Origin of the sequence: Pseudomonas sp. BCA17 (assembly GCF_004519405.1) — a bacterium.
GTDB lineage: Bacteria > Pseudomonadota > Gammaproteobacteria > Pseudomonadales > Pseudomonadaceae > Aquipseudomonas.
The window spans coordinates 226,460-284,130 of the sequence record NZ_SGWI01000004.1; the positions used below are offsets into that span (position 1 = coordinate 226,460).

Sequence of the window (57,671 nt, forward strand, 5' to 3'; positions counted from 1 at the left end):
TCATCAATGACTAGAATCGTCGCGGTCTGGCTCATGGTGTCCAATCAAAATCCGTGGAGAAAAGAGGGTAGCTCAAGCCTCGCGCTCCAAGCCAGGCTGCGTCGGTAACGGCAGAAACAAGGTGATGCAGGTGCCCCGCCCGTCAATGCCATCGGCCACGCTGATATGCCCGCCGTGGGCACCAACCATGCCCTGGCAAATCGCCAGGCCCAAGCCCGTGCCCTGCCCGCCCCGGTCACCGCGAGCGGCGGTGTAGAACATATCGAAAATCTTTGCACGCTCATCCTCGGGAATCCCCGGGCCCTCATCGGCCACCGCGAAGAACAACTGCTCACCCGTCACGCCGGCGGTCAACTGCAAGCGGCCGTGAGGCGGAGAAAAACGCGCGGCATTTTCCAGCACATTGACCAAGGCTTGTTCGATCAACGCCGCGTGTACATACAAGAGCGGCAGTTCAGCCGGTACATCGGCACTCACCTGCAACGGCGCGAGCACGGCGCGCAAACGACCGAGGGCGCTGCCGACGATGTCGCCGGGTGACACCCAGTCCCGCGCCAGTTTCAACGCACCATGGCCCAGGCGCGTCATGTCCAGCAGGTTCTGGATATAGCGGTCGAGGCGCTCGGCTTCATCGCGGGTGCCTTCGAGCAACTCGCGGCGATCCTCCAGAGGAATCGCTTCGCCAAGGGCCAACAAACTGTCGATGCTACCGCGCATGGACGTCAGCGGCGTGCGCAAATCGTGGGACACCGAAGCCAGCAAGGCGCTGCGCAACTGCTCGGTTTCGCCATGCAGCCGAGCGGATTCGAGTTCCTGCCCCAACTGAGCCCGTGCCAATGCCTGTGCCAGCGGCTGGCTCAACGCAGTGAGCAGGCGACGGCGCTGGCCACTCAATTCCAGACCCGGTTTTGGGCTGACACCGAGCAATCCCAAGGGCCCCTCCTCGCTCGATAACGGCCACCACCACCAGCGCCCGAACGGCAAGGTGCCAGTGCCCATGCCGGCCGGTTGATCGTGCTGCCAGGCCCAATCGGCGGCGGCGCGCTCGGCTTCGGTAAGGGTCAGCGGGTCACCGGTCTCGACCTTCCAACCGCCCTGGCCGTCACGGTTGACCAGGCACAGGTCCAGGTCACTCCAGCCTTCCAAATGATGGGCCGCCGCGCTGATCACCGCCTGGCGATCGGTGGCAGCCGTCAGTTTGCGCGACAGGTCAAGCAGTTCGCTGGTTTCTTCCTGGGTATCACGCAGGGCCTGCAGTTGCCGGCGTTGGCGCGCAGCAAGGTTGCCGGTCAAAGCCGCCATCAACAGGAAGAACAACAGGGTCAGCACGTCCTCTTCACGCTGGATGGCAAACGAGAAATTCGGTGGGATAAACAGGAAGTCGTAGGTCAGGAACGACAGCACCGCACACACCAGGGACGGTCCCAGGCTGCTGCGCACCGCCACCAGCAATACCGCCGCGAGAAACACCAGGGAAATATTCGGCAGCGGCAACACACTGGCCACCGCCCAGGCCAGCGCCGCCGCGACGATGGTCGCCAACACCGCCAGGCCGTAGTCGAACCAGACCAGCCCGCGCACGTCCGGCAGGCGTGGCGGAGCGGGCATGTCGTCGCTGTCGAGCACATTGATTTCCAGGCCCCGTGCGTTGCGCAGCAAGCGCGCCGCGAGGCCGCCCCCAAACAACCGGCGCCGCCACCGCATCCGCGACTGCCCCACCAGCAACAGGCTGGCGCGGCGTTCCGCGGCATGCTGGATCAGCGTTTTCGCCACTTCCCCCGCCCGCAACAACACAACCTCACCGCCGAGCCGCTCAGCCAGTTGTTGCGCGTTCTGCAGGCGCAGGCGCGATTGCTCATCCCGCGCGCGACCGTTGTCGACATGCACCAGGCTCCAGGGTAAATGCCGACGCTGGGCCACGCGGCTGGCATGCCGCACCAAACGTTCGGCCTGGGCATCACCATCTACCCCCACCAACAAGCGTCCGCGTACCGTCGGTGCCGCCTGGCCGAGCTGACGATAGCCTTGAGCCAAATCGTCATCGACGTGAGCGGCAGCGGTTTGCATCGCCAGCTCGCGCAGGGCCATCAGGTTGGTCTGGGTGAAAAACGCATCGATCGCCGCGCGAGCCTGTTCAGGCACGTAGACCTTGCCGTCGCGCAAACGCTCCAGCAGCTCGCGGGATGGCAGGTCGATCAACAGCAATTCGTCCGCCTCTTGCAGCACCCAGTCCGGCAGCGTCTCGCGCACTTGCACGCCGGTGATGCCACGTACCTGGTCGTTGAGGCTTTCCAGGTGCTGGACGTTGACGGTGGTGAACACGTTGATGCCGGCGGCGAGCAGTTCCTGGATGTCCTGCCAGCGCTTTTCGTGACGGCTGCCGGGGGCGTTGCTGTGGGCCAACTCGTCCACCAGCACCAGCTTGGGCTTGGCGGCAAGCAGGCCGTCGAGGTCCATTTCTTCGAGCACCACACCGCGGTATTCGCTGCGCACCAAGGGTTGCTGCGGCAGGCCACTGAGCAGGGCTTCGGTCTCGGCGCGGCCATGGGTTTCGACCACCCCGGCGATCAGCCGCACGCCCTGGCGCAGCTGGGTGTGGGCGGCCTGGAGCATGGCGTAGGTCTTGCCCACGCCCGGCGCGGCACCGAGGAAAACTTTGAGCCGGCCACGGCCGTCCCGGGGCAGTTCGGCTAACAGGGCATCGGCGCGGCCGGAGTCGCTCATGCGGGCAGTGTCCTTCAGGTATTTATGTAATCAGGCTCAATGAAAACAACTCGGGGTGGGGCCTTGCTCCCGATAGCGGCGGGCCAGGCGCTGATACACCGCTGATCGGCCGCAAGCCCCCTTCCACAAGGGTTCAGAGCTTTTCCAGGGCCATGTTCAGCGCCAGCACATTCACCACCGGCGGGCCCACCAACGGGCTTTCGATGTGCTCATCCAGCAACCGTTGCAAGGTCGACACCGGCACATTCCGCGCGGCTGCCACCCGCGCCAGTTGATAGGCAATCGCCTGCGGTGGCAAGTGTGGATCAAGACCACTGCCGGAGGTAGTCAGCGATGCCAAAGGTACCGGTCCCTGGCTCGGCACCCACTGCTTGTGCGCATCATCAACGATGCGCGTCGCCAACGCCGGGTTGCTTGGGCCGAGGTTGCTGGCGCTGCTGGAAACCGTCGCAAAGGCACCGGCCGATGGGCGCGGATGGAACCAGCCGTCACCGGTAAAATCCTGGGCGATCAGGCTGGAGCCGCGGACCTTGCCGCTGTCATCGCGCACCAGGCTGCCGTTGGCCTGCGCAGGAAACGCAACTTGGGCGACACCGGTGACGACCAACGGGTAAGCCACGCCGGTGATCAGGGTCATGAGGACCAGCAGGCTCAGGGCCGGGCGGATCATGTTAGTCATCTTCACATCCTCAATAAATCGAGAAATTAATGGGGCGAGTTACACCAGGTGCAGTGCGGTCAACAGCATGTCGATCGCCTTGATACCCACGAACGGCACCAGAATCCCGCCCAGCCCGTAGATCAGCAGGTTGCGCCGCAGCAACGCCGCCGCACTGGCCGCCTGCACGCGCACACCGCGCAGCGCCAGGGGAATCAGCACCACGATGATCAGCGCGTTGAACACGATTGCCGAGAGAATCGCGCTTTGCGGGCTCTGCAAGTGCATGACGTTGAGCACGCCCAATTGCGGGTAGATCGAAGCGAACAGCGCCGGCAGGATCGCAAAGTACTTGGCCACGTCGTTGGCGATGGAAAAGGTGGTCAGCGCGCCACGGGTGACCAGCAACTCCTTGCCGATTTGCACCACGTCCAGCAGCTTGGTCGGGTCGCTGTCGAGATCGACCATATTGGCGGCTTCGCGGGCGGCCTGGGTGCCGTCGTTCATCGCCATGCCGACGTCTGCCTGGGCCAGCGCCGGGGCGTCGTTGGCGCCGTCGCCGCACATCGCCACCAATCGGCCGTCGTTCTGCTCGTGGCGTATACGGGCGAGTTTCTTCTCCGGCGTGGCTTCGGCCAGCACGTCATCCACACCCGCTTCGGCGGCAATCGCTGCGGCAGTCAGCGGGTTGTCGCCGGTGACCATCACCGTGCGGATGCCCAGTTTGCGCAGCTCGGCGAAACGCTCGCGAATGCCAGGCTTGACCACGTCTTTGAGGTGGATCGCACCGAGCAATTTGCCGTCGGCGCACACCAACAACGGGGTGCCGCCGCTCTGGGCGATCTTGTCGATTTCCCGCGACATGGCCGGTTGCAGATCGCTCCGTTGCTGGCCGATAAACGCCAGCAGCGAATCCACCGCGCCTTTGCGGAACACGCGGCCTTGGTAGTCGACACCGGACAAGCGGGTTTCGGCACTGAACGGCACGCCGGTCAGTTCATCCGGGTGCGGTTCCGCCTGTGGGTGCAAGGCGCGCAGGTATTCGACGATGGATTTGCCTTCCGCGGTGTCATCCGCCAGGGAGGCCAGCAACGCACCTTCGGCCAGTTCCCGACCGCTCACGCCAGGCGCCGCCAGCACCGCCGCGCAACGGCGGTTACCAAAGGTGATGGTGCCGGTCTTGTCCAACAGCAATACATGCACGTCCCCCGCGGCTTCCACGGCACGGCCGGACTTGGCAATCACATTCAGACGCACCAGACGGTCCATGCCCGCGATACCGATGGCCGACAACAAACCACCAATGGTCGTAGGAATCAGTGTCACCAGCAATGCGACCAGGAACACCAGCGGCAAGCTGCCATTGGCGAAGTGGGCGAACGGCTGCAGGGTGACCACCACCAACAGGAAAATCAGGGTCAGGCCGATCAGCAGGATGTCCAGCGCGACTTCGTTGGGGGTTTTCTGGCGCTTGGCGCCTTCCACCAGCGCGATCATGCGGTCCAGCGTGGACTCGCCGGGGTTGGCAGTGATACGGATCAGCAGCCAGTCGGACACCAGGCGCGTGTTGCCGGTGACGGCCGAACGGTCGCCGCCGGACTCGCGGATTACCGGTGCGGATTCGCCAGTGATCGCCGCCTCGTTGACCGCCGCGATCCCTTCGATGACCTCGCCGTCACCGGGGATCATTTCGCCGGCGGCAACGCGTACCACATCTCCTTTGCGCAGACTGGTGGCCGGCACCACCTTGAAGCTGCCATCGGCCTCTTTACGGCGTGCGCTCAGCCCTTCGCTGCCGGCCTTGAGGCTGTCGGCGCGGGCCTTGCCGCGACCTTCGGCCAAGGCTTCGGCGAAGTTGGCGAACAACACGGTGAACCACAGCCACACCGCGATTTGCACGGCGACAAAAGTCGGCACGGCGGTGTCGGGCACGAAGCACAGTACGGTCGTAAGGATGGCGGTCAGTTCAACCACCAGCATGACCGGCGAGCGTTGCAGTTGCCGAGGGTCCAGCTTGACGAAAGCCTGGCCCAGCGCCGGGCGCCAGAGGGCGGAGATGGCGGTCTTGGCGGGTTCCTGGATGGCCACGGGGGCCGCATTTTTTGCAGGCATATTCATTGTCATAACCCCTTATCAGAAGCCCATGCTCAAGTGTTCGGCGATGGGGCCCAACGCCAGCGTCGGCAGGAAAGTCAGGCCGCCCACCAGCAAGATGGTCACGGTCAGCAACGTCACGAACAGGGGGCCGTGGGTGGGGAAGCTGTTCTGGCCAATCGGCGCGGTTTTCTTCATCGCCAGGCTACCGGCCAGGGCCAGTACCGGGAGGATGTAGCCGAAACGACCGATCAACATACCCAGGCCCAGCATCAGGTTATGGAACGGGGTATTGCCACTGAAGCCGCCGAATGCCGAGCCGTTGTTGGCGCTCGCCGAGGTATAGGCGTAGAGCAACTGGCTGAACCCGTGAGGTCCCGGGTTGCTGATGGCGCCGGCCGGCCCAGGCAGGCTGGCAGCCACAGCGCCGAGGACCAATACACCCACCGGCATGACCAGTAAGGTCACCACGAGTAATTGCACCTCCTTGGCCTGCAGCTTCTTGCCCAGGTATTCCGGGGTGCGGCCGATCATCAGGCCGGCGAGGAACACCGCGATCAAGACGTTGAGCAACATGCCGTACAGGCCCGCACCAACGCCGCCGAAGATCACTTCGCCGACCATCATGTTGACCAACGCCACCATCCCGCTCAGGGGGTTGAGGCTGTCTTGCATGCCGTTGACCGAACCGTTGGACGCTGCCGTGGTGGTCACCGACCACAACACGGTGCCAGTGGTGCCGAAGCGCGCTTCTTTGCCTTCAAGCGGTGCGGTTTGCTCAACGGCGGGGTTGTTCAGGGCCGGGTTGGGCTGGTATTCGGCCCACAGCGAAGTGGCGCCGCCAATCAGGAACAGGGCCAGCATGCAACCTAGGATCGCGCGGCTCTGACGCAGGTCTTTGACGTAGTGACCGAAGGTGAACACCAGCGCCACCGGGATCAGGATGATCGCGGCCAATTCAAACAGGTTGGCCCAGGCTGTCGGATCTTCGAAAGGGTGCGCCGAGTTGACGCCGAAGAAGCCACCGCCGTTGGTGCCCAATTGTTTAATTGCAATCTGGCTGGCGGCCGGGCCGAGCGGAATCACTTGATCCACGCCTTGCATCGTCACCGCGTCAACGTAATGGGCGAAGGTTTGCGGAACGCCCTGCCAGACCAGGAACAACGCCAACACCAGGCACAACGGCAACAGGCCATAAAGGGTGGCACGGGTCATGTCGACCCAGAAGTTGCCCAGGGTCTTGGTGGACTTGCGACCGATCCCACGGCAGAGCGCGACCAGGACGGCCAGACCGGTGGCGGCGCTGACGAAGTTCTGCACGGTCAGGCCGGCCATCTGGCTGAGGTAGCTCAGCGAGGCTTCACCGCTGTAGTTCTGCCAGTTGGTATTGGTCATGAAACTGACCGCGGTATTGAAGGCCAGCGTCCATTCCTGGCCCGGCAATTTCTGCGGGTTCAGTGGGAGGTAGTCCTGGAACATCAGGATCGCGAACAGCAACACAAAGCCGGCGAGGTTGAACGCGATCAGCGCCAGCGTGTACTTCTGCCAGCTCTGTTCCTGGTGCTCATCTACCCCCGACAGGCGATAGCAGGCTTTTTCCACAGGCGCTAAAACCGGGCTCAACCAAGTGCGCTGGCCTTCCATCACTTTGTAGTAGAACCGCCCGAGGAACGGTGCCGGCACCAGCACCACGGCAAAAAAGGCGATGATCAGCCAATAGTCATAACTGTGCATAGCCCGCTCCTAGTTCCGATCCGCGCGTAGCAGCGCAACCAGCAGATAAATGAACAGTGCCACGGCCAATAGCAGTGACACCCCGTCCAGAACGCTCATGGAAGTCTCTCCGTTTTGCGGCGATTGCCGCGTGTAGGGCAATTGTCCGCAGGAGGGGCGTAAAGGAACGAGAGCGAGGACATGGGTGGGGCGTAAAGACGGCGTAAAGAGTGGCTTTATGCGGGGTTTACGCAGGGATTTGTAGCGGCTGGGCGGGCCTCATCGCGCGTTCAAGCCCACGCCCACATGTTGATCAGCGCTTGCCATGACAGCTCGGTCAAATGTGCGGGTTTGCTCTCGATGGCGCCAGCCAATGCACCCGCGCACTTCTCTGGTGCGCCTCGCGCCGACATTCAAACGCCAAACCGTCCCCCGAACGACAACAGCGCGGCTTTACGACAATCATTCTCAGGCTGGCATGGCCGCTGCAACACCTTGAATCATTCCAACCGGTTCAGGGAGCGGCACACAATGAACACACAACTCAAACCCACGCTGGGCACCTTGCACCTGTGGGGCATCGCGGTCGGGTTAGTGATTTCCGGCGAATACTTCGGCTGGAGCTACGGCTGGGGCGTGGCAGGCACGCTCGGCTTTCTGGTGACCTCGCTGATGGTCGCGGCGATGTACACCTGCTTTATCTTCAGTTTCACCGAGCTGACAACTGCGATTCCTCATGCCGGTGGGCCGTTTGCCTACAGCCGTCGTGCCTTTGGTGAAAAAGGCGGTTTGATCGCCGGGCTCGCGACCTTGATTGAGTTTGTGTTTGCGCCTCCCGCCATCGCTTTGGCCATTGGTGCTTACCTGAATGTGCAGTTCCCCGCACTGGACCCGAAACACGCGGCCGTCGGTGCCTACATCGTGTTCATGGGCCTGAACATTCTCGGTGTGAAACTTGCCGCCACGTTTGAACTGGTGGTGTGTGTGCTGGCTGTCGCCGAATTGCTGGTGTTCATGGGCGTGGTCGCGCCGGCGTTCAGCTTCAGCAACTTTGCCCTCAATGGCTGGGCCGGTGCGGATACTTTCGGCGCTCCGGCGATTGCCGGGATGTTTGCGGCGATCCCCTTCGCCATCTGGTTCTTCCTGGCCATCGAAGGTGCCGCCATGGCGGCTGAAGAAGCGAAAGATCCTAAGCGCACCATCCCAAAAGCCTACATCAGCGGCATCCTGACGTTGGTGATCCTCGCCATGGGCGTGATGTTCTTTGCCGGTGGCGTGGGTGACTGGCGTGCACTTTCGAACATCAACGACCCGCTGCCCCAAGCCATGAAAGCGGTGGTGGGTAACGGCTCCGGCTGGCTGCACATGCTGGTGTGGATCGGTCTGTTCGGCCTGGTGGCAAGTTTCCACGGCATCATCCTCGGCTACTCGCGTCAGTTCTTTGCCCTGGCGCGTGCCGGCTACCTGCCGTCCTTCCTGGCCAAACTGTCGCGTTTCCAGACACCGCACCGGGCAATCATCGCCGGTGGCGTGGTCGGTATCGCCGCGATCTACAGCGATGGCCTGATCAATCTGGGCGGCATGACACTGACAGCGGCGATGATCACTATGGCGGTGTTCGGAGCAATCGTGATGTACATCATGAGCATGCTCAGCCTGTTCAAACTGCGTAAGACCGAGCCGCTGCTGGAACGCACCTTCCGCGCGCCGGGCTACCCCATCGTGCCGGGCATCGCGCTGGTGCTGGCGGTGGTGTGCCTGGTGGCCATGGCTTGGTTCAATGCGCTGATCGGCCTGATCTTCCTGGGGTTCATGCTGGTGGGGTTCGTGTACTTCCAGATGACCGCACAGGACCGCGCCGATGCACCGGCAGATGCAATGCTGACGGGGCTCTGATCTACTGAGGCAGAACGGGCCTACACTGAACTAGTAAGAAAGCCCGTCACTCAAAGCAGTTATTCCCGTGGGAAAATTCTCCCACGGCAATCTGCCTCAAGGAGAGCCTTATGCCGTGGTATGCGTGGTTGATTTTAGTGGTGGCGATCGGGTCGATCATCGGTGGGCTGATGATGCTGCGTGACAGCGCCAACAAAGTGGAACTCACCGACGAACAACGCAAGCGCGTGGCCGAGCGCAACGCCCAGGCGGATGCCAAGGACGCGCAGGATCGCTAAGCCGGCTTACTCCCAGGCCGCCTTGGCCATATGCAAACCGTGCTGCCCTCTGTAGGCAGCACGTTCAGGCTGACTCCAGCCGTTCAGTAACTCATCCTCCAACCGGTAGATTTCGACACCCAGCGGACGACAGACCTTCAACGGGTCCTGCGCTTGCGGCCCCCACATCGGCAGTGAGAGGTCCCCACCAGGACAGGTCGACAGTGCGCACAGCAGATCAATCTCGGCGAAAAACTCCAGATAGTCCCCCTTCTGCGCCGGACAAGCCTTCATGAAGTACATATCGTCATGATTGAGGCCGGTGCACTGGAAGATATTCAGCACGTCATGCACGTCGAACTCCGTCAGGCCGTGGGGCAATACCGCACGCGTGAGGTTCGAGTGGCAATGATGATGGAAGTCTTCACCGGTCAGCATGCGGTTCACATACGGGTCGCAGCGCGTGCCAAGCAAATCATGCAAGCGACCGCCGTGTTCATCGATGCCATAGCTGGCCAGGCTGTCATCGGTGATCGTCACCAGTGGTCTTAAAAATGGCAGGTTGGACCACAAACGGTCGTGGGTGCTGACATGCGCGCCCTGTAATTGTCTCGTACGTGCGGCCCACAGACGTTCGCGCGGGTCATTGGCATTCCACACGTTGAAGTCACCCACCTGCGGCCCCACCGGGGTCGTGACACGGAACACATGCCCGGCCGGCACTTTCCACGCCCTCCCCGTACGAATCGGTACCTCGAACTGCTCGATCAACGTGCGCTGATCCTTGCGATCACGAATACGCTCATAGAACGCCGTATCAACCTGCAACGCTGAGCCTTTACTGACCTGATAAGCCGCGGGATAGTCTTTGTACATGAGGCAATCCTCCTTCAAGGATGATCAAACAAGGCAAGGGAAAGGCGTTCGGAATCGTCCAGGTACAGGCTCATTGCCTCCCCCGCCGCCGCTTTATCTTCATGGATCAGTAACTGGTAAATCTCACGGTCGCGCTCCAACCAGGGCGATTGGAAACGCTGCTCATCGGGGGCGGCACAAAACACCAGCCGCAGTTGGGCAATCACCTGGGCGAAGAACTCATCGAATAATGGGCTGCGCATCAACCTGACAATCTGCTGATGGAACAGCAGGCTGTGAGTAGCCACTGCTCGCCAGTCCTCACGCTCACAGGCAAGGCTGGTTGCCTCAATGGCGCTTTGCATGTGTCCGGCCTGATCAGTTGTCAGCGCGCCGCTCTGGGCAATAGCCTGTAACTCCAGAGTGCGGCGTACGACGAACAGATCGCGCACCTCCTCCCTTTCCAAGCACCGGACCATCACACCTTTGTTACGTATATAGCGCGTAAGCCCTTCCTGCCCTAAACGATGCAGCGCTTCGCGGATGGTATTGCGCGAAGCGTTGTACCCCTTGACCAGGTCGCCTTCCACCAACGCCATACCCGGCAGCAAACGCCCGCCGGTGATGTCGGCACGTAACTCAAGGGCGATCTGGTCAGCCAGGGACAAACTGAGTGTCATCGTTACCTCACGATTGTTGAACAATGTCAGGACCAGATGTAATCACTTTTCATGCCAAGGCTGATGGGTAGTTGTATGGGGTGGGTAAACGTTTATTTTTTGAAATGCATGTTTGTTCCCGAGCGTCCTGTGCGTTACTCCTCCGATCATCACCGTTATCAAGGAAGCCTCCATGCACTTGCGTTGCAACGGACTCCGGCCTGCCGCCTGGATAAATGCCGATGAGGTTTCTGATACAGAAAAGGCCGGTCAATGACCGGCCTCCTGCGTGCTTTTTTACATCCTCAATTGATGATCAGCCTGTCGCGATTTTTCTCCAGCAACGCTTTGCCGATGCCCTTCACTTCCAACAACTCATCCACCGCCGTGAAGGGACCGTTGCTTTCACGGTAGGCGATGATCGCCTTGGCTTTGGCGGCACCGATACCAAACAGGTCGCGACGTAGGGTCTCGGCGTCAGCGCCGTTAAGGTTGACCTTGGCGGATTGCTCGGCCTGGACGCTCTGCGCCGCAACGGCGGCTGGAGCTTCTGGCTTGGCGGACGGAGCTGCGGAGGTAGCGACAGAGAGGCTGGTGAGGAAGGCGAAGAGAAGGGACGAGATGTACGCGTTTTGCATTGGTGACGCTCCATGACATCGGTAAGAGAAAAGCAGCTTTCCGAAGCTGCTTTTCTAACTTAGATGATGCTGGAAGGGAGTCAAAAATGACTGAGTTACAGGGTGTGTTTGATTTTTTTTGACCCGTTTGAAGACTGCTGCCGGCTGAATGTGAGCATGCTGGCTGAGAGAAAAATTGAGCCAAAAGCCTGAGGAATCAACCCGTCCAGACGACGCACGTCACACGCGGTTTGAGAGTCACCGTCCGTTAAATAAAAAACTACTCGAAAAAAATGGAAAATCGTTTTCGTTTCCAAGAGACTATTACATTTTGGTTCAAGAGAAGACGGAGAAGAAATGAGTGATTCCAAGGACTACTTCGTGCACTCCCATGCATTGTGTGAGTCGTCAGACATTGGTAAAGGCTCCAGAATTTGGGCGTTCACGCATATTTTGCCTAATGCAAAAATTGGAGCAGACTGCAATGTCTGCGACCACGTATTCATTGAAAACGATGTGACTATTGGAGATCGCGTCACAATCAAATGCGGTGTGCAACTTTGGGACGGCATCACTATTGCCGACGATGTATTTATTGGCCCGAATGTCACTTTCACCAACGACATTTATCCCAGAAGCAAAGTCTATCCTGAGAGTTTTGATCGTACCGTTGTAGGCAGAGGCGCATCCCTTGGCGCTAACTGCACCATCTTGCCCGGGCTGGTAATCGGCGAAAATGCGATGGTAGGCGCAGGAGCAGTTGTCACACGGTCGGTGCCAGCTAACGCAACCGTAGTAGGAAACCCTGCGAAAATTATCAGTTCTCAAACAAAGAAGAATATCTAAGCAGCTTATTTTCAGGCCTAAAAAAAGGTAAGCGCTCCATGAACCCCACCTTCAAAGCGCTTAGCTGATCTCGGATGCTGTGTTCCCGATTCTCTCAGAAGCCAGCCCGCCATGATGCGACCCGATGCCAAAGTCGAAAAAGTCTATCTCTACCCCAAACCCGTGGACTTTCGAAAATCCATTGATGGCCTTACTGCGCTGGTCGAGCTGGATATCAAAGTTGCGGTATTCGACCCTGTGCTTTTCGTCTTCCTCAACAAGCCACGCAACCGCGTGAAGATTTTGTATTGGGAGTGCAACGGCTTCTGCCTTTGGCTCAAGCGCCTCGAATCCGAGCGATTCAAAACATCGCCCGATGCCACGGACGAGGCGATTATCCTGACCGTCCAGGAACTCAACTGGTTACTGGACGGTTTCGACCTCTGGCGCAATCGTCCTCATCAGGTTTTGACGCCTCGATACGTGGCCTGATTCGGTATAATCCGGGCATGATTTCCGTGCCCGAAAACCTCCCCGACGATCCTGAATTGCTCAAGCAGCTGCTTGCGAAGATGCAGTCCAGAGTCGGTTTCCTCGAAGAAGAAAATGCGCTGTTGCGTCAGCGCCTGTTCGGACGCAAGTCCGAGCAAACGGCAGATCCGGCAACGCCGCCGCTACCGGCCGATCTCCCTCGCATCGAAGTCATCCACGAGCTTTCCGAGCATGAACTGACCTGTGCCTGCGGCTGTCGCAAACACACCATCGGCGAGGAGGTCAGCGAGCAGCTTGAAATCGTGCCGATGCAAATCCGCGTGATCAAACACGTTCGTAAGGTCTACGGTTGCCGTGCCTGTGAAACGGCACCGGTTACTGCGGACAAGCCCGCTCAGTTGATTGAAAAAAGTATGGCCAGCCCAAGCGTGCTGGCGATGCTGCTGACCACCAAATACGTGGACGGTTTACCGCTTCACCGTTTCGAAAAAGTGCTGGGCCGCCATGGCATCGATGTCCCGCGCCAGACCTTGGCCCGCTGGGTTATCCAGTGCGGCGAACACTTGCAACCACTGCTGAATTTAATGCGCGACCGGTTGCTGGAAAGCCGCATCATCCACTGCGATGAAACCCGGGTACAGGTGTTGAAAGAGCCTGATCGGGAGCCAAGCAGTCAGTCTTGGATGTGGGTGCAAACCGGCGGCCTACCCGACAAACCAGTGATCCTTTTCGACTACTCCACCAGCCGGGCTCAGGAGGTGCCGACGCGTCTGCTTGATAGTTATCGCGGCTACGTGATGACCGATGATTATGCCGGTTACAACGCGCTGGGCGCTCAGGTCGAAGTGGAGCGTTTAGGCTGCTGGGCACATGCGCGGCGCAAATTCATTGATGCTCAAAAAGTACAGCCCAAAGGCAAGACGGGGCGCGCTGATATCGCGCTGAACCTGATCAACAAGTTTTACGGTATCGAACGCGACTTCAAGACCAGCGGCGATGCGGAACGCAAAGTTGGCCGGCACGAACACAGCCTGCCGGTGCTGGCTCAGTTGAAAAGCTGGATCGAAAAGACGCAGCCCCAGGTCACCGCTCAGAACGCGCTGGGAAAAGCCATCACCTACCTGGCCAATAACTGGAGCAAACTTGAGCGGTATGTCGAGGAGGGCTACTTGCCGATCGACAACAACTCAGCCGAACGAGCCATCAGGCCCTTCGTGATCGGAAGGAAGAACTGGTTGTTCAGCGACACGCCCAAAGGCGCGACCGCCAGCGCTCAACTTTACAGCCTGGTTGAGACCGCCAAAGCCAACGGCCAAGAGCCCTATGCGTGGCTGCCACTGGCATCTTCGATTGAGGATTACGAAGCTTTATTACCCTGGAACTGCTCGCCGGTATCGCATAGTTAAACGCGCTATCCACCATGGCTGGAGGGGTTTATGGTGAGCTTAAAGATACGAGCGGAGCAACGATCATGGAATACAACGATAAATTGATTGAAGAAGCCATGCTTGCCCTGTTGGCAACCTTCAGTTTTGGTGACGGCAATGCTTGGAAAGGGTTTGACTTCGAGACCATGAATCGATTGCATGAACAGGGTTTAATCAGTAATCCGGTGAACAAGAACAAATCAATTTGGTTGACGGATGAAGGGCTGGAGCGAGGTCGGCAGATAGCCGACCGGTTGTTTGGGGTAAGAACTCAAGCAGAGCATGTATCCGACTCGGATATCTGACTTCATACCCCGGCCATACGGTAGGTGGGGTTTATGGAGCGCTTACCTTCATCTCACCCGACTATTTAAATACTATGTTTTTCCGTCAGACGTCAGCTTAGCCGCACTCGGTACTTCTGCGATAAAGACGCTCTTGCCACCTTATCTGCCAGCGGAAAACTTTATGATACATGCAACCGCAATTATTGATCCCGATGCAAAAATTGGCAGCAATGTAAAAATCGGCCCCTACAGTATCGTGCATAAAAACGTCACCATTGGCGACGACACTGAAATTGGTGCCTACTGCGAAATTGGTTTGCCAACGAAACTGGCAAATGGACGCCCATTGATAATTGGAAAAGCGTCCATCATTCGTTCTCACTGTGTATTTTACGAAGGATCTTCGTTTGGTGACAACCTCACGACAGGCCACAGAGTTACAATCAGAGAACTAACCACCGCCGGGGCGGGTTTCCAGATAGGGACACTTGGCGATATACAAGGTCATTGTGAAATTGGCGACTACGTAAAATGCCATAGCAATGTTCACATCGGACAGCATTCAACGATCGAAAACTATGTCTGGATTTTCCCCTATGTCGTATTAACCAACGACCCTCACCCGCCGAGCGAAATAATGTCTGGCGTTAAGATCGAAGAGTTTTCGGTCATTGCAACAATGTCCGTCATCCTGCCAGGCGTCACGGTTAAAAGAGGGGCATTAGTCGGTGCGCACAGCTCGGTGAGCCGAGATGTGGCGCAAGATACGGTAGTTGCCGGGTCTCCTGCGAAGCTGATTTGCAGCACCAGCAAAATTAAGCTGAAGGATGGCTCAGGGGACAGCGCATACCCTTGGCGCAGGCACTTCCATCGCGGCTATCCAGAAGACGTCGTGACCAAGTGGATTAAAGAGTTTTCTGAGCAATAAACCTACTGATAGGGCGTGCGCACTTCGACTTAATCTCTGACATCCCGAGCGCACGCTCTCCTAACAATCCCCCCTGGAAAACACGCCAGGGCGTATCTAGCCATCATTAAGCCACCATCCAAAAAGTGGCACCACGGGCGGTCGATAAACCAGCCCGAGCGCCCTCAACCAAACTGTAAAACTCTGACCCTGACACTGGCAGTATTCACCTGTAGAATCGCATGAGCCAACGTCAACCCTGATTAAGCTCAAGGACCAGCTGAAGATGAAAATTTATGCAATCGTAGGGGCCGGCGGGTTTGGTAGAGAGGTCGCCCCCCTAGTCACTCAAATGACTGAGATCACCGCCTATGATGATTTCAAAATTTTATTCGTGGATGACCATTCTCAAGACAAGGTTATTAACGGTTACACCGTGGTCGATACCGAAACCTTTCTGAAAATGGACGGCGACAAATTTTTCAACATTACAATCGCCAACAGCAAAACCAGACAATCTATCGCCGAGCGGCTCATAGAACTGGGTGTAAAGCCGTTTTCGATTTCAGCGCCGAACGCAATTAATCTGAGTCATAACAGTATTGGTGAGGGTGCTGTTTTTTGCCCTTTTACTACTGTCACTTCCAATGCGACCATTGGTAAATTCTTTCACGCTAACCTCTACTCGTACATTGCGCATGACTGTGTGATCGGCGACTACGTGACGTTTGCCCCCAATGTGCAGTGCAATGGAAGCGTTGTGATAGAAAATCATGCTTATATCGGCACTGGCGCGATGATTAGACAGGGCACACCGGATAGGCCGATCGTGATCGGTGAAGGTGCTATTGTCGGCATGGGTTCGGTAGTGACAAAAAGTGTCGCCCCGTACACCACCGTATTTGGAAATCCTGCAAAACCACTACGGTCCGCCTAAGCGTTAAGGAATATATTTGATATGAAAGAAGTCAAGGTTGCCGTTATCGGCTCAGGAACGATGGGAAAGGGCATCGTCCAAGTACTCGCGCAATCCGATGCGACTGCTTCTATCGTCTGGATTGGCCGTTCCCAAGCAGGCAGTGAAGAAGCTTTTGAAAACCTGAACGCTCTTTGGGAGCGCATGGTTAATAAAAAAAGATTAGCGGCAGAAGATGTTTTGAAGTTTTCTCAGAAAATTCGGACAGCTCACCACTATGAAGCACTCAAAAATTGCGACTTGATTATTGAAGCCGTCTCCGAGGACATGTCGGTCAAACACGGTATATTCCGTGACATCGCACTGTATGCGGACACGACATCGCTAATAGCTTCAAATACCTCATCGCTATCGATTACTGAGTTAGCCAGCCTTACTAAAAACCCAGAAAATGTCATAGGCCTGCATTTCTTCAACCCCGCTCCAGTCATGAAGCTTGTTGAAGTCATCGTCGGACTCTCTACCTCTAAAGAAACCGAAACCTGGGCGTTCAATTTCGCTAAAAGCTTAGGGAAAGAGCCGGTACTGGTTAACGAAGCTCCAGGATTCATCGTCAACAGAATGTTGATCCCGATGATCAATGAAGCTATCGGAATTCTCGCAGAGGGCGTCGCCAGCGCCGAAGAGATAGACAAGGCCATGAAGCTGGGAGCGAATCACCCTATTGGACCTCTTGCCTTGGCGGACTTGATCGGAAATGACGTTAACCTTTCGATTATGGAGACCTTGCATAACGAGACAGGCGATCCAAAGTATAGAGCGCATCCTTTACTGAGAAAGATGGTCAGAGCAAACAAACTGGGTAGAAAGACCCACTCTGGGTTTTACGAATACTAAAAAAAAACCGGACTATCGTAATAGTCCGGTTTTTTTATTCTTGGGTTACGCAGTGATGCTCTATAACATCAAGGCTCCAGGCGGCGCTGCTGATAAATCCAATCAACAATTTCACCATCTGGCGTGTAACCACTGACTGTGTCTCGCAGCAACTGGCGAACACGAGCGTAGTCATCCTGATCTACCGCCGAAATCAGCTCTGTCAGTTTGACCTTAAGAACATCCCACGCAATATGATCTTCATTGGCGCTCATGATCATGGGGTGCTGTGTGGCCACGACGTTATTGCCTATCAGCAACTCCTCGTACAGTTTTTCTCCTGGCCGCAGACCGGTGTACTCAATCGCGATATCGCCGTGGGGATTCTTTTCAGTGCGCAAACTCAAACCGGATAAATGAATCATCTTCTCGGCCAGCTCGACGATTCTAACCGGCTCCCCCATGTCCAACACAAACACATCCCCGCCCTGCCCCATCGACCCGGCCTGAATGACCAACTGGGCGGCTTCAGGAATAGTCATGAAGTAACGGGTGATTTTCGGATGAGTAACGGTGAGGGGGCCGCCCGATTTAATTTGCTTGTGAAAGAGTGGAATCACGGAGCCGGAAGATCCAAGGACATTGCCAAAACGAACCATGGTAAAGCGCGTTTTATTAACCCGCAGGATGTTTGCCTTATCACCAAACAAGACCGGCGCCAGTTCACGACTAAGGGCTTGTAATGTCAACTCGGCCAGTCGCTTGGTGCTGCCCATCACATTGGTCGGGCGAACAGCCTTGTCAGTGGAGATCAATACGAAGTTTGAGACACCCGCCTGCAGCGCTGCCTGGGCGGTATTTAACGTACCGATCACATTATTCATCACCCCTTCGGCAATGTTGTGTTCAACCATCGGCACATGTTTATAAGCTGCAGCATGATAAACCGTGTCGACATGCCAGGTTTTCATGATATCCAGCAACTTATCCTGATTACGAACAGAACCCAATATTGGCAACACGCGCACAGAAAGTGATTCACGGGTAATACGCTGCTCAAGCTCGGACAAGATACTGTAGAGGTTGAACTCACTGTGCTCGAACAGTAACAACGTGGTGGGGCGAAGCGCTAAAATCTGCCGGCATAGTTCCGAACCGATGGACCCACCCGCACCAGTCACCAGTACACACTGATCTTTGATGCAGTACTCCAACAACTCATCCTGCGCAGGCACAGCATCGCGCCCGAGCAAGTCGGCGATGTCTACCTCCTGGATATCGTCAACTTTAACTCGCCCACTGGCCAAGTCCATAAACCCTGGCACACTTCGCACGTGCAGCGGAAAACCCTCGAGAAACCCTAAAATTTCCCGGCGCCGCGCTCGATTTGACGAAGGGATCGCCAAGAGAATTTCCTGCGCGCCGGTGGCATCAATCATCCGCTGAATATGTTTAGGCTTATAGACCTGCAGGCCGGAGATTACCCGATCAGAAATACTGCTGTCGTCGTCAATAAATGCGACAGGCCGCATGACACGCCCCATGCGCAACGCCGCTACCAACTGATTACCCGCAGCACCTGCGCCGTATACGGCCACGCGTGGCAGGCCATCTTCACGGTTGGTAAACGGCACGTGCTGGGCAGCAGCAAACCAATCGCCCAAGAAATACTGACGCATTGCCAGGCGCAGGCCGCCAACCATGATCAGGCTGAGCCACCAATAGTTGAAGATAATTGAACGCGGCACCACGCTCTGATGGTTGCTGTACCAATAAACAACAAAACCCAGAATCAATGATGAAAGGCTGACGGCCTTGACGATGGCGATAAGGGCATCATTGCCGAAGTAGCGCATTACCGCCCGGTACATTCCAAAGCGAATGAACAACGGAACAGCAACGATGGGAGCACATATGAACAACCACAGATGAAGCTTGACCGGATTGGTCATCTCATCCATTCCCAGCCGAACGACAAACGCCAACCACAGCGCGGCCCAGACCAGAACAACATCTGTAGCCACCTGCAGAATGCGCTTCTGCCGACGTGGAAGACTCAACAAATACGTTCGTATGCTATCCATATATACCTTGAACACCTCTCCGGTACCAATCAAACCCTTCATTCATAAACATACGCAGTGCAACACCCATAAAAGCTATCCGACCGAAGCCTCCGTGACGACATCGATTATTACCTGGCACGTGAGGTCCATTTCGGCACGGGTCAACGTAGGGTGCACCAGGAACATCATACTCGTCTCACCCAATTCCTTTGCATTTGCCAATCGCTGGGCAGGTCGCCACCCAGTATTATCGAATGCCTTTTCCAGGTACACCTCGGAACAGGAGCCTGAAAAAGCAGGCACTCCGCGGGCAGCAATTTCGCTCAATATGCGGTCCCGAGACCAACCATCTTTCAACTGCTCCGGGCGCACAAACACGTAGCATTTATAAGCAGCGTGAACACTTTCCTCAGGAAACAGCGGAACCCTCAACGCTGGGAGCTCACGCGCAGCGTCCCATATACGCGTGGCGTTCTGCTCGCGCTGGGCTTGCCATGCTTTCATTCTACCCAACTGAATTCTGCCGATGACAGCCTGGACCTCCAACATCCGCCAGTTGGTACCGAAACTTTCGTGTAGCCAGCGAAAACCGGGGGCGTGTTGACGCTCATAGACAGCCTCCCAACTCTTGCCATGATCCTTATAGGCCCACATGTCAGCCCAGAGCGCACGGTCATTAGTGGTCACCATCCCGCCCTCGCCACCCGTGGTCATGATTTTATCCTGACAGAATGACCAGGCACCGATGTGCCCGATAGAACCGACCGGACGGCCTTTGTAGTAAGCACCATGCGCCTGTGCGCAATCTTCGATAACCATCAAATCATGCTGGGCAGCAAGCTCCATGATGGGATCCATATCGCACGGCCAGCCGGCGAGATGCACACAAATAACGGCACGGGTACGAGGCGTTAACACCGCTTCAATGGATTGCGCTGTAAAATTTTGCGAGTCACGATCTACGTCAGCAAAAATCGGCGTGGCACCTGCATTAACGATGCTGGAAACCGAGGCCAGAAACGTTCGCGACGTTACGATAACCTCATCGCCTTTACCAATGCCTAACGCGATGAGGGCCAGGTCCAGCGCAACGGTGCCGTTGGCAAGTGCAATCGCGTAATCGGTGCCGGACCAGGTGGCGAACTCACGCTCAAACTGGCGTGTTTCCTGCCCAGTCCAATAGTTGACCTTGTTCGACAAAATAACATCACGAACGGCATTGGCCTCTTCTTCGGTGAACGAGGGCCAGGGGGAAAATGATGTTCCCAACATGAATAACACCTTAAATTTTTATCAAGACTAAGTTAAGAAACTCAAACACTTGGTCAGAACAGCCCTTCCAACCAAGCTCCCCCGCTTATTTATTTGGACCCGGTAAACTTACTCATGGTCGCTTCGCCATCAGCACTGATCCCTTCCCTGACGATAACTTTTCTGATCGTCAGTATAATAATTTTCAGATCAAGCCATAACGACTTATTGTCGACATACCAGACGTCCAGCTTGAATTTCTCCTCCCAGCTTACCGAGTTTCTACCGTTGACTTGAGCCCAGCCAGTTACCCCGGGCCTCACGCAATGACGGCGGTACTGTTCGACGCTGTAGAGCGGCAAATACTCCATCAGTAGAGGTCGGGGTCCGACCAGGCTCATGTCGCCTTTCAAAACATTAATCAAGCCTGGCAGCTCATCCAAGCTGCTGGAGCGTAAGAAGCTACCGAAGGGCGTCATCCGTTGCGCGTCAGGCAAGGGATTGCCTTGCTGGTCGACAGCGTCAAGCATGGTACGGAACTTCATCATTTTGAAAGGTTTGGCATTCAAGCCTGGCCTAATTTGGCTGAATAACACGGGTGAACCGAGTTTTCGCTTGACCAACCATGCGACCACGATCATGAGGGGGCCTAATAGGATTAGCCCACACAAGGAAGCAAAAATATCAAATGAACGTTTAAGCATTTTTAACTCAACACAAATTATTATCAGGCTTCAAAGCGATTGCATTAAAACACCGTTATATACCCATACCCTGCAACATGGCCGCATTGACTTTATCAACGTTATACTTAAGCTCGGCCAATGCCCGGGATTTTTTGCCCATACTCGAGATAAGCTCCGGCGAGTGGACGAACTTCAACATCGCAGCGGTTAGTCCTTCTACATCCTTGACCGATATCAAAAAACCATTCTCCCCATCAACCACCGTCTCGCGACAACCTGGAGCATCCGTGGTGATAACAGGTCTGCCCATTGCCATGGCTTCAAGAACCGTGCGAGGCGTTCCCTCTCGATAAGATGGCAAGACATAAACAGATGAGTCCGCTATCGCCGGTCTGACGTCTTTCAAGCGACCCAAGAACGCCAATGTACCATTAGCGATCCAAGCATCCAGTTCTTCTTGCAGAATCGCATCAGGATTTTCGTCGATCCACCCTACGACCTTGAACACGACATGCTCATACTCGGCCCTTACGGCCCTGGCCGCACCGACAAACTCACGCACGCCCTTGTCGCCAAGAAGTCGGGCAATCAAGAGGAAGCTAATTTTCTCAGGCAGCGGGACAACATTAAAGTCGCCCAAATCAACCCCCGAACCGTTCACTACGGTAGAGGGAGTGCCAGACCCGATCAATTTGAGTTGCTGAAACAACGCCTGGTCATCCGGGTTCTGAAAGAAAACCCGGGTCGCAGATCGCAAGGACAACGCGTACAAGCGCTGCACCAGAGCGCGAAGCAAACCACGGCGCTCGCCCTTCCCATCATTCGATCCCTGAAATGCATAACCCAGCCCGGTGATCAGAGCAAAACGCCGGCGAATCCTCATCAATCGAGCAGCGAGCAAACCATAGATAACCGGCTTCACCGTATAGGCCAAGACCGCGTCTGGTTTCACGTGCGCCATGAGCTTGCAAAGCGACATGAGGGTGAAAAAGTCGGCGAACGGGTTCATACCGACTCTGCGCAGCGGAATTTCGTGCACGATCACACCTTTATCTTCCAGACGGCCCCTCACAGGACTATCCGAAGGGAGATCCGGCGCGGCGACATGCACCGTCAAGCCTTTAGCAAGCAACGCGTCCAGTAAAGGCCCGCGAAAATTGATCAGCGAATCTGGATAGCTGGCGATTAATAGAAAATTCATTTTTTATTGCTCTGCCAACCAAGCTTGAAACATAAGAATATCCCACAGGTGATGCTGCCAATTTCTGCGTCCGCTCAAGTGTTCCGCCCACTTTTTCCGGATGGGTTCAGGATGAAAGTACCCCTCTAGGCGCAGGCGCCCTTCATCGAGAAGGTTCTCTGCCCATTCTCTCAAAGGTCCTCTGAGCCAACTGTCCAGCGGAATACCGAAGCCCTGCTTGGGACGCTCAATAAGCTCTTTAGGAACATACCGATATAGCACTTCGCGCAGTAACCACTTGCCCTGATTATTCCGAATTTTCAGGTCCAGGGGCATGCGCCACGCTAGCTCAATAACGCGATGATCAAGCATTGGCACACGCGACTCCAGACTGACAGCCATTGAAGCGCGATCTACTTTGACCAAAATATCGTCGGTCATATAAGTCTGCGTATCCATTGCCATCATCCAGTGCTCAAAGCTATCAGCCACAGGCCAAGCCGCCTTGTCGGTGAATAGCGTTGCCGGCTCGTGCGCGCCTATTACAACACTGGCGGGATCCTCCCAATGGCTGTTCAGCTGATGATAGAAGTCCTCACCACTAGCAATACCGAGCACCGAGGCCAGCTTATGAGCTTTATCCCCGGGCGTCGCAAGGTGCAAGCGTTTGGGCAGTAAAGGCTTGCTCAACTGAAACAACTGGTCCCACGCACTCGGTGATAAAGCACGCAGCATTTTAGCAGTCGCGCTACGCGCAAAACCTGGCAAGCGGTGCATTTTCTGCCAGACCTGTCGGGCAGTGAGATACCGGTTATAGCCGCCGAACAGCTCGTCTCCGCCATCCCCACTAAGCGCGACAGTAACCTCTTGCCTGGCCATGTGACTGACCAGAAATGTTGGAATCTGAGAACTATCGCTAAATGGCTCGCAGTACATGGATGCAAGCTTTGGAATAACCGCCAGGGCATCCTCGGGGCGCACATAGAGTTCCGTATGCTGCGTTCCCAAATGCTTCGCCACGGCCTTGGCATGCACCGCCTCGTCATAGCCACTTTCGTCAAAGCCTATAGTGAAGGTGCGAACTGGCTGATTGCTTTGGGCCTGCATCAACGCAACGACTGTGCTGCTGTCGACACCGCCACTTAAAAACGCACCGAGTGGGACGTCGGCCAGCATCTGTTGCCCGATACTCAGTCGCAGCTGGTTCTCCAGTGCATCGGTCGCGTCTTTAGGCGATCCCGTAAAAGGATTTGCCAGCCCAGCACTAACGGCATCATTGACCGACCAATAGGCCTGAGATTCGGAACATTTTGCGGCGGCAATATCACCCAGCGTTAAAGAAACATAGTGCCCAGGCCGGAGCTTGGAAATGCCCTTATAAATGCTGTAAGGCGCAGGAATACAATTGTGACGCAGCATCAGCGCCAGCGAATTACGGTCGACGACGGCGCTAAATCCGGGATACGCCTTCACCGCACTCAATTCAGATCCAAATAGCAAGACATCATCCTGCCATCCCCAGTAAAGAGGTTTCTCCCCCACCCGATCACGCGCGAGCGTCAATACCTGCTCTTGCCTATCCCAAAGCGCAAACGCGAACATGCCGACCAGCGACTTCAGCGCCTTCTCGATGCCCCAATGAGCAAGGCATGCCAATAAAACTTCAGTATCGGAATGGCCCACCCACGGAAGCGTACCGCTTTCTTCCTCAAGTTTATTACGCAGTTCCAGATGATTATAAATCTCACCATTGAACGCCAGGACATAGCGCTGGTCGTGAGAATGCATTGGCTGGTGGCCCGCGCTGGTAAGGTCAACAATCGCCAGTCGCCTGTGCCCCAATGCAAGTCCAAGGTCATCAATCCAGATGCCCGAATCGTCGGGCCCACGATACGCTATGGCATCGTTCATTTTGGAGATGACTTGGTATAGCTCAGGGCGCTTGGACGGATCGAAAAGACCGCTTAATCCACACATTTTATTAAATCCTGAATTTAAGGCCGCGAAGGTAACGTGGTTGAAGCCTTGAAAATTAAAACTGAGATGACAAGACAGCCGGCAACTTTACCTGAAAGATAATTACACTAACCTGCCCGACCGCCCGCGACGAAGAGTATATCCCTGATTCGCGGCGCTTGAACTTGCACCGAAAATAGGTTCTCTACCGCATACAACCCTTTGCTGCCATAAAATAGGCGTAAACCCTGGTCGCCCAATAGCGTATCAAGGCAGCGATGCCAATCCGATATATCTGTGGCTAACATTCCACACTCGTTGTCTTCGACAATATCAACATTCACGCCTACAGGTGATGCAATAACCGGTACCCCGCACGCCATGTACTGAATGAGCTTATACCCACACTTGCCCTTTTCCCAACGCCCATCAATCAATGGCATAATGCCAATATCAAGCGCTTGAACAAATCCGGTTTCAGCATCTTCGCTCCATGTGTGCACCTCGACATCGATACCTTGAAGTTCGTCGATAACGCCCTTACTAGCCCCCATCAACACTACGCGAGCGCCATAAGTCTCACAGGCGGCTCTGAGAGCATCTCGAATTTGGACAACATACTTTTCAGTTGAGGGTGAGCCAATCCAGCCGATAACCAATTTTTTATTCGGCGCTGGTAAAGTTCTTCCGTAGCGAGAATGTTCGACCACCGTCGGTATCACCTCAACATGAGGCGCACCCGCTTTTAAGGCGCGCTCAGCGAGGTAGGCGTTGCCTGCGATGACACATTCGGCGTGACGCATTACTGTGTCAATCTTGGAACCCAAAAGAGTTCGAACCAAGGCACTTGAAGAAAGATCATACGTGTGAAAAACCGCGTCATCGTAATCAACGATATACGGAATACCAAACAACTTTAGAAGCCTTTCAGCGACGGCCGGGCAAAACGGAAATATTTCCTTTTCGATCCATACCACATCATAACGCCCAGCTTTAAACAGCACCAAAAGACGCAAAATATATTGCTTCAATGTTAAAAACAACGATCTGCCGCCGCCTCGATAAAGGTCCTCAAGGTATTTATCATCAAACAGTGTCTCACTGTCCACTTGCAACCCTTCAGCTTCCAAAAAAGGCAGGAACTGAAGCGTTCGAAGACGCGTGCTGGCTCCCATACGAGAATATTTTGGAAGTAATAAAATTTTCATTTCGTTCTCAACAACTCAACTAATTTGATAGCATATTCGTTGTGCAGCCAACAGACCTGACAAGACACTGATAGCATTCATCAATCACGGGGATATGTGCCGCCTGTTCGGATGAAGGAAACGCCCGGCAAATAGAGGGAGCAGTATGAACATTAAATATAGATAAGTGGTCAATGAGAACTGCCACGCGTAAAACATCATGATAAGCGCATACATGAAGCAACTGAGTATGGCCAGGTAATAGCCTTTTCTTTTCGCTGCAAACACCCGGAGTAACGCGAAAAATGCACCGAGAATTGCCGTACAGATTATGACCCCTGGTAACCCACCAAACAAATAAGGAGAGGCGGCGTAGGTCAGAACGTTGAAGTCTTTATCAGTGAGACCCAGGTCGAGAGGAGGACAAGAGTATAAGCCCAGCGACAGCAGATCGATGAACTTACCAAATACCAGGTCAGCGCAGCCTAAATAATCTTTGCCCTCGGTCCATTGTGAAAAAGCCGTCACAGCATATCCCAAGTACAGCAGAATAAAGTCATAGCCTTTATCACCGCCGGTTTTTCCGGTGCCGACAGCCACGATGATAAACAAGGCAATCAGTACAGCGAGCGAAAGCAGCAGCCCCTTCAGCCTAACCCAGCCCTCGTTGATAGCGGTGTAACCCACAGCGACAAATATAAACATCATACTTGTCCTCTCCGCCATGCTGAACGCCGACGTCAAATAGATAAGCGCCGCCACCAGGCAAGGAAACGCTCGTTTTTTTTGTGCATAGTAAAGTGCCAAACCGAGCGCGAACAAAGCAAAATGCTGAGCGCCATACGAAGGCTGGTGCTCCCACGTGTTTGCGATCCTCAACGCCAACAAAATACTTCCGTAGTTTCCTTGAATACCGAACACATAAATTTTATACAGGGACAGTAATAAGCCTAAAAATGCAAAAAACCAATAAAGCTGAATGACAATACGATAGGGCGAGATCACGTCAGATTTTGGATAAGGTATGCCTACCAAATCCAGCGCTACATAGACGACCATGTAAACGATTACAAAAGACAGCACACCCAACAAGTAGACACTGTGCCCCCACTCCCAAGGCTGCTCCAAGGCCAGCAAGTTAGTGCAAAACATCAACAGGGTAATGAACAGCAATACGAAGACCGGGGATACTAGAGCCTTCTTAAAAAACATTCTCAATTAAACCACCGTTCAACCACGACTAGAGAAAACAAGGTATAAGCGAGCTCATTACCGTGCTTTAAGATCAATTGGACTTACCCACCACTTTCCGTCCCACCAACCCTATTACCGCTGGCACAGCTACCACTATGTCCCTGAACTTCGAAGCCCTAAGCATGCTGATTGTCGTGGCTAAGTCACCGTTCTTCAGGGCGGACATCACATAAGAAGCCAAGGCACGCGCTATCGCTTTGCGTTGAATAGGAGCCGGCGCAAGTGCCTCCATCAACTCCCGTACCATGAGGTATTGTCTCTTGATATTCCTATAACTGTTTGTTTCGTGCTGCCGATAACCAACAACACTCACCTCAGGCGCGTAGAGAAAATCCACATCACGAACAGGAAAGCGCGTGAACAACTTTATAAATGTAGGATAATCGTCCAGCATCAATTTTGGATCCCAGCCACTGATCGCCCGCAATGCATCAGTCCTAAAAACTGTAGATTGCAATAATAGTGGGGACGGATAATTCAAAAAAATACTGCGCCCCATGGCATCTGGGCTTAGGCTAAAAAATTCATCCTGAGAAGCCCCGTATACCGGCGTTCTTTTTTCTGGAGCCTGATCAAAAAAAGCGTAACCACCACCGATACAAAATTTTGCATCAGGGCTTGCTAGCAGCCTCTCGACACATTGTTTAATTCCTGTTGCCTCTGGGATGTCGTCAGAGGCTACCAAGTAAAGAAACTCACTGTTTGCCTTGCTTAAACCCAGGTTCAGTGACGACACAAGACCGCTATTTGGCTTGGAAATAAACTCGACGGAGCCGTCAGACAAGTTCGAAATAAAATCCCCGATCGCATCAGCAGACCCGTCTGTAGAACCATCGTCAATCACCAAGATTTTTCGTCCAGGTAAATCAACTGCCCGCGCGGCCTCAATACAACCAAACACATAATTAATATGATTATACGATGGTATCAAAAGCGTAATCATGCTCTGCTCATTTTCAAATGATTATTTAACTTTTTCAATTCGCGCGACATGCAAACACCCATTACAACCCAATACGCCGCATAATTTATTGCATAGGCAATGGTCACTCCCTGCAACCCAAATCCTTTAGTAAACAGGCAGGACAAGATTACAAAAGAAGCAGAAAAAACAATTTCCGTGACCATGAAAAGCTTGAACATCGCTTTCCCGAGCATCAGATAAGCCATTATCCAGCTGCCGATCTTTAAGGTGTCGCCTAGCATTTGCCAGGCAAACAGATCAGTCATCGGTAAGAACTCAGGTGTAAAAAGCAGCTTCACGATCATATCGCGAAAAAGATAAATTATTAGCGCGCCCGCCGCGGTCAGGGGCAAGATGACTTTATAACCACTTGAGATTTCCGCCCTGATATCTTCCGCTTTTTTCAATTCGGAAAATCTGGGCAAATAATAGACACTCAACGTTGTGGTGATAAGCATCAGGTAAGCGCCGCTCAACCTCGTCAATGCCTCCCAATAACCAGCTGCCTCCCACCCAAAACTTTGACCCAAATGATTTCGCACCAGAATCTGACTAACAGGCACACACGCCACAGATGTGAGCGACATTGCCGTATATTTAGCCAAATTCCGGGCGACGCCCGGATCAATCCGTCCGATAAAATACCGAATCTTGAACCACGTCGCTGAGTAGCAAAGAAACAATGTTACAAAAAAACTTAACGATTGATAAACGGCCAATGCTACCAATGCACCGTAGAGCCCCCACATAATCGCCATATATGTGGTAACAGCTAGTGCAAAGAGACTTCCTGCGATATTTGATATGACGTAGCGGGGAATTTCTTTTTTACCGTTTAGCACTGCCAGCAGTAAAGTATTCAGAATAAACAACACCAATGTTGCTGAAAACCAAACAAATACACCGCCAAACGCTCGATCATTTAAAAAAATCAGAGACAGTCTTTCATTAAAAACGGAGACAAGCACGCCCGTCACCAGCGCACCAATCAGCGATATGCTGCCTGCCGTGCGCCACACCGTTCGCTGCCGCTCTTCATCTTCATGATACTCGGCGGTGTATTTAGTGACGCCAGCATTGATGGCGCCACTGGCAAACGTTGTAATCATCTGCACTGCGTTTTGAAACTGGCCAAGCGCGGCATACCCCGCAGGTCCGACGTAGACCGCAAGGATTTTGTTTATACATAACAGCGTCACCATGCGTACAACGACTGCTATACCATTCAACAAACTGGTTTTAAAAAACGTCATTCTACCGCGGCGCCGTTAAAACTATTACAGGCTTCGATAACAATGGAAACGTCTTCCATATTCATCGTCGGCCCAATCGGAAGGCTAATGACCTCGGCGTGCATGCGCTCGGTAATATCAAAACTCAATTCAGCCCACTCGGCATAAGCCTCCTGTTTGTGCGGCGGGATAGGATAATGAATCAGCGTCTCCACACCTTTGGCACGCAAATGGTCTTGAAAGGCCGTTCGATGCTGACACCGAACAACAAACAGGTGCCAAACATGTTCCGAGAAGGCACTAGCATCAACAGACTTATCAAGTGGCAGCTTCAACGCTTGGTTTTTTATACCCGCCATGTAGGCAGCCGCAATACTCCGACGCGCGCTCATATCCTTTTCCAAGTGACTCAGCTTCACTCGCAACATTGCCGCCTGCAGCTCATCCAGGCGACTGTTCACGCCTTTATAGATGTTGTTATATTTCGACTTCGACCCATAATTGCCTAAGGCTCGAATAGTTTCAGCAAGTTCATCATCATCCGTGGTTACGGCACCGGCATCTCCCAGCGCCCCCAAATTTTTACCCGGATAGAAGCTGAATGCTGAAGCGCTGCCCCAACTACCTGTCTTTTTGCCCTTTACGCTTGCACCGTGTGCTTGAGCCGAGTCTTCGAGCACTAACAGGCTATATTTTTGCGCAAATTCATTAATAGCAGGCATATCGCAGATTTGCCCATAAAGATGGACGGGCAATATTAGCTTGGTGCGATCGGTCAGAGCGGCTTCTAAACTCGCTGGAGACAAGTTGTAGGTATCGTTATCAGGTTCAACCAACACTGGAACCAAACCGTTCTCGGTAATCGACAGAATGCTCGCAATGTATGTATTGGCCGGCACGATGACTTCGTCACCCTCCTTCAATCGCCCCAGTACTTTCCACGCGCGTATGGTTAATGTCAGGGCGTCCAAGCCATTAGCTACACCTATACAGTGTTTCACACCACAGTACGCTGCAAACTCAGCTTCGAACGCCGCTACTTCTCGGCCTGATATATACCAACCAGAATCAATAACTCGAGTACATGCTTCAATCAACTCAGAACGCAGCGAGGCGTTGATGCTTTTCAAATCGAGAAAATTTACCATCTTTATATAACCTGATTAGTTTCTAAGGCGGTGAATAAGGCAGGCGCACTATCGCTGACGTTATACAACACACTGCTTGACTTTAAATAACGCAGCCCATCACCCGAACAATGCCGCGTAACAACGCACGCACTCGCACGACGGTAGAGTGCCGCAAGACTATGAAGAGGTTGATATTCTAGCCTGGTGTGCGATGGCTAAAAACTCTTCGTAATTTCGAATATAATCTGCTTCATCATAAGGTGCGCTTGCCAGCACCAGCAGTACACACTGCTCACTGAAGTCATGCATTTCACGCCACATGCCACCTTCAATCAAAATCCCTTTGGTTGCGCAATCCAGCCAAACATCTTCTCGTTTAACGCCATCATCCAATACCATACGGCACTTGCCGACCAGGCATATAGCGACCTGCTTCAAGCTCCGATGGGCATGGTATCCGCGGCTAACGCCTTCAGCCGTTCGATAAATATAGTAAACACGCTTTATCTCAAACGGAACGACCTCACCCTGTTCGATTGAAACCAGACTGCCTCGCTCATCACCCAGCGTCTGGAAATCTATCCATTTAATAAGACTCATCATACCCTCTCGAAACTATTAGCCGGCTGTACATACCCTTTGACGTCACTTTAAAAAAGTGACATACCATGGCATCGCCTTTGCCACACCATCCTCTATCAGATAGGCCGGTGAATAACCAAGACTGGTTTTGATTTTCCCAATGTCCGCTTGAGAATGCCTCACGTCGCCCGCACGAAAATCTCGATATACCGGATCTTTGCGATAATCAACACCGTTAGCCGCCAGCTCTTTTTTCAAAGCATAAAACAGCGTATTGAGTGTTGTACGACCACTGACGGCAACATTATAAACCTGATTGCGAACCGCCGGGTCTACAGCAGTAGCTGCCAACAAATTAGCTTGGACCGTATTTTCTATAAAACAAAAATCGCGACTCGTTTCACCATCGCCATTTATAAATATAGTTTCGTCCTTAATCATGGACGCGGCCCATTTTGGGATAACGGCTGCGTACGCCCCATCAGGATCTTGCCGTTTGCCAAACACATTAAAGTAGCGAAGGCCAATAGTATTGAAGTTATAGCAGCGCGCAAACACATCAGCATATAGTTCGTTGACGTACTTCGTCACTGCATAAGGAGACAAGGGACTACCGATCACGTCTTCTACTTTCGGCAACCCTGGGTGATCACCATAAGTGGAACTGCTGGCGGCATAGGTAAAACTTTTTACCTTGGCATCCCGCGCAGCCACCAGCATATTCAGAAAGCCGTCTATATTAGTTTGGCTTGTCGTGATCGGATCATTCAGGGAGCGAGGCACGGAACCAAGAGCAGCCTGGTGGAGCACGTAATCTACGCCAGCACAAACTTCATGACAGACATTCAGGTTTCGGATATCACCGTTAACAAATTTGAACCTGAGCCACTGCTCAGCATCGACGCTCTGCTGTACTTCATCGAGATTGCGCTGGTGGCCTGTAACAAAACTATCAAGACCAACCACGTGCTGATCCAACTTCAAGAGTGTCTCGAGCAAATTCGAACCGATAAAGCCTGCCACCCCAGTGATAAGCCAAACTTTTGGTTCAGCGGGAAGACTTTTTATAAGCATTTCGTAACGCGTCATAGTATCCACTTCGTAGAGAAAGAAAGCCTAAAATTGCCCACTGCTACGTGGGCATCGCCAATACAATCACAAACGAATATCAGATTGACCGCGCTCCAAAAGATATTTCAGGTCATACAGGACGTGTTTGCTCTTACCAAGGGCGCGAATTTTCGCAGCCCCCATCGATCGAAATTCATTATGAGCCACCGCAAGTACCACGGCGTCATAGGTGTTTTCAATCGGGGCGTCAATAGGCTTGATGCCGTATTCGTGCTCCGCCTCGACGCCACTGACCCATGGGTCGTACACGTCAACAGCGATATTGTATTCTGCCAGTTCCCGCACGATATCGACGATTCTGGTATTACGCAGATCGGGGCAGTTTTCCTTGAATGCCAACCCCATAATCAGCACCCGGGCACCGTCGACATGAATACGCTGCTTGAGCATCGCTTTTACCAACTGCGAAACGACATAAGCCCCCATGCTGTCATTCAGACGACGCCCCGCGAGTATAATTTCGGGGTGATAACCAATGGACTGAGCTTTATGGGTCAGATAATAAGGGTCGACGCCAATACAATGCCCCCCTACCAATCCAGGACGGAAAGGCAAGAAGTTCCACTTGGTACCGGCAGCTTCAAGCACAGCCTCGGTATCAATCCCCATTTTATTGAAAATAATGGCCAGTTCGTTAATCAGCGCAATATTTAGATCACGCTGTGTATTTTCAATAACCTTAGCGGCCTCTGCGACACGAATGCTACTGGCTTTGTGTGTGCCAGCAACAATAATTTCGCCGTACAGCGAGTCCACAAGATCAGCGACTTCAGGGGTAGAACCTGCAGTCACCTTTTTAATCGTAGTAACACGGTGTTCCTTGTCACCCGGATTGATTCGTTCTGGGCTATAACCCGCAAAAAAATCAACATTAAACTTGAGCCCCGAGAATTTCTCCAATACGGGCACACAGTCTTCTTCAGTGGCGCCTGGGTAGACGGTCGACTCGTAAATGACGATATTGCCCTTCTTCAATACCTTGCCGATACTTTCCGATGCCTTGATCAACGGAGTCAGGTCCGGCTGATTGTATTCGTCGATTGGCGTGGGAACAGTCACTACGAAAACGTTACACGTTTCCAGCTCATTTAAATCCGAGCTAAAACCGAGAAACTTTGCAGAAAGCAGTTCGTCGTCGCTCACTTCCAGCGTCGAATCATGCCCTTCCTTAAGCGCTTCGATGCGAGACTTGTTGATGTCAAACCCAACAACAGAGCGGTGCTTTCCGAACTCTACAGCCAACGGCAGGCCAACATACCCTAGACCAACAATAGCAAGTTTAATGTCTTCTAATAACAACATGTGTTTGTTCCATAAGAAAAGCGCGATTCCGTTTCAGCTTCGCACTGGTAAATTTAAATCGAAACGTCGATTACGCTCGTGTTGGCTAGGGAACGCGCCTCGCGAAAAAATTGTCACTGGCCAGAGCCGCCGAAATTTCAACCTTCCCTGAATTCTGCCGCTGATTCTCAATGCACTTGAGAGCGCGGAAAATAAAATAATCCCACGCTACCGCCCCAAGGTTTTTAGTCATCCCCCTGAAGACTCGCCTGCTGCTATCACGCCACTCACGCCTCGCTGCCAGCCCCACCCAAGCTGCTCAAAGGGACAACAATCTGTCGCTGACGGCTTAACATGTTGATCAACAAAATAGCTCTTTCCTCACCGTCCATCGCCATGAAGATGGACTCAAACCCGGAAAAATCGCCGTCGAGGATAACGACCTTATCACCTGCATGATACGTAGGAACAACACCCAAATCCGCCCGCTCCTGCAGCGCATGAACGAGGCCTGAGGCCACTCCCAGCGGCGAGCCGCCAAAAGCAACCATGCGACTGACCCCCTTTGTCGACCGCAGCGGGGCCCAATTGGCACCTTCCGGAAGGTGGACAAACAAATACCCGGGAAACAGTGACTCCGTAATGAAGTGTTGCCGTCCTCGGCTGACCCGTTCGCGCCTGAAGACTGGGCGAGAGCAGACATACCCTTGCCGCTCGAGATTCTCCTGAGCACGCCCGTCTTGCTTAGGCTTGCATTGCACCAGATACCAGTCGCAACGCAACGAGGTATTGGGTTGCAGGACGACTGAGTGCCTATCTACACCCATAGTTTTTTCACGAATATCATTTTCCATGGCATGCCATTACATTTGGGTCGACAGATGTATTTGTCAGGCTACATTGACTCCTGATACCGAGCACGCCCTGGAAACACAACTGGCTCCCACACCTGCCAAAAGTCCCTACCGCCGAAGACCATAAATTCGCATGCAGATAATACTACCCTGAACACCCAATTCAACCTGAGCATGCTTCGACACTCAGCAAACGCTCCCGGCTCGAGAAGGCGAGTCTGATCAGATTGCATCAGCTCATCAAAACGCCGCAGACGGATGGCCCTCTGAAATCCCCTTGCAAAAAAGCAGTGAAAAGACTTTCCGAGGTTACCCACGACCTTCACTTGCACCCCAGACACCTCGGAAAGTACAGCTATTGGTCCCCCACCGAAACCAAGCCCGCTGCTCCGTCCGCGATCTGAGACATTTAAATCACATTTGGTTCCCCGGGATCGCTCGACGGTATAAAAGCTCATCTGACACGGCTTGCCTGATGAGCAACATTGATATCAATACGGCATCACCACGAAGATCTGTTCTGTATAAAGTGTTTCAACCAGCCCCTCGACACCGTCACCCGAAGAAAAACGCAGGCCCTCAATAACCTGTCGACTAGCGCTTTGCGTCCAGAAGCGCACGCTCGGTATTATCGTGGTCCAGAGTGCCTTCCACGACGGGAAAGCTGAACGCAACTGCTCGCTCATCCTGAGAACTTCTCAACTGTAAAAAATGGCGGAATGCGGCAATAACGATACCCAAAAACACTCCGAGGAAAGCCCCCAGGACTAAAATCAGAAGTTTATTGGGCTTAATGGGACTCACGGGTTCTACTGCCTGCTTATCGATAGCAACCAGCTGTAAGTTGCTCATGTCCATATTCAAACTGCGCAACCGAGCGATCTCTGCGCGCATAGACTCTACGCCCTTAAGAAACAGATCCTCGTTCTTCCTCTGATTCAGAACTTCGACCTGCCTATTCGACTGGAGCAATTGAAGCTCCTTGGCGATCTGCGCAATACGCTGCTCTGTAAAATCATCCGACTTGCGCTGCGATAACGCCGCTCTCTCGGCCTCCAACGCTTCAACCCCCATGAAATACAAAGGGACTTGCTGATTATTGATCTCAGTGCGCATCATGCTGACCGCGCCACCCCGCTCACCCTCTCCCAGCGATGACGGGGTAGAAGGTTTTCTGATGCCCAAAGTCTTCGCAATTCCAATTGCCTCGCTGAGCTGCGCCATGCGATCCGCACGCTGCGTTTTCAACTGCATCCTCAGAGCCTTAAGCTCGTCTTGTAGCTGAGCACGCCTCAGCGAATCAGCCTCTGTCAAAAGGGCGATCTTTGCTTCTTTATCAGTACTGTAACCTGAGCGAGCTGCGTCCAACTTGCCTTTAATCTCTTCCAGTCGGTTTCTTACAATTACATCAAGGTCTGCGGCAATCTGATTCCGCTCCCTGATGATGGCGTAATCTACAAGGCCGTTGAGGATGGCAACGCCATCAACCCCTTTCGGGTAGTCCATCTCAAGCTGAATATAAGCGTTCAACGAGTCCGCTTTTTTGGCATCGCTCGATACAAGCTTGATTGAATTACGATTGAACGCTTCAAAAGACTGCTCCAGCGAGCGTCCCGGCTGTACAAATGACTTAAATAGCTTCTGGTTTTCGCGAAAAAAACCAAGACGGGTTTCATACGATTCCAGAGAAGCCCCCACCTTCGTCAGAGCCTCGTCTGGCGGAAGCCGGTAAATCTCCGAGCGATTCAGAGCGTCGAGTTCATTGATTGCGGAAGGACGCAAAACACTTGTCACCCGGTACTCAGGCGTGGCCATAAACGCGTATGCGGCAGCCAACAAGCTTGCGAATATAGCAACAGATAAGATCAGTTTTCTCTCTTTCCAAATCGCTTGGGAAAGTTCGACAACATCAAATTCCCTCGAGGGGGGAACGGGCGGGACGCGGAAACTACTACTCACAACAAAAACCTGCCTTCAAAGAGAAACTGCGGGCTCGTTATGCAGACAATTTTATGTATTTTTTATTTTAGTTATATAGCCGCCAAAACCCGGCGTCTCTGCCAAATTTTGAGCGCACAAAATGTCCGTTATCGAGAACAGATTCCATTTTGCCATCTCCCTGACATATTACAAGTCTTGACAGGACTGTAGGATGATTCCTGATAAGAGAGAGATACAGCTCGTAAGCGTGTAGGAAGACTACACAGAGAGCGAAAAAAAGTACCAAATAAGAGACGAGCCCCAATCTCGGGGCCTGGCCAGGAACCTGCCATCGCCGCCAAATCATGAAATCCCGCGACAATTGAAATACATAAAGAAAATTTCTGACAGACGGCCTCTATACCGAACATGCAAAACACGCCAAAAGCAAAAGAATGCCCTTAGCCCCGCCCAACAGGTGCCGTTTTACGTCGACGACCACCGCCAACCAAAACGCCCAATAGCGGCCCTATCAGCATCCCAACAATCAAGGCTATTACGACAAACACCGCGACCGGCATCTGCATAGTTGCCCAGCCCAAAAATGAAAGCGAAACACCCTGCTGGTTTTCCAGTACAAAACCCAAGACAGCCAAGACTGCAATCAACACTGCCAGTACCAGCAAAACGCGCTTAACCCCACGCATAACTTTCTCCTGCCCCAAAAAAACTCAGACGCCTTCTTCCTCTTCTTCGTTCACCCGATCGCGCAATTCCTTGCCCGGCTTGAAATGGGGAACAAACTTGCCATCGAGGCTGACGGACTGACCCGTCTTTGGGTTGCGGCCTACGCGCGGTGCGCGATAGTGCAATGAGAAACTGCCAAAGCCTCGGATCTCGATACGATCCCCGGTAGCCAGGCACTGGGACATTTGCTCAAGCATGGTCTTGATGGCCAACTCCACATCCTTGGATGAGAGCAGCCCTTGATGGGTGACAATACGTTCGATCAACTCCGACTTCGTCATATTTTTCCCTTCTTTTTCAAGCAGCTAGGAAAAGCGCTTCGAAGGTTTTAGCATGACTTGATGAATTTGAACAGCCCAAGTGGCGACTTATCTACAGGATCGATCGACACCTGCAAACTCACCTCAGGACCTCAATTGCAGATCACCAACATAGTGCGCGTTACGGCGCCAGCGGGGTTCCATCCAAACAAGTAGTCGCCCTCCTCATCCTCGGCATCGCTGGACCGACTGATCACCTTATAGCCTTGCGCCTTACACTCGCGCGCAGCGCGCTTCTCGCACTTGTCCCAGCCTGAGCCAAGCCCGGAGCAGTCAATCTCTATGCCACTCACGCCACGTCTGGCGTGGGTCTTGGCACTCGTGGCAGCACATCCCACGAGCATTACGACTGCAAACACCACGATCAGCCTCTTCATTTAGATCCTTATTGAAACAACACCAGGAAAATCGCTTTCCTGAAAACTATAGCCAGTTCCTACCCTGAGCTGTAGACCTCACCTCTCGGCTGTTGATTCAACGAATTTCAGGCACAAAAAAGGGCGACCGAAGTCGCCCTTTTTCTATCGCTTTACAGAACTTAGTTCTGCTTAGCCATTGCTTCGCGCAGCAGGGAGGCCATAGTGGTCTCGCCTGGTGCAGCAGCGTCCGGAGCAGTTTTCAGGCTCTGGATTGCTTCTTTCTCTTCAGCATCGTCTTTCGACTTGATGGAGAGCTGGATCACGCGGCTCTTGCGGTCAACGCTGATGATCTTGGCTTCTACTTCCTGGCCTTCTTTCAGAACGTTGCGCGCATCTTCAACGCGGTCACGGCTGATTTCGGAGGCTTTCAGAGTTGCTTCGATATCGTCGGCCAGAACGATGATGGCGCCTTTAGCGTCAACTTCTTTCACAGTGCCTTTAACGATGGCGCCTTTGTCGTTGTCCTGAACGTATTCGGAGAACGGATCGCTTTCCAGTTGCTTGATACCCAGGGAGATGCGCTCGCGCTCTGGATCAACCGACAGGATAACGGTGTCCAGCTCGTCGCCCTTCTTGAAACGACGAACAGCTTCTTCGCCAACTTCGTTCCAGGAGATGTCGGACAGGTGAACCAGGCCGTCGATGCCGCCGTCCAGACCAATGAAGATACCGAAATCGGTGATCGACTTGATGGTGCCGGAGATTTTATCGCCCTTGTTGAACTGGCCAGAGAAATCTTCCCATGGGTTAGATTTGCACTGCTTGATGCCCAGGGAGATACGACGACGCTCTTCGTCGATGTCCAGAACCATGACTTCCACTTCGTCGCCGACTTGTACGACTTTCGAAGGGTGGATGTTCTTGTTGGTCCAGTCCATTTCGGAAACGTGTACCAGGCCTTCAACGCCTTCTTCCAGCTCAGCGAAGCAGCCGTAGTCGGTCAGGTTGGTTACACGCGCGGTTACGCGAGTGCTTTCTGGGTAACGGGCTTTGATAGCGACCCATGGATCTTCACCCAGTTGCTTCAGGCCCAGGGAAACACGGTTGCGCTCGCGATCGTATTTCAGAACCTTGACATCGATCTCGTCGCCAACGTTGACGATTTCGGAAGGATGCTTGATACGCTTCCAAGCCATGTCGGTAATGTGCAGCAGGCCATCCACGCCACCCAGGTCGACGAATGCGCCGTAGTCGGTGAGGTTTTTGACGATACCTTTGACTTGTTGGCCTTCCTGCAGGGATTCCAGCAGAGCTTCACGCTCGGCGGAGTTCTCTGCTTCCAGGACGCTGCGACGGGAAACGACAACGTTGTTGCGCTTCTGGTCGAGCTTGATGACCTTGAATTCGAGCTCTTTGCCTTCCAGGTGCGTGGTGTCGCGCACTGGACGAACGTCGACCAAAGAACCTGGCAGGAACGCACGGATGCCGTTAACGTCGACAGTGAAGCCGCCTTTAACCTTACCGTTGATAACGCCCTTGACCACTTCTTCAGCTGCGAAGGCTGCTTCGAGAACAATCCAGCATTCAGCGCGCTTGGCTTTTTCACGGGACAGCTTGGTTTCACCGAAACCGTCTTCAACCGAGTCCAGAGCAACGTGAACTTCGTCACCGACCTTGATAGTCAGGTCACCAGCATCGTTGTAGAACTGTTCCAGCGGGATCAGAGCTTCAGACTTCAGACCAGCGTGAACGGTTACCCAGCGAGCTTGGTAATCGATATCAACGATAACACCGGTGATGATGGAGCCTGCCTGAAGGTTCAGGGTTTTTAGGCTTTCTTCAAAGAGTTCCGCAAAGCTTTCGCTCATTTTAATTCCTGTTGATAAGGGCGAAGAATACGCCCATCTCCACACCCCAGACGGTGTGGGTCAGTTTCAATTAAAAGAAGCACCACAGGACTATGACTGGTCCCCTGCGGCCTTCTTGGTCACCCGGCGATGTCGCGAATGGCGATCTCGCTCAAGATGCGTTCCAGCACCTGCTCGATGGACAACTCCGTGGAATCCAGCTGTATGGCATCAGCCGCCGGCTTGAGCGGGGCTACTGCGCGCTGGGTATCACGCTCATCGCGTGCACGGATCTCATCTAGCAGACTCGACAGACTAACACCATCGACTTTTCCCTTCAACTGCAAGTAGCGGCGGCGAGCCCGCTCCTCAGCGCTGGCGGTCAGGAAAATCTTTAATGGCGCCTCGGGAAACACCACGGTCCCCATGTCACGGCCGTCGGCCACCAGGCCCGGCGGCTCCTGGAAAGCCCGCTGACGCTGCAGCAGCGCATCACGCACGGCCGGCAGCGCGGCAACCTGGGAAGCCCAGGAGCCTACCTGTTCATTACGCAGGTCATCCGTTACATCATCCCCTTCCAGAATGATGCGTTGGGGATGACCTTCCGTCGCGCCCACGAACTGCACATCAAGGTGCGCCGCCAGCAGCTTCAGGGATTCTTCGTTGGTCAGGTCGACGCCATGGTTGCGTGCAGCAAACGCCAGCAAGCGGTACAACGCGCCGGAGTCCAGCAGGCACCAGCCCAGCCGCTTGGCCAGGATGCCAGCGATCGTGCCTTTGCCCGAGCCACTTGGCCCGTCGATGGTAATCACCGGTGCTTTGATATTCACAATTGAGCCTCTTGGGCAACACGAATGCCGACTTGGGCACACAATGTAAGAAAATTCGGAAAAGATGTCGCAACGTTGGCGCAATCACGGATACGAATCGGCGCCGCCGCCCTCAGGGAAGCCACGCTGAACGCCATGGCAACCCGGTGATCGCCATGCGCATGCACGTCACCACCGCCCATCGGACCACCGTCAATGATAATCCCATCGGGGGTCGGTTCACACTTCACCCCAAGTGCAAGCAGACCATCGGCCATGACCTGGATACGGTCAGACTCCTTCACACGCAACTCTGCAGCCCCACGCAACACGGTTCGCCCTTCGGCACAGGCCGCCGCGACAAACAGCACCGGAAACTCGTCGATTGCCAACGGCACCAGCGCTTCGGGAATCTCGATGCCCTTCAACGCAGCCGCGCGCACACGCAGGTCCGCTACCGGCTCACCGCCGACTTCACGCTGGTTTTCCAGAGTGATATCCGCCCCCATCAGCCGCAGGATATCGATGACCCCGGTGCGCGTCGGATTGATGCCGACATGCTCCAGCAACAGCTCGGAGCCTTCGGCAATCGAAGCAGCCACCAGGAAGAACGCCGAAGAGGAAATATCCCCTGGCACTTCTATATGAGTAGCGGTCAATGCATGGCCCGACTCCAGCGAAGCAGTCGCCCCTTCCACCGCCACCGGGTAACCGAAGCCGCGCAACATCCGCTCGGTATGGTCACGGGTTGGTGCAGGCTCCACCACCGCGGTTGTACCCTCGGCGTACAACCCTGCCAGCAACAAACAGGATTTGACCTGGGCACTGGCCATCGGCATGGCGTAACTCAGGCCTTTCAGCGACTGGCCACCCCGAATGGTCAGCGGCGAGCGCCCTTCCGGTCCGGTTTCGATCACCGCCCCCATTTCCCTCAGCGGCTTGACCACGCGATTCATCGGTCGCTTGGACAGGGATACGTCGCCAGTCAGTACGCTGTCAAAACGTTGCGCAGCGAGTAAACCGGCGAGCAGGCGCATGGAGGTGCCAGAGTTACCGAGATAAATCGGCCCGGGCGCCGGCTTCAAGCCATGCAACCCCACGCCATGGATGGTCACGCGCCCATGGTGCGGGCCTTCGATCACTACTCCCATGTCGCGAAACGCCTGCAAGGTAGCCAGGGCATCTTCACCTTCAAGGAAACCTTCGACCTCAGTCACGCCCTCGGCCAATGAACCGAGCATGATCGAGCGATGAGAGATCGACTTGTCACCCGGCACCCGGATGCTTCCGCTCAAGCGGCCACCTGGGTTGGCGAGGAAGGTCAGGTCATCGGCGTTCACAGCGGTTTCCATGTAGGCCCGGCGCGCCAGGATCTTGCTGAAATGCTCACGTGCTACCCGCGCACGGGTGAACACGCCCAATAATTGATGACCATCCCCGGCATCAACCGCGTCGCGCAAGGCATCGAGGTCACTGCGAAAGGTGTCCAGGGTGCGCAACACCGCTTCGCGATTGGCGAGGAAGATGTCGTGCCACATCACCGGGTCACTGCCGGCAATCCGCGTGAAGTCGCGGAAACCACCCGCGGCGTAGCGAAAAATATCCAGGTTTTCGTTGCGCTTGGCCAAGGAATCCACCAGGCCAAATGCCAGCAAATGCGGCAGATGACTGGTCGCGGCCAGCACTTCATCGTGGCGCTCGACCTGCATATGCTCGACATCCGCGCCCAACTCACGCCACAAACGATCCACCACCGCCAACGCAGCCGGGTCGGTTTGCTCCAGCGGCGTCAAGATGACCTTATGGCGGCGAAACAGCTGCGCATTGGATGCCTCTACCCCACTCTGCTCGGAACCGGCAATCGGATGGCCCGGCACGAAGCGCGCCGGCATACCACCAAACGCCTGTTGCGCCGCACGCACCACATTCCCCTTGGCACTGCCGACGTCCGTCAGGATCGCCTGGTCAAGGTCCATGCCGGCCAATACAGCCAGCAATTTCTCCATGGCCAGGATCGGCACGGCGAGCTGAATCACGTCAGCGCCGCGGCACGCGAGCGCCAGGTCCGCCTCACAACGATCCACCACCCCCAGCTCAACCGCCAGCTTGCGCGATTGCGGGTCCAGGTCCACACCGACCACTTCGCCGCACAGCCCGCTTTCACGCAGGCCCTTGGCAAAGGAGCCACCGATCAATCCCAGGCCGACCACCACCAGGCGGCCGATCATAGGCACAGCAGGTTGCAATGCGGTGACATCAACCACGGGCCAGAACCTTGGCCAACGCCTCCAGGAAGCGGCTGTTTTCCGCCGGCAAACCGATTGTGATACGCAGATGGTTCGGCATGCCGTAGTTGGCCACCGGGCGCACGATCACGCCTTCGCGCAGCAAGCCCTGGAATACCGGCGCAGCCACCTGAGCGAGATCGACGCAAATGAAATTGCCCTTGGATGGAATCCAGCCCAGGCCCAGCTCACGCAAACCGTTCTGCAATTGCAGCATGCCGCTTTCGTTGATACGTCGCCCCTCTTCCAGGTACTCGGCATCCTTCAACGCTGCACAGGCCGCCGACAGGGCGAGACTATTGACGTTGAACGGCTGACGCACACGGTTCAGCACATCCGCCACTACGGCCGTCGAGAGCGCATAGCCAACCCGCAGCGATGCCAGGCCATACGCCTTGGAGAACGTGCGCGAGACCAGCAGGTTCGGATAGGCCGCCAGGAAATCCAGACCGTCCGGCAGGTCGCCGCCCTCGGCGTACTCGATATAGGCCTCGTCCAGCACCACCAGCACATGCTCAGGCACATCTTGCAGGAAGTCGTCCAACGCCTGAGCATCGAACCAGGTACCGGTCGGGTTGTTCGGGTTGGCGATAAACACCACGCGGGTTTGCGCGTCTATTGCCGCCAGCATGGCCGGCAGATCATGCCCCCAGTCTTTGGCCGGAATCACTTTCGCATCAGCGCCCACTGCCTGGGTCACGATCGGATAGACCGCAAACGCGTGCTCACTGAACACCGCATTCAGGCCCGGCGCCAGGTAAGCACGGCCGACCAGCTCAAGAATATCGTTGGAGCCGTTGCCCAGGGTCACCTGGTTCAGCTCAACACCGCACTTTTGCGCCAGCAGGGACTTGAGGGCAAAACCGTTGCCGTCGGGATAACGCGTCAGCTCAACCAGCTCTTCACGAATCGCCGCCAGCACTTTAGGGCTTGGGCCCAGCGGGTTCTCGTTGCTCGCCAGCTTGACGATATTGGCAGGATCCAGATTCAACTCACGCGCCAGCTCGTCCACAGGCTTGCCCGGAACGTAAGGCGACAGTTGTTGCACGCCCGGCTGTGCCAGGGCGAGAAAGTTGCCACTCATGTTAAAGCCTCACAAAACCGCTTTCGGGTAAGAGCCCAGCACCTTGAGTGCCACGGCTTCCTGACTGATTTTCTCCAGCACACCTTTGACCAGCGGGTCGCGATGGTGGCCGACGAAGTCGATAAAGAACACATAAGTCCATTTACCGCTGCGCGAAGGACGAGTCTCGATGCGCGTCAGGTCAATCCCGTTATCGTGGAACGGCACCAGCAACTCATGCAGCGCGCCGGGTTTGTTGCTCATAGAGACGATGATCGAAGTCTTGTCGTCGCCGGTCGGCGGCACTTCCTGGTTACCGATCATGAGGAAGCGCGTGGCGTTGTCCGGGCGGTCCTCAATCTTCTCGGCCAGACGCGTCAGGCCATACAGGCCAGCCGCCATATCACCGGCGATGGCCGCCGAGTTCCACTCGCCCTTGACCCGCTTGGCCGCTTCGGCGTTGCTCGATACCGCCACGCGCTCGACATTCGGGTAATGGGCGTCCAGCCACTTGCGGCACTGAGCCAGGGACTGGGCATGGGAGTAGATACGACTGATGCTGTCAGTCTTGGTATTCTCGCCCACCAGCAGGTGGTGATGGATGCGCAGCTCGACTTCGCCGCAGATCACCATGTCATGCTCAAGGAAGCTGTCCAGCGTGTGATTGACGGCGCCTTCGGTGGAGTTTTCCACCGGCACCACACCAAAGTTCACCGCACCGGCTGCCACTTCACGGAACACTTCATCGATGGCCGCCATTGGCTTGCTGATTACCGCGTGGCCGAAGTGCTTCATGGCCGCGGCCTGGGTAAAGGTGCCTTCAGGGCCGAGGTATGCCACCTTCAGCGGCTGCTCCAGGGCCAGGCACGAAGACATGATTTCGCGGAACAACCGCGCCATTTCTTCGTTGCCCAGCGGGCCTTTGTTGCGCTCCATCACGCGCTTGAGCACCTGGGCTTCACGCTCGGGACGGTAGAACACCGGCACTTCGCCTTCCGCCAGGGACGCCATCTTCACCCGCGCCACTTCCTGGGCGCACCGCGCACGCTCACTGATCAGTTCCAGGACTTTCTCGTCCAGGCTATCAATACGTACGCGCAGTGCCTTCAGCTCTTGCTCAGACATTAGCCGTGTTCCTTTTCGAACTCTGCCATGTAGGCAACCAGCGCGTTGATCGCATGGATGTCGACGGCGTTATAGATGGAAGCACGCATGCCACCCACCGAACGGTGCCCCTTGAGGTTCAACAGGCCGCGTTCGTCGGCACCGGCCAGGAACGGCTTGTCCAGACGGTCGTCAGCCAGGCGGAAGGGCACGTTCATCCAGGAGCGGTCAGACAGATTGATCGGGTTGCTGTACAGGCCGCTGGCATCGATGAAGTCGTACAGGACGCGCTTCTTCTCTTCGTTCAGCTTGCCCATGGCAGCTACGCCGCCCTGCTCCTTGAGCCACTCGAATACCAGGCCCGACAAGTACCAGGCAAAGGCCGGCGGGGTGTTGTACATCGAGCCGTTATCCGCTGCGACCTTGTAGTTGAGCATGGTCGGGCACAGCGAACGGGCGCGACCCAGCAGGTCTTCACGGACGATGTTGACCAGAATGCCGCTCGGGCCAATGTTCTTCTGCGCACCGGCGTAGATCATGCCGTATCTGGACACATCGATCGGGCGCGAAAGGATGTCCGAGGACATGTCGCACACCAGCGGGACATCGCCCACTTCAGGCACCCAGTCGAACTCCAGGCCACCAATGGTTTCGTTCGCTACGTAGTGCACGTAGGCGGCGTCCTTCGACAGCTTCCACTCGTTCTGACCCGGAATAGCGAAATAGTCGTAAGGCTTGGCGGTGCCCGCCACATTGACGTGACCGTAACGGGAGGCCTCTTCAATAGCCTTCTGCCCCCAGATACCGGTGTCGATATAGTCGGCAGTGCCGCTTTCAGGTAACAGGTTCAGCGGGATCTGAGCGAACTGCTGGCTCGCACCACCCTGCAGGAACAGCACCTTGTAGTTGGATGGGATGTCCAGCAAGTCGCGCAGATCCTGCTCGGCCTTGGTGGCGATGGACACAAACTCATCGCTGCGATGGCTCATTTCCATCACGGAGAGGCCTTTTCCATGCCAGTCGAGGAGTTCACCCTGCGCGCGCTGCAGGACTGCTTCAGGAAGCGCCGCGGGACCGGCACAGAAGTTATAGGCTCTCTTGCTCACATCCAATCTCACTCTAGATCTGGTGGGGTGGTGCAATAAACACGTATTTCAAGACTTTCAGAAGGGACAAACAACAAGGGGGCGAATCTTCATCCGCCCCCTGTGTGTCCGCTTATTCCTGCGGTTCTTCTTCGTCTGCGGCAGCGTCGAGTGTCGGCTCGTCGACGTTGTCATCGCCTGCCGCGATCACCTCGCCATCAAACTCTTCAGCTTCAAGTTCCTCGCCTTCAACTTCCGAAGGCTCCTGAACACGCTCCAGGCCGACCAGCTTCTCGTCCTTGATCAGCTTGATCAAGGTCACGCCCTGGGTGTTACGGCCCAGGCTCGAGACTTCAGCCACGCGGGTACGCACCAGGGTGCCTTGGTCGGAAATCAACATGATCTCCTCACCGTCGAGCACCTGGACCGCACCGACCAGACGGCCGTTACGGTCGTTGCTGACCATCGCGATCACGCCCTGGCCGCCACGCTTGTATTCCGGGAACTCGCTGATGGCAGTGCGCTTGCCATAACCGCGCTCGGAAGCCGTGAGAATCTGACTGCCTTCTTCCGGGATCAGCATCGAAATCAGCTTCTGCCCTTCCGGCAGGCGCATGCCGCGTACACCGCGGGCGGTACGGCCCATGGCACGAACGTCGGATTCCTTGAAGCGCGTCACCTTGCCGCCGTCGGAGAACAGCATGACTTCACGCTCGCCATCGGTGATGGCGGCGGAGATCAGCACGTCGCCTTCATCCAACTCCAGGGCGATCAGGCCCACGCTGCGCTGACGGCTGAAGGATTCCAGCGGAGTCTTCTTCACGGTGCCTTTGGCGGTGGCCATGAAGATGAAGTGACCTTCGGTGTATTCCTCGACCGGCAGCATGGTAGTGATGTACTCATCACTGTCCAGCGGCAGCAGGTTGACCAGTGGGCGACCACGGGCGGCACGGGAAGCTTCCGGGATTTCGTAGGTTTTCAGCCAGTACACCTTGCCCTTGCTGGAGAACAGCAGCAGCGTGGTGTGGCTGTTGGCGACCAGCAGGTGAGCAATGTAGTCCTCATCCTTCACGCCGGTCGCCGATTTACCTTTACCGCCACGACGCTGGGCCTGGTACGCAGCCAGAGGCTGGGTCTTGGCATAGCCGCCGTGGGAGATGGTCACCACGCGCTCTTCTTCCGGGATCATGTCCCCCAGGGTCAGGTCGAGGCGTGCATCGAGGATTTCCGTACGGCGCACGTCGCCGTATTCGGCACGGATCACTTCCAGCTCTTCGCGGATCACTTCCATCAGGCGCACGGCGCTGCTGAGGATACGGATCAACTCGCCGATCTGGTTGAGGATCTCCTGGTACTCGGCCAGCAGCTTTTCGTGCTCCAGGCCGGTCAGGCGGTGCAGGCGCAACTCCAGGATGGCCTGGGCCTGTTCCGGCGACAGGAAGTACTTGCCATCACGCATGCCATATTGCGGATCGAGGTTCTCCGGACGGCACGAATCGGCACCGGCGCGCTCGACCATGGTCATCACCGCGCTGGATTCCCAAGGCGTGCTGATCAGCGCTTCCTTGGCTTCCGACGGCGTTGGCGAGGCCTTGATCAGTGCGATAACCGGGTCGATGTTCGACAGCGCAACCGCCTGGCCTTCCAGGATATGGCCGCGCTCACGGGCCTTGCGCAACTCGAATACGGTACGACGAGTCACCACTTCGCGGCGGTGACGGACGAAGGCTTCGAGCAGTTCCTTGAGATTCAGGATGCGCGGGCGGCCATCGATCAGGGCCACGACGTTGATACCAAACACGCTCTGCAGCTGGGTCTGGGCGTAAAGGTTGTTGAGGATCACCTCAGGCACTTCGCCACGACGCAGCTCGATCACCACGCGCATACCATCCTTGTCGGACTCGTCGCGCAGTTCGGTGATGCCTTCGAGCTTCTTCTCCTTGACCAGCTCGGCGATCTTCTCGATCAGACGCGCCTTGTTCAACTGGTAAGGGAGTTCGGTGATGACGATCTGCTGGCGGCCACCGACCTTGTCGATGTCTTCGATGATCGAGCGGGCACGCATGTAAATGCGACCGCGACCGGTGCGGTAGGCTTCGATGATACCGGCGCGACCGTTGATGATCGCGGCGGTCGGGAAGTCCGGACCGGGGATATATTGCATCAGCTCATCGACGGTCAGCTCGGGGTTGTCGATGAGGGCCAGGCAACCGTCGATGACTTCACCGAGGTTGTGCGGCGGGATGTTGGTCGCCATGCCCACGGCGATACCGCTGGAACCGTTGACCAGCAGGTTGGGGATCCTGGTCGGCATGACGGCCGGGATCATTTCGGTGCCGTCGTAGTTCGGCACCCAGTCCACGGTTTCTTTATGCAGGTCGGCCAGCAGCTCGTGCGCCAGCTTGGTCATGCGCACTTCGGTGTAACGCATGGCCGCGGCGTTGTCGCCGTCGACGGAACCGAAGTTGCCCTGGCCGTCTACCAGCAGGTAGCGCAGGGAAAACGGCTGGGCCATCCGAACGATGGTGTCGTACACCGCAGTGTCGCCGTGAGGGTGATACTTACCGATCACGTCACCGACAACACGGGCAGATTTCTTGTACGGCTTGTTCCAGTCGTTACCCAGCTCGCTCATCGCGAACAGCACACGCCGGTGCACGGGCTTCAAGCCATCGCGCGCATCAGGCAGTGCCCGACCGACAATTACGCTCATCGCGTAGTCGAGGTAGGACTGTTTCAGCTCGTCTTCGATATTGACCGGGAGGATTTCTTTGGCCAGTTCGCCCATGAGAAGCCTGATTCCTTTTTCGGGTGAAACCTCGTCACATCCATATGGGACGAACGAAGCTCGCCGCTGCCGGCAGGTGCCTGGCAACGACTTACGACAAATCAACGAGTTATGACACGGATCTGCGCGTTATAGGCAACCCCTCGGGGCGGCCCTGGAAACCGCCGGATGTTATCACAATCGCCGCCACGCACCTATCCCCCTGATGCGCATGGAGCATAGTAAGTTGACGGATGACAGGCTTGAGGGCGACGAGAGGGGCTCAGAGAAGCGTCGGCACTGTTTTTTGAGGGCAGATCCCAGTGTTTTATTGACATCGAGGGCCAATCGGGGGCAAGCGCCCCTCCCAGATTTGAATGTGCGCACAGTTCAACAATGAAAGGGCGTTTGCCCCGAGCGCTAGCTGACAGCCGACAACGCTGTTAATGCAGCCGCTTACGGCACATCAACTTGGCCAGCTTGGCCGTGTCGGGCCGCTCGACGATACCTTTTTCAGTCACGATCACATCAATCAGATCTGCCGGGGTCACATCAAACACCGGATTAACAGCACTCATGTCCAACCGTTGGCCGTCAACGTCCAACAGCTCGCGCGTGTCACGCTCTTCGAGGGTGACATCATCCCCCGTGGCCATCATCAGATCGAGCGTGGAACTCGGCGCCACTACCATAAAGCGCACACCGTGGTGCATGGCGCACACCGCCAACTGGTACGTGCCGATCTTGCCGACAACATCGCCATTGGCGGCAATGCAGTCGGCACCGACGATCACCCAGGTCACGCCCTTGGTCTTGAGAATATGGGCGCCGGCAGAGTCGGCGTTTACCGTGACCGGAACGCCCTCGCCCGCCAGTTCCCAGGCAGTCAGCCGCGACCCTTGCAGCCAGGGGCGGGTTTCGTTAGCGTAGACCTGTTCGACCAGACCCTCGAGGAAAGCCGCGCGAATAACCCCCAGCGCCGTGCCGACACCGCCTGTCGCCAAAGCGCCTGCATTGCCATGAGTGAGGATTGCCTGGGCGTTGCCTTGATGCCTGCGAATCCGTTCAACCCCCAACTGGGCCATGACAAGGTTGGCTTCCCGGTCGCTTTCATGGATCGCAATGGCTTCGGCCTCCAGCACCGCCAAAGGATCGGCATGCTTCTTGACGCGATCCAGACGGTCACGCATACGCTGCAAGGCCCAGAACAAATTCGCCGCGGTTGGGCGCGAATCGGCTAAAAGTGCGTAGTCCTCTTCCCATGCAGCCTGCCAGTCCCCGCCTTCTGCGAGCCGAGAGCGGGCTGCCAGTACCAGCCCGTAGGCTGCGCTGATGCCGATGGCTGACGCGCCACGTACCACCATCGAGCGAATGGCCTGGGCCACCTCATCCACCGTGGTACAGGCTACCCAGCTTTCCCGGGACGGCAGCGCACGCTGATCGAGCAGGTGCAGCGCGCCATCACGCCAATCGATGGCCTTTACTTTCTCGGCAGCCAACAGTCGGTCGCGCATCCCTTACCCCGCACTCATGAACAAAAGCCGCCGATTATAGCGATCCGCCAGCCAGGACGCTCGGGTATACTTCGCCCTTCTTTTATAGCTGCCTGGGAAGACGCCTGCGATGACCGCCACTGCCGCCCCCCTCGACTTATTGTTACTGCCAACCTGGCTGGTACCCGTCGAACCCGCGGGCGTAGTGCTCAAAGCGCATGGCCTGGGCATTCGCGACGGGCGAATCGCATTTATCGGGCCTCGCGAAACCGCCTTGAAGCTCGCCACCAAAGAGGCGCGTGAACTGCCGGGCATGTTGCTCAGCCCCGGCCTGGTCAACGCCCACGGCCATGCGGCAATGAGCCTGTTTCGCGGCCTGGCCGACGATCTGCCGTTGATGACGTGGCTGGAAAAGCACATCTGGCCCGCCGAGGCCAAATGGGTCGATGAAGCCTTTGTCCGCGACGGCACCGACCTGGCCATTGCCGAGCAGCTCAAGGGTGGCATCACGTGTTTCTCCGACATGTACTTCTTCCCCAAAGTCGCCAGCGACTGCGTACACAACAGCGGCATGCGCGCGCAGATCGCCATTCCGACCCTCGACTTCCCGATTCCCGGCGCCGCCAGCGCCGATGAGGCGATTCGCCAGGGCATCGAGCTGTTCGGCGACCTCAAGCATCATCCGCGCATCAGGATCACCTTCGGCCCCCACGCGCCCTACACCGTGTGCGATGAAAACCTGGAAAAAATCCGGATGATCGCTGAAGAACTGGACGCTTCGATCCATATGCACGTGCACGAAACCGCCTTCGAAGTGCAACAGGCCGTGGAACAAACCGGTGAGCGCCCATTGGCGCGCCTGGGTCGCCTCGGTTTGCTGGGCCCGCGCTTCCAGGCCGTTCATATGACCCAAGTCAGCGAGGATGACCTGGCTTTGCTGGTAGAAAGCAACACCAGCGTCATCCACTGCCCGGAATCGAACCTGAAACTGGCCAGCGGCTTCTGCCCGGTGGAACGCCTGTGGCAAGCGGGTATCAATGTTGCGATCGGCACCGACGGCGCCGCCAGCAATAATGACCTGGACCTGCTGGGTGAAACCCGCACCGCCGCGATGCTGGCCAAGGCGGTAGCCGGATCGGCCACCGCGCTGGATGCCCATCGTGCGCTGCGCATGGCCACCCTGAACGGCGCCCGGGCCATGGGCCTGGAGAGCGAGATTGGTTCGCTGGAGGTCGGCAAGGCCGCCGACATCGTGGCCTTCGATCTGTCCGGCCTGGCGCAACAACCGATCTACGATCCGGTCTCACAACTTATATACGCCACCGGACGCGATTGTGTGAAACACCTTTGGGTCGCCGGCAAGCAGTTGCTCGACGACCGGCGATTGACCCGCATGAACGAGCAGGAACTGGTCGCCTCGGCGATTGAGTGGGGCCGGCGCATCAGCGGGCGAAACGAATAATGTCGGTTTTGGACCAGCGCGTTCAAAGCCTGTAAACCGATTATCAGCTTTAGAGGATTCACCATGAGCAACGTCGACCACGCCGAAATCGCCAAATTCGAAGCCCTGGCTCACCGCTGGTGGGACCGCGAAAGCGAGTTCAAGCCGCTGCACGACATCAACCCGCTGCGGGTCAACTGGATTGACGAACGCGTCAACCTGGCCGGCAAGAAGGTATTGGACGTCGGTTGCGGCGGCGGCATCCTCAGTGAAGCGATGGCCCAGCGCGGTGCCACCGTGATGGGCATCGACATGGGCGAGGCGCCGCTGGCCGTCGCCCAACTGCACCAACTGGAATCCGGCGTAAGCGTGGAATACCGCCAGATCACCGCCGAAGCCCTGGCCGAAGAGATGCCGGAGCAGTTCGACGTGGTGACCTGCCTGGAAATGCTGGAACACGTACCCGACCCCTCTTCAGTAATCCGCGCCTGCTTTCGCATGGTCAAGCCGGGCGGCCAGGTGTTCTTCTCCACCATCAACCGCAACCCCAAGGCTTACCTGTTCGCCATCATCGGCGCCGAATACATCATGAAGCTGCTGCCGCGCGGCACCCATGACTTCAAGAAATTCATCCGCCCGTCCGAACTGGGCGCGTGGAGCCGCCAGGCAGGACTGACCGTCAAGGACATCATCGGCCTGACCTACAACCCGCTGACCAAGCACTACAAGCTGGCCAACGACGTTGACGTCAACTACATGATCCAGACCCTGCGCGAGGAGTAAGCCGGTGAAGTTGCGAGCAGTTCTCTTCGATATGGACGGTACCCTGCTGGACACCGCGCCGGACTTTATCGCCATCTGCCAGGCCATGCGCGCCGACCGTGGCCTGGCGCCGATCAACGATCAGCACATTCGCGATGAAATCTCCGGCGGTGCACGGGCGATGGTCGCAGTGACGTTCTCGATGGACCCCGAATCCCCTGGTTTCGAGGCACTGCGCCTGGAGTTCCTGGAACGCTACCTCAAGGGCTGCGCGATCCACAGCAAGCTTTTCGAGGGCATGGGCGAGCTGCTGGACGACATTGAAAAGTCCAAGCTGATATGGGGCGTGGTGACCAACAAGCCGCTGCGCTTCGCCGAGCCGATCATGCAGCAGTTGGGCCTGGCCGAACGTTCGGCACTGCTGATCTGCCCGGATCACGTGAAGAACAGCAAGCCGGACCCTGAACCACTGATCCTGGCGTGCAAGATGCTCGACCTGGACCCGGCGAGCGTGCTGTTCGTGGGCGATGACCTGCGCGATATCGAGTCCGGCCGCGACGCCGGCACCCGCACCGCAGCGGTCACCTACGGCTATATCCACCCGGACGACAACCCGCGCCATTGGGGCGCGGATGTGGTAGTGGATCACCCGCTGGAACTGCGCAAGGTACTGGATAGCGCTCTCTGCAGTTGCTGAAGCATGGCTGCCCCCTGTAGGAGCGAAGCTTGCTCGCGAAAAACCTGAGAGCATTGCGTTTATCCAGATGCCCCGCGCTATCGTTGACGCTTTTCGCGAGTAAGCTCGCTCCTACAGAAAACATGCGGATTTCCTGTGAATTTTGTCGAGGTTGTTTATGTTTGATTACTCCGCACGCCCAGACCTGCTCAAAGGCCGAATCATCCTGGTGACCGGTGCCGGTCGCGGGATTGGCGCGGCAGCGGCGAAAACCTATGCCGCCCATGGCGCCACGGTGTTGTTGCTGGGCAAGACCGAAGCCAACCTGGCTCAGGTGTATGACGAGATCGAAGCCGCAGGCCAGCCGCAACCGGTGGTGATCCCGTTCAACCTGGAAACCGCCCTGCCCCATCAATACGATGAACTGGCAGCCATGATCGAAAAGGAATTCGGCCACCTCGACGGCCTGCTGCATAACGCTTCGATCATCGGCCCACGCACACCGATCGAACAGTTGTCCGGTGAGAACTTCATGCGTGTGATGCAGGTGAACGTCAACGCAATGTTCATGCTGACCAGCACCCTGCTGCCGCTGCTCAAGCTGTCCAAGGACGCATCGGTGGTGTTCACCTCCAGCAGCGTCGGGCGCAAGGGTCGGGCGTATTGGGGCGCTTATGGCGTGTCGAAATTCGCCACCGAAGGTTTGATGCAAACCCTGGCCGACGAGCTGGAAGACGTGGCGTCGGTACGGTCCAACAGCATCAACCCGGGCGGTACGCGCACCAGCATGCGGGCCCAGGCATACCCAGGGGAAAACCCGATGGAAAGGCCGGCGCCGGAGGAAATCATGCCGGTGTACCTGTACCTGATGGGGCCCGACAGCGCCGGCATCAACGGCCAGGCATTCGACGCGCAATAGGCCAAAAGAAGAGCCAACTGACACAACCAAAACCAAATGGGGGAGCGGGCTTGCCAGCTCCCCCATAGGTATTACGACGCTCTCTAGTTTTTCACCACTTCCTCAAGCGTGAAGCGCCCCAGCGGGTTTTGCAGGAAGTTGCTCACATTCTTGCGTGAGATGTTGATGTACGGGCTGTAGTACAGGTCAATCCAGTTCACATCCTGTTTCGCCAGCTTCTGCAGTTCGACATACATCTGCTCACGCTTGGCCGGGTCGGCCTCGATCCGCGCCGCGGCCACCAGCTCCTTGACCTTGTCATTCTTGTAGCGGGTCATGTAGTTCTGGTTGGTGTCGTGCCCCAGCACGAAGGTGGTTTTCTGGTCCGGGTCGAGAATGTCGTTGGTCCAGTACATAACCGAAATATCGTACTCACCATCCACCAACATCTGCCAGCTCTGGGTTGGGTCGACCTTTTGCAGGTTGGCGGTCACGCCGACTTTGGCCAGCTGGTCCTTGATGATTACCGCGATCTGCTCATCGGCCTCGTTGCCGGCATTGACTACGTAGTTGAGCTTCAAGTCCTTGGCCCCGGCCTGCTCCAACAGTTTCTTGGCGGCCGTCGGGTCATACGGGCGCTGCAGGTTGTTGGCGTAGTGGTACAACGAGCCTTTCGGGATGTAGGAATAAGCCACGGTGCCTTGACCGTAAGTGGCGGTCTTGACCAGCGATTGTTTATCAATGGCCATGTCCAGCGCTTCGCGCACTTCCTGCTTGGCCAGCAGACCGTGAGCGTGGTTGATCAGCAAGTGATCCTCACGGGTGGACGGGTCGGAGTGGATCACCACATTCTTGTCTTTTTTCAGCTCTTCCACCCGGGAGAACGGCACGAAGATCGCCGTGTCCAGCTCGTTGTTCTGCACCATGCGCATACGGGTGTTGTCATCGGTCACCGACACCCATTCCACACCGTCCAGGCTAACGTTCTTGGCTTGCCAGAAGTTCGGGTTTTTCTTCAGGATCACCCGATCGCCCTTGCGCCACTCATCCACGGTAAACGCGCCCGAGGTCACCGGCTTTTCCGAGTACGCGTCTTCGCCCATCTGGGTCATGGCCTTTTCCGACAGGATCGATACGGTGGGCGACGCCAGTTGCGAGAGGAAAGCCACGGCGGGAGTTTTCAGGGTGACCACCAGGGTTTTCGCGTCCGTGGCCTTGGCGGTGTTGATCAGGCTGAACGGATCGCTCCACAGCGAGGCTTTGTTGTCGCGGATCCGCAACAGGCTGAACGCAGCATCGTCGGCGGTGATTGGCGAACCGTCGGAGAACTTCGCATCGCGCAGCTTGAAGGTGTAGGTCAGGCCGTCCTTGGAAATGTCCCAGCTTTCGGCCAGCCCCGGCTCCATCTCGGTGCCCAGGTTGTCCACGCGCACCAGGGTGTCGTAGACGTTGGCGAATACCCAGGTGTCGCGATTTTGCGCGCTTTTGATCGGGTCGAACGTGGTGCTGTCTTCACGGCAGCCGATGGTCAGGACGCCAGCGGCGTGTGCCAGCCCGGCCGTCAGCGACCAAGCGGTCAATGTGGCGGCGGCGAGCAACTTCAAGTGACGGGATTGCATGTCTGAACTCCTTGTTGATAGACGGCAGAAAGGGTCAACGGCTCTTCAAGCACGCAACTGTACCGATGCTCGTGCAGGAAATGGGTAGGCGGCAACACCACGGAACACAGAGGCCGGGCGTGCCGGCAACGCGGGTGAAAGGCGCAACCTGTAGGTAAATTCAACGGGCTTGGTGGCTCGCCCGGTAAGGGTTCAGCCGGTAACGGCCGACGGGGATCGATCTCGGGAATCGCCTCAATCAACGCCGCCGTATAGGGATGGCGCGGTGCGGTGAACACCGCCTCTACGGGCCCTTCTTCGACGATCTTGCCCAGGTACATCACCGCCACGCGGTCGCACAGGCGTCGCACAATGGCCAGGTCATGAGCGATAAACAGGATCGCCAGGTTCATGCGCTGCTGCAGCTCCAGCAACAGGTTGATGATCTGGCCCTGGATCGACACATCCAGCGCCGCCACGCACTCATCGGCAATGATCAAGCGCGGCTCCACCGCCAATGCGCGTGCGATACCGACCCGCTGGCACTGGCCGCCACTGAGGGAGCCGGGTTTGCGGCTGGCCAGCTCCGGGCGCAGCCCGACCAGATCGAGCAGCTCATCGACCCGACGTGGAATGTCCTGCGGTGTGACCTTGCGCTGTACCCGCAACACTTCGGCAAGGGTTTCGCCGACCGTGTGGCGTGGGTTCAGCGCGGCGTACGGATCCTGGAAGATCATCGCGGTTTCATGGCGCAGGCGGGCAATGTCGATAGCGCTGCCGTGGGCCATGTCGATACCATCGAACAGTACCTGGCCGGCGCTGATCGGGTTGAGGTGCAAAATCGCCCGGCCCAACGTACTTTTACCGCTGCCGGATTCGCCCACCAACCCGAGGGTTTCCCCGGCGCCCAGGTTCAGTGAGACACCATTGACGGCCCTCACCCACTGCTTGTTCAGACCGAACACACCACTGCCGGACGCGGCGAAGCGCACCTCAAGGTCCTTGATCTGCAACAGGCTCATGGGCGCTCTCCCAATGGATAGTGGCACGCTACCTGCGCGCCTTCGGGCAGCCATTCAGTACACAACGCGCCGACCTGCGGGCAACGTGGGCTGAAGCGGCAACCACGCGGTAACGCATCCAGCAACGGCGGTTGGCCGGGAATGGTGCGCAGCAAGGCATGGCCGCTGCTGTGGGCCGGCTGGCAATCGATCAGGCCGGCGGTATAAGGATGTTGCGGACGCGCCAGCACGTCGTATTTGCTGCCGTGTTCGCACAGGCGCCCGGCGTACATCACCGCAATGGAATCACAGGTCTGCGCCACCACGCCGAGATCATGGGTGATCATGATGATCGACAGGCCCCGCTGGTCGCGCAGGTCCAGCAACAGGCGCAGGATTTGCGCCTGCACCGTCACATCCAGCGCCGTGGTGGGCTCATCGGCAATCAGTACTTTCGGGTTGCAGCCCAACGCCACGGCGATCATGGCGCGCTGGCGCATGCCGCCGGAAAATTCGTGAGGGTAGTTGTCGACCCGCGCCTGGGGGTCGGGGATGCCTACCTGACGCAGCACCTCGATGGCCTGCCATCGCGCGTCTTTTTTCGACGCCCCCTGATGCAGGCGAATGCCCTCGGCAATCTGCTCACCGATACGCATCAACGGGTCGAGGTGGCTGCTGGGGTTCTGGAAGATCATGCCCAGTTGGCCGCCGCGCACGGCACGCATGCCGGCGTCATCCAGTGACAACAGGTCTTGGCCGGCCAGTCGCACCGCGCCGCCTTGCACGCGTAAGCCGGGCGATGGCAGCAGACGCATCAAGCCGCGACAGGCCATGGTCTTGCCCGAGCCGCTTTCCCCCACCAGGCCGAGGATTTCGCCTTCAGCCAGGTCGAAGGACACGCGGTCCACCAAGGTCACATCGCGCCCGGTGTTGTTGGCGATCACGCTGAGGTCGCGCACTTGCAGCAAGCTCATGAGCGGTCCCCTAATACTTGCGCCACACCATCGGCCAACAGGCTGAAGCCCATGGCCAGGGTCACGATGGCCAAGCCCGGAAAGGTGCAGATCCACCACGCCGTGGTGATAAACGCTTGCCCTTCGGCCACCATCGTCCCCCACTCGGCCGTCGGCGGTTGCACGCCCAGGCCGAGGTAACTCACGGCGGCACCATTGAGCAGCACCAACACGGCGTCAGACATGGAAAACACGATCGAGCCGAACATCGCATTGGGCAGCAAATGCCGGAACAGAATGCGCCCATGGCCGAAGCCCAGGCTCTTGGCGGCCAGGGCAAAGTCGCTTTCCTTGAGCACCAGGATCTGGGAGCGGATCAGCCGCGCATAGGACACCCAGCCTACCAACGCCATGGCGATATAAAAGCTCTTCAGGCCCGGGCCGAGGATAGCCATGATCGCCAGCATCAGCACCAGGAACGGGAACGCCAGGATCACGTCGATCACGCGCATGCAAAAGCTATCGAAACGCCCGCCAATGTAGCCGGAAACCGCGCCGACGAACGTGCCGATCATGAACGGAAAAA

At 56.0% G+C, this 57,671-nt stretch carries 52 protein-coding genes (2 of these 52 running past the window's edge); 13 read left to right on the top strand and 39 right to left on the bottom strand.

Annotated features, from left to right (window positions below):
- From EXW71_RS17190 to kdpF, 6 genes are all read right to left on the bottom strand, one after another.
- Positions 1–35: the 5' portion of a response regulator gene (locus tag EXW71_RS17190; protein WP_134659778.1), read on the bottom strand. It extends 655 nt beyond the left edge of the window; the window shows 35 of its 690 coding nt (coding positions 1–35); it begins with the start codon at positions 33–35; its stop codon lies off the left edge, out of view.
- A 37-nt stretch (positions 36–72) separates the two neighbouring features.
- The gene (locus tag EXW71_RS17195) at positions 73–2,724 is read right to left on the bottom strand and encodes a sensor histidine kinase KdpD (RefSeq protein WP_134659776.1); all 2,652 of its coding nucleotides are present in this window, start codon (positions 2,722–2,724) and stop codon (positions 73–75) included.
- 133 nt (positions 2,725–2,857) lie between these two features.
- Positions 2,858–3,403, bottom strand: coding sequence for a potassium-transporting ATPase subunit KdpC (kdpC, locus tag EXW71_RS17200; protein WP_123715177.1), 546 nt, complete (start codon positions 3,401–3,403; stop codon positions 2,858–2,860).
- A gap of 39 nt (positions 3,404–3,442) precedes the next feature.
- The gene (kdpB, locus tag EXW71_RS17205; RefSeq protein ID WP_372241329.1) at positions 3,443–5,500 is read right to left on the bottom strand and encodes a potassium-transporting ATPase subunit KdpB; all 2,058 of its coding nucleotides are present in this window, start codon (positions 5,498–5,500) and stop codon (positions 3,443–3,445) included.
- A 15-nt stretch (positions 5,501–5,515) separates the two neighbouring features.
- Positions 5,516–7,210 carry a potassium-transporting ATPase subunit KdpA gene (gene kdpA / locus EXW71_RS17210; protein ID WP_123715175.1) on the bottom strand — a complete coding sequence of 565 codons (1,695 nt, stop codon included), beginning with the start codon at positions 7,208–7,210 and terminating at the stop codon, positions 5,516–5,518.
- Positions 7,211–7,219: 9 nt separating this feature from the next.
- Entirely contained in the window at positions 7,220–7,309 is a 90-nt protein-coding gene (gene kdpF, locus EXW71_RS17215; RefSeq protein ID WP_003218754.1) for a K(+)-transporting ATPase subunit F, read from the bottom strand.
- 411 nt (positions 7,310–7,720) lie between these two features.
- Between kdpF and eat the strand changes: the two genes are divergently transcribed.
- Together eat and EXW71_RS17225 are read left to right on the top strand one after the other, a co-directional pair.
- Positions 7,721–9,085, top strand: a complete 1,365-nt coding sequence (gene eat / locus EXW71_RS17220) for an ethanolamine permease (protein ID WP_060753228.1) — start codon at positions 7,721–7,723, stop codon at positions 9,083–9,085.
- 110 nt (positions 9,086–9,195) lie between these two features.
- Entirely contained in the window at positions 9,196–9,363 is a 168-nt protein-coding gene (locus EXW71_RS17225; protein ID WP_134659772.1) for a DUF2897 family protein, read from the top strand.
- Positions 9,364–9,369: 6 nt separating this feature from the next.
- On the opposite strand, the gene EXW71_RS17230 is transcribed toward EXW71_RS17225, so the two are convergent.
- From EXW71_RS17230 to EXW71_RS17240, 3 genes are all read right to left on the bottom strand, one after another.
- On the bottom strand, positions 9,370–10,218 hold the full coding sequence (locus EXW71_RS17230; RefSeq protein WP_134659770.1) for a DUF1989 domain-containing protein: 849 nt from the start codon (positions 10,216–10,218) through the stop codon (positions 9,370–9,372).
- A 14-nt stretch (positions 10,219–10,232) separates the two neighbouring features.
- Positions 10,233–10,877 (bottom strand): GntR family transcriptional regulator, encoded by a 645-nt coding sequence (locus tag EXW71_RS17235; protein ID WP_123715173.1) that lies wholly within the window; start codon positions 10,875–10,877, stop codon positions 10,233–10,235.
- Positions 10,878–11,161: 284 nt separating this feature from the next.
- Positions 11,162–11,494 carry a helix-hairpin-helix domain-containing protein gene (locus EXW71_RS17240; RefSeq protein ID WP_123715172.1) on the bottom strand — a complete coding sequence of 111 codons (333 nt, stop codon included), beginning with the start codon at positions 11,492–11,494 and terminating at the stop codon, positions 11,162–11,164.
- A 336-nt stretch (positions 11,495–11,830) separates the two neighbouring features.
- Here EXW71_RS17240 and EXW71_RS17245 point away from each other — a divergent pair, with 336 nt between their 5' ends.
- The 7 genes from EXW71_RS17245 to EXW71_RS17275 all read left to right on the top strand — a co-directional run bounded on the left by EXW71_RS17245 (position 11,831) and on the right by EXW71_RS17275 (position 17,224).
- Positions 11,831–12,319: an acyltransferase gene (locus EXW71_RS17245; RefSeq protein ID WP_134659768.1), complete on the top strand. Its 489-nt coding sequence runs from the start codon at positions 11,831–11,833 to the stop codon at positions 12,317–12,319.
- A gap of 111 nt (positions 12,320–12,430) precedes the next feature.
- Positions 12,431–12,790, top strand: a complete 360-nt coding sequence (gene tnpB, locus EXW71_RS17250; protein WP_256657097.1) for an IS66 family insertion sequence element accessory protein TnpB — start codon at positions 12,431–12,433, stop codon at positions 12,788–12,790.
- A 17-nt stretch (positions 12,791–12,807) separates the two neighbouring features.
- Complete coding sequence (locus EXW71_RS17255) at positions 12,808–14,196, top strand: IS66 family transposase (protein ID WP_134659766.1); 1,389 nt, start codon at positions 12,808–12,810, stop codon at positions 14,194–14,196.
- A 65-nt stretch (positions 14,197–14,261) separates the two neighbouring features.
- Positions 14,262–14,522 carry a DUF6429 family protein gene (locus EXW71_RS17260; protein ID WP_134659764.1) on the top strand — a complete coding sequence of 87 codons (261 nt, stop codon included), beginning with the start codon at positions 14,262–14,264 and terminating at the stop codon, positions 14,520–14,522.
- 163 nt (positions 14,523–14,685) lie between these two features.
- Complete coding sequence (locus tag EXW71_RS17265) at positions 14,686–15,432, top strand: acyltransferase (protein ID WP_134659762.1); 747 nt, start codon at positions 14,686–14,688, stop codon at positions 15,430–15,432.
- 265 nt (positions 15,433–15,697) lie between these two features.
- Complete coding sequence (locus tag EXW71_RS17270; RefSeq protein WP_134659759.1) at positions 15,698–16,348, top strand: acetyltransferase; 651 nt, start codon at positions 15,698–15,700, stop codon at positions 16,346–16,348.
- 21 nt (positions 16,349–16,369) lie between these two features.
- Positions 16,370–17,224: a 3-hydroxyacyl-CoA dehydrogenase family protein gene (locus EXW71_RS17275; protein ID WP_134659757.1), complete on the top strand. Its 855-nt coding sequence runs from the start codon at positions 16,370–16,372 to the stop codon at positions 17,222–17,224.
- 68 nt (positions 17,225–17,292) lie between these two features.
- Here EXW71_RS17275 and EXW71_RS17280 read toward each other — a convergent pair whose 3' ends face one another.
- From EXW71_RS17280 to mtnA, 26 genes are all read right to left on the bottom strand, one after another.
- Complete coding sequence (locus tag EXW71_RS17280) at positions 17,293–19,287, bottom strand: nucleoside-diphosphate sugar epimerase/dehydratase (protein ID WP_134660022.1); 1,995 nt, start codon at positions 19,285–19,287, stop codon at positions 17,293–17,295.
- Positions 19,288–19,362: 75 nt separating this feature from the next.
- Positions 19,363–20,541 (bottom strand): DegT/DnrJ/EryC1/StrS aminotransferase family protein, encoded by a 1,179-nt coding sequence (locus EXW71_RS17285; RefSeq protein WP_134659755.1) that lies wholly within the window; start codon positions 20,539–20,541, stop codon positions 19,363–19,365.
- An 89-nt stretch (positions 20,542–20,630) separates the two neighbouring features.
- The gene (locus EXW71_RS17290) at positions 20,631–21,224 is read right to left on the bottom strand and encodes a sugar transferase (RefSeq protein WP_134659753.1); all 594 of its coding nucleotides are present in this window, start codon (positions 21,222–21,224) and stop codon (positions 20,631–20,633) included.
- A gap of 55 nt (positions 21,225–21,279) precedes the next feature.
- Positions 21,280–22,407, bottom strand: a complete 1,128-nt coding sequence (locus EXW71_RS17295) for a glycosyltransferase family 4 protein (RefSeq protein WP_134659751.1) — start codon at positions 22,405–22,407, stop codon at positions 21,280–21,282.
- A 3-nt stretch (positions 22,408–22,410) separates the two neighbouring features.
- Positions 22,411–24,363: an asparagine synthase (glutamine-hydrolyzing) gene (gene asnB / locus EXW71_RS17300; protein WP_134659749.1), complete on the bottom strand. Its 1,953-nt coding sequence runs from the start codon at positions 24,361–24,363 to the stop codon at positions 22,411–22,413.
- Between the two features lie 107 nt (positions 24,364–24,470).
- A complete protein-coding gene (locus EXW71_RS17305; protein WP_134659747.1) occupies positions 24,471–25,550 on the bottom strand; it encodes a glycosyltransferase family 4 protein in 1,080 nt (359 codons plus the stop codon).
- A gap of 84 nt (positions 25,551–25,634) precedes the next feature.
- Positions 25,635–26,741, bottom strand: coding sequence for an O-antigen polymerase (locus EXW71_RS17310; protein WP_134659745.1), 1,107 nt, complete (start codon positions 26,739–26,741; stop codon positions 25,635–25,637).
- A 73-nt stretch (positions 26,742–26,814) separates the two neighbouring features.
- Positions 26,815–27,726, bottom strand: a complete 912-nt coding sequence (locus EXW71_RS17315) for a glycosyltransferase family A protein (RefSeq protein WP_134659743.1) — start codon at positions 27,724–27,726, stop codon at positions 26,815–26,817.
- A complete protein-coding gene (locus tag EXW71_RS17320) occupies positions 27,723–29,000 on the bottom strand; it encodes an O-antigen translocase (protein WP_134659741.1) in 1,278 nt (425 codons plus the stop codon). Before EXW71_RS17320 ends, EXW71_RS17315 begins: the two co-directional genes overlap by 4 nt.
- A complete protein-coding gene (locus EXW71_RS17325; RefSeq protein ID WP_134659739.1) occupies positions 28,997–30,127 on the bottom strand; it encodes a DegT/DnrJ/EryC1/StrS aminotransferase family protein in 1,131 nt (376 codons plus the stop codon). The genes EXW71_RS17320 and EXW71_RS17325 overlap by 4 nt, the downstream gene beginning before the upstream one ends.
- Positions 30,128–30,286: 159 nt before the next feature.
- Positions 30,287–30,709, bottom strand: coding sequence for an FdtA/QdtA family cupin domain-containing protein (locus tag EXW71_RS17330; RefSeq protein ID WP_134659737.1), 423 nt, complete (start codon positions 30,707–30,709; stop codon positions 30,287–30,289).
- A gap of 45 nt (positions 30,710–30,754) precedes the next feature.
- On the bottom strand, positions 30,755–31,780 hold the full coding sequence (locus EXW71_RS17335) for an NAD-dependent epimerase/dehydratase family protein (protein WP_134659736.1): 1,026 nt from the start codon (positions 31,778–31,780) through the stop codon (positions 30,755–30,757).
- A 66-nt stretch (positions 31,781–31,846) separates the two neighbouring features.
- Positions 31,847–33,124: a Vi polysaccharide biosynthesis UDP-N-acetylglucosamine C-6 dehydrogenase TviB gene (gene tviB / locus EXW71_RS17340; protein ID WP_134659734.1), complete on the bottom strand. Its 1,278-nt coding sequence runs from the start codon at positions 33,122–33,124 to the stop codon at positions 31,847–31,849.
- Between the two features lie 266 nt (positions 33,125–33,390).
- A complete protein-coding gene (gene rfaH, locus EXW71_RS17345; RefSeq protein ID WP_134660021.1) occupies positions 33,391–33,930 on the bottom strand; it encodes a transcription/translation regulatory transformer protein RfaH in 540 nt (179 codons plus the stop codon).
- A 621-nt stretch (positions 33,931–34,551) separates the two neighbouring features.
- Positions 34,552–35,916 carry a Wzz/FepE/Etk N-terminal domain-containing protein gene (locus EXW71_RS17350; RefSeq protein WP_134659732.1) on the bottom strand — a complete coding sequence of 455 codons (1,365 nt, stop codon included), beginning with the start codon at positions 35,914–35,916 and terminating at the stop codon, positions 34,552–34,554.
- 422 nt (positions 35,917–36,338) lie between these two features.
- Entirely contained in the window at positions 36,339–36,584 is a 246-nt protein-coding gene (locus tag EXW71_RS17355; RefSeq protein ID WP_134659730.1) for a lipopolysaccharide assembly protein LapA domain-containing protein, read from the bottom strand.
- 24 nt (positions 36,585–36,608) lie between these two features.
- Entirely contained in the window at positions 36,609–36,905 is a 297-nt protein-coding gene (ihfB, locus tag EXW71_RS17360) for an integration host factor subunit beta (protein ID WP_003189779.1), read from the bottom strand.
- A gap of 131 nt (positions 36,906–37,036) precedes the next feature.
- Complete coding sequence (locus EXW71_RS29075; protein WP_134659728.1) at positions 37,037–37,321, bottom strand: hypothetical protein; 285 nt, start codon at positions 37,319–37,321, stop codon at positions 37,037–37,039.
- A 161-nt stretch (positions 37,322–37,482) separates the two neighbouring features.
- Positions 37,483–39,171, bottom strand: a complete 1,689-nt coding sequence (gene rpsA, locus EXW71_RS17370) for a 30S ribosomal protein S1 (RefSeq protein ID WP_123715163.1) — start codon at positions 39,169–39,171, stop codon at positions 37,483–37,485.
- A gap of 119 nt (positions 39,172–39,290) precedes the next feature.
- Positions 39,291–39,980 (bottom strand): (d)CMP kinase, encoded by a 690-nt coding sequence (gene cmk, locus EXW71_RS17375; RefSeq protein ID WP_003172653.1) that lies wholly within the window; start codon positions 39,978–39,980, stop codon positions 39,291–39,293.
- Positions 39,977–42,187, bottom strand: coding sequence for a bifunctional prephenate dehydrogenase/3-phosphoshikimate 1-carboxyvinyltransferase (locus tag EXW71_RS17380; RefSeq protein WP_248730912.1), 2,211 nt, complete (start codon positions 42,185–42,187; stop codon positions 39,977–39,979). Before EXW71_RS17380 ends, cmk begins: the two co-directional genes overlap by 4 nt.
- Before the next feature lie 28 nt (positions 42,188–42,215).
- Positions 42,216–43,328: a histidinol-phosphate transaminase gene (hisC, locus tag EXW71_RS17385; protein ID WP_134659724.1), complete on the bottom strand. Its 1,113-nt coding sequence runs from the start codon at positions 43,326–43,328 to the stop codon at positions 42,216–42,218.
- Positions 43,329–43,337: 9 nt separating this feature from the next.
- Positions 43,338–44,432 carry a prephenate dehydratase gene (pheA, locus tag EXW71_RS17390; protein WP_123715161.1) on the bottom strand — a complete coding sequence of 365 codons (1,095 nt, stop codon included), beginning with the start codon at positions 44,430–44,432 and terminating at the stop codon, positions 43,338–43,340.
- Positions 44,432–45,517 carry a 3-phosphoserine/phosphohydroxythreonine transaminase gene (gene serC / locus EXW71_RS17395; RefSeq protein WP_123715220.1) on the bottom strand — a complete coding sequence of 362 codons (1,086 nt, stop codon included), beginning with the start codon at positions 45,515–45,517 and terminating at the stop codon, positions 44,432–44,434. The genes pheA and serC overlap by 1 nt, the downstream gene beginning before the upstream one ends.
- A 112-nt stretch (positions 45,518–45,629) precedes the next feature.
- On the bottom strand, positions 45,630–48,284 hold the full coding sequence (gene gyrA, locus EXW71_RS17400) for a DNA gyrase subunit A (protein ID WP_134659722.1): 2,655 nt from the start codon (positions 48,282–48,284) through the stop codon (positions 45,630–45,632).
- A 422-nt stretch (positions 48,285–48,706) separates the two neighbouring features.
- The gene (gene mtnA, locus EXW71_RS17405; protein WP_134659720.1) at positions 48,707–49,777 is read right to left on the bottom strand and encodes an S-methyl-5-thioribose-1-phosphate isomerase; all 1,071 of its coding nucleotides are present in this window, start codon (positions 49,775–49,777) and stop codon (positions 48,707–48,709) included.
- A gap of 109 nt (positions 49,778–49,886) precedes the next feature.
- Between mtnA and EXW71_RS17410 the strand changes: the two genes are divergently transcribed.
- The 4 genes from EXW71_RS17410 (at position 49,887) to EXW71_RS17425 (ending at position 53,554) form a co-directional block, all read left to right on the top strand.
- Positions 49,887–51,218, top strand: a complete 1,332-nt coding sequence (locus tag EXW71_RS17410; protein ID WP_134659718.1) for a TRZ/ATZ family hydrolase — start codon at positions 49,887–49,889, stop codon at positions 51,216–51,218.
- Positions 51,219–51,281: 63 nt separating this feature from the next.
- Positions 51,282–51,980 (top strand): bifunctional 2-polyprenyl-6-hydroxyphenol methylase/3-demethylubiquinol 3-O-methyltransferase UbiG, encoded by a 699-nt coding sequence (gene ubiG, locus EXW71_RS17415; protein WP_003189760.1) that lies wholly within the window; start codon positions 51,282–51,284, stop codon positions 51,978–51,980.
- A gap of 4 nt (positions 51,981–51,984) precedes the next feature.
- Positions 51,985–52,656: an N-acetylmuramic acid 6-phosphate phosphatase MupP gene (gene mupP / locus EXW71_RS17420; RefSeq protein WP_123715157.1), complete on the top strand. Its 672-nt coding sequence runs from the start codon at positions 51,985–51,987 to the stop codon at positions 52,654–52,656.
- 157 nt (positions 52,657–52,813) lie between these two features.
- Positions 52,814–53,554: a YciK family oxidoreductase gene (locus tag EXW71_RS17425; protein ID WP_123715155.1), complete on the top strand. Its 741-nt coding sequence runs from the start codon at positions 52,814–52,816 to the stop codon at positions 53,552–53,554.
- An 83-nt stretch (positions 53,555–53,637) separates the two neighbouring features.
- On the opposite strand, the gene EXW71_RS17430 is transcribed toward EXW71_RS17425, so the two are convergent.
- The 4 genes in view from EXW71_RS17430 to EXW71_RS17445 are tightly spaced (each overlapping or abutting the next) and all read right to left on the bottom strand, a layout consistent with a single transcriptional unit that may run on beyond the window.
- Positions 53,638–55,152 carry an ABC transporter substrate-binding protein gene (locus EXW71_RS17430; RefSeq protein ID WP_134659716.1) on the bottom strand — a complete coding sequence of 505 codons (1,515 nt, stop codon included), beginning with the start codon at positions 55,150–55,152 and terminating at the stop codon, positions 53,638–53,640.
- Positions 55,134–56,153 (bottom strand): ABC transporter ATP-binding protein, encoded by a 1,020-nt coding sequence (locus tag EXW71_RS17435; protein WP_134659714.1) that lies wholly within the window; start codon positions 56,151–56,153, stop codon positions 55,134–55,136. The genes EXW71_RS17430 and EXW71_RS17435 overlap by 19 nt, the downstream gene beginning before the upstream one ends.
- Complete coding sequence (locus EXW71_RS17440; protein ID WP_134659712.1) at positions 56,150–57,106, bottom strand: ABC transporter ATP-binding protein; 957 nt, start codon at positions 57,104–57,106, stop codon at positions 56,150–56,152. Before EXW71_RS17440 ends, EXW71_RS17435 begins: the two co-directional genes overlap by 4 nt.
- Positions 57,103–57,671, bottom strand: the 3' portion of a protein-coding gene (locus tag EXW71_RS17445) for an ABC transporter permease (RefSeq protein WP_134659710.1). The gene runs 289 nt beyond the window's last position; 569 of the gene's 858 nt are visible here — the last part of the coding sequence; its start codon lies beyond the right edge, outside the window — the gene reads right to left on this strand; the stop codon is at positions 57,103–57,105. Before EXW71_RS17445 ends, EXW71_RS17440 begins: the two co-directional genes overlap by 4 nt.

Bases quoted from the DNA above. Each gene is read 5' to 3' on its own strand.
- EXW71_RS17195 (WP_134659776.1), bottom strand. From the start codon at position 2,724: ATGAGCGACTCCGGCCGCGCCGATGCCCTGTTAGCCGAACTGCCCCGG.
- kdpC (WP_123715177.1), bottom strand. From the start codon at position 3,403: ATGACTAACATGATCCGCCCGGCCCTGAGCCTGCTGGTCCTCATGACC.
- kdpB (WP_372241329.1), bottom strand. From the start codon at position 5,500: ATGAATATGCCTGCAAAAAATGCGGCCCCCGTGGCCATCCAGGAACCC.
- kdpA (WP_123715175.1), bottom strand. From the start codon at position 7,210: ATGCACAGTTATGACTATTGGCTGATCATCGCCTTTTTTGCCGTGGTG.
- kdpF (WP_003218754.1), bottom strand. From the start codon at position 7,309: ATGAGCGTTCTGGACGGGGTGTCACTGCTATTGGCCGTGGCACTGTTC.
- eat (WP_060753228.1), top strand. From the start codon at position 7,721: ATGAACACACAACTCAAACCCACGCTGGGCACCTTGCACCTGTGGGGC.
- EXW71_RS17225 (WP_134659772.1), top strand. From the start codon at position 9,196: ATGCCGTGGTATGCGTGGTTGATTTTAGTGGTGGCGATCGGGTCGATC.
- EXW71_RS17230 (WP_134659770.1), bottom strand. From the start codon at position 10,218: ATGTACAAAGACTATCCCGCGGCTTATCAGGTCAGTAAAGGCTCAGCG.
- EXW71_RS17235 (WP_123715173.1), bottom strand. From the start codon at position 10,877: ATGACACTCAGTTTGTCCCTGGCTGACCAGATCGCCCTTGAGTTACGT.
- EXW71_RS17240 (WP_123715172.1), bottom strand. From the start codon at position 11,494: ATGCAAAACGCGTACATCTCGTCCCTTCTCTTCGCCTTCCTCACCAGC.
- EXW71_RS17245 (WP_134659768.1), top strand. From the start codon at position 11,831: ATGAGTGATTCCAAGGACTACTTCGTGCACTCCCATGCATTGTGTGAG.
- tnpB (WP_256657097.1), top strand. From the start codon at position 12,431: ATGATGCGACCCGATGCCAAAGTCGAAAAAGTCTATCTCTACCCCAAA.
- EXW71_RS17255 (WP_134659766.1), top strand. From the start codon at position 12,808: ATGATTTCCGTGCCCGAAAACCTCCCCGACGATCCTGAATTGCTCAAG.
- EXW71_RS17260 (WP_134659764.1), top strand. From the start codon at position 14,262: ATGGAATACAACGATAAATTGATTGAAGAAGCCATGCTTGCCCTGTTG.
- EXW71_RS17265 (WP_134659762.1), top strand. From the start codon at position 14,686: ATGATACATGCAACCGCAATTATTGATCCCGATGCAAAAATTGGCAGC.
- EXW71_RS17270 (WP_134659759.1), top strand. From the start codon at position 15,698: ATGAAAATTTATGCAATCGTAGGGGCCGGCGGGTTTGGTAGAGAGGTC.
- EXW71_RS17275 (WP_134659757.1), top strand. From the start codon at position 16,370: ATGAAAGAAGTCAAGGTTGCCGTTATCGGCTCAGGAACGATGGGAAAG.
- EXW71_RS17280 (WP_134660022.1), bottom strand. From the start codon at position 19,287: ATGGATAGCATACGAACGTATTTGTTGAGTCTTCCACGTCGGCAGAAG.
- EXW71_RS17285 (WP_134659755.1), bottom strand. From the start codon at position 20,541: ATGTTGGGAACATCATTTTCCCCCTGGCCCTCGTTCACCGAAGAAGAG.
- EXW71_RS17290 (WP_134659753.1), bottom strand. From the start codon at position 21,224: ATGCTTAAACGTTCATTTGATATTTTTGCTTCCTTGTGTGGGCTAATC.
- EXW71_RS17295 (WP_134659751.1), bottom strand. From the start codon at position 22,407: ATGAATTTTCTATTAATCGCCAGCTATCCAGATTCGCTGATCAATTTT.
- asnB (WP_134659749.1), bottom strand. From the start codon at position 24,363: ATGTGTGGATTAAGCGGTCTTTTCGATCCGTCCAAGCGCCCTGAGCTA.
- EXW71_RS17305 (WP_134659747.1), bottom strand. From the start codon at position 25,550: ATGAAAATTTTATTACTTCCAAAATATTCTCGTATGGGAGCCAGCACG.
- EXW71_RS17310 (WP_134659745.1), bottom strand. From the start codon at position 26,741: ATGTTTTTTAAGAAGGCTCTAGTATCCCCGGTCTTCGTATTGCTGTTC.
- EXW71_RS17315 (WP_134659743.1), bottom strand. From the start codon at position 27,726: ATGATTACGCTTTTGATACCATCGTATAATCATATTAATTATGTGTTT.
- EXW71_RS17320 (WP_134659741.1), bottom strand. From the start codon at position 29,000: ATGACGTTTTTTAAAACCAGTTTGTTGAATGGTATAGCAGTCGTTGTA.
- EXW71_RS17325 (WP_134659739.1), bottom strand. From the start codon at position 30,127: ATGGTAAATTTTCTCGATTTGAAAAGCATCAACGCCTCGCTGCGTTCT.
- EXW71_RS17330 (WP_134659737.1), bottom strand. From the start codon at position 30,709: ATGAGTCTTATTAAATGGATAGATTTCCAGACGCTGGGTGATGAGCGA.
- EXW71_RS17335 (WP_134659736.1), bottom strand. From the start codon at position 31,780: ATGACGCGTTACGAAATGCTTATAAAAAGTCTTCCCGCTGAACCAAAA.
- tviB (WP_134659734.1), bottom strand. From the start codon at position 33,124: ATGTTGTTATTAGAAGACATTAAACTTGCTATTGTTGGTCTAGGGTAT.
- rfaH (WP_134660021.1), bottom strand. From the start codon at position 33,930: ATGGGTGTAGATAGGCACTCAGTCGTCCTGCAACCCAATACCTCGTTG.
- EXW71_RS17355 (WP_134659730.1), bottom strand. From the start codon at position 36,584: ATGCGTGGGGTTAAGCGCGTTTTGCTGGTACTGGCAGTGTTGATTGCA.
- ihfB (WP_003189779.1), bottom strand. From the start codon at position 36,905: ATGACGAAGTCGGAGTTGATCGAACGTATTGTCACCCATCAAGGGCTG.
- EXW71_RS29075 (WP_134659728.1), bottom strand. From the start codon at position 37,321: ATGAAGAGGCTGATCGTGGTGTTTGCAGTCGTAATGCTCGTGGGATGT.
- rpsA (WP_123715163.1), bottom strand. From the start codon at position 39,171: ATGAGCGAAAGCTTTGCGGAACTCTTTGAAGAAAGCCTAAAAACCCTG.
- EXW71_RS17380 (WP_248730912.1), bottom strand. From the start codon at position 42,187: ATGATCGGCCGCCTGGTGGTGGTCGGCCTGGGATTGATCGGTGGCTCC.
- hisC (WP_134659724.1), bottom strand. From the start codon at position 43,328: ATGAGTGGCAACTTTCTCGCCCTGGCACAGCCGGGCGTGCAACAACTG.
- pheA (WP_123715161.1), bottom strand. From the start codon at position 44,432: ATGTCTGAGCAAGAGCTGAAGGCACTGCGCGTACGTATTGATAGCCTG.
- gyrA (WP_134659722.1), bottom strand. From the start codon at position 48,284: ATGGGCGAACTGGCCAAAGAAATCCTCCCGGTCAATATCGAAGACGAG.
- mtnA (WP_134659720.1), bottom strand. From the start codon at position 49,777: ATGCGCGACCGACTGTTGGCTGCCGAGAAAGTAAAGGCCATCGATTGG.
- EXW71_RS17410 (WP_134659718.1), top strand. From the start codon at position 49,887: ATGACCGCCACTGCCGCCCCCCTCGACTTATTGTTACTGCCAACCTGG.
- ubiG (WP_003189760.1), top strand. From the start codon at position 51,282: ATGAGCAACGTCGACCACGCCGAAATCGCCAAATTCGAAGCCCTGGCT.
- EXW71_RS17425 (WP_123715155.1), top strand. From the start codon at position 52,814: ATGTTTGATTACTCCGCACGCCCAGACCTGCTCAAAGGCCGAATCATC.
- EXW71_RS17430 (WP_134659716.1), bottom strand. From the start codon at position 55,152: ATGCAATCCCGTCACTTGAAGTTGCTCGCCGCCGCCACATTGACCGCT.
- EXW71_RS17435 (WP_134659714.1), bottom strand. From the start codon at position 56,153: ATGAGCCTGTTGCAGATCAAGGACCTTGAGGTGCGCTTCGCCGCGTCC.
- EXW71_RS17440 (WP_134659712.1), bottom strand. From the start codon at position 57,106: ATGAGCTTGCTGCAAGTGCGCGACCTCAGCGTGATCGCCAACAACACC.